This is a genomic window from Candidatus Pantoea gossypiicola, assembly GCF_008632075.1.
GTDB lineage: Bacteria > Pseudomonadota > Gammaproteobacteria > Enterobacterales > Enterobacteriaceae > Pantoea > Pantoea gossypiicola.
Window position 1 is genome coordinate 170195 of the sequence record NZ_VWVM01000003.1, and the last position, 57494, is coordinate 227688.

Consider the following 57494-nt stretch of genomic DNA (forward strand, 5'->3'; position numbering starts at 1 on the left):
CCCCGCAGTAACAAGCGCTAAGGTGGCTATCTTGATTTTCATTATCATCCTCGCTTTGTATTGACTTCCGGTGATCACAATATCTAAATGAATCATTCAGATGCTTCATTGATAGCACGATTCGGCACCATAGCGAACCCCGCCTGTGGCTGACTAATAAGGAATAGTGATGACAGACAAACTTGAGTCGCAACTCACCGAACGTTTTTTCCGTTACCTCGCCGTCAGCAGTCAGAGCGATCCCAAATCCACGACCCTACCGAGTACGCCGAGCCAGCACGCCATGGCGGAATTGCTGGCGGATGAGCTACGTGCCTTAGGACTGGATGAGGTAGTGATTGATGACCATGCCACGGTGACCGCGGTGAAACGAGGCAACCGTCCTGGCGCGCCGCGCATTGGATTTATTACGCATATCGATACCGTTGATGTGGGTTTGTCGCCCGACATCCACCCGCAGATCCTCACCTGGCAGGGCGAGGACCTTTGTCTGAATGCAGAGCAGGATATCTGGCTGCGCCGTGATGAACATCCGGAGATCGCGCCCTACGTCGGTCAGCAGGTGGTCTTCAGCGACGGCACCAGCGTGCTGGGCGCAGACAATAAAGCGGCGGTCACCGTGGTGATGACGCTGATGGCGAACCTTAAAGGCGATCATGGCGATATCGTGGTAGCCTTTGTGCCGGACGAAGAGATTGGCCTGCGCGGGGCGAAAGCGCTGGATCTTGACACGCGATTCAATGTCGATTTCGCCTGGACTATCGACTGCTGCGAACTGGGCGAAGTGGTGTACGAGAACTTTAATGGTGCCGCGGCAGAGATTGTGTTTACCGGTGTGCCGGCACATCCGATGTCGGGCAAAGGCGTGCTGGTCAATCCGCTGCTAATGGCACATGACTACATCAGCCTGTTTGATCGTCAGCAGACCCCGGAGCACACTGAAGGCCGCGAAGGTTACATCTGGTTTAATGAGATTCAGGCCAACGCCAGCAAGGCGACGCTGAAGGCTTCAATCCGTGATTTTGATCTGACCAGCTTCGCCGCGCGTAAGCAGCAGTTGCAGCAGGCGGCAGCGGATCTTGCGGCGCGCTATCCGACTGGCGAGGTCAGCATTACGATTAGCGATATCTACAGCAACATCAGTAATGCACTGGGTGAGGACCGCCGGGCAATAGATTTGATCTTTAGCGCCTTTGCCGCACTTGAGATTGAGCCAAAAGTGATTCCGATGCGTGGCGGCACGGACGGCGCGGCGCTGTCCGCCAAAGGGTTACTGACGCCGAACTTCTTTACCGGCGCACATAACTTCCATTCACGCTTCGAGTTTCTGCCGATACCGTCGTTTGTGAAGTCCTATCAGGTGGCAGAAAAGCTCTGTTATCTGGCGGCAGGTTAAGCGGGAAAATCGGGCGCAGAACGCGCCCGATTGCGATTATGGCTTCACGCTGACATCAATACCCGGGAAGTATTTTTCAGCCAGCTTTTTGAGGGTGCCATCGCCCTGCACTTTGGCGATTGCCGCGTCCAGCGACTGCTTCAGCGGCGCGTCATCTTTACGCAAGCCGTAGCCGATGCCTGAACCCAGAATCGCGTCATCTTCGACGGGCTTGCCCACAAAACCAAACCCTTTGCCCTGAGGCTTATCGAGGAAGCCAGACTGACCAGCGGCGGACATCACCAGCGTGCCATCAAGGCGGCCTGCAACCATGTCGTTATATACCTGGTTCTGATCCTGATACGACGTCACCGTCACGCCCTGTGTCTCCCAGTGCTTCTTCGCATAGGTTTCCTGAATCGATCCCTGCAACACACCGATATTTTTGCCTTTCAGACCTTCGGCGGTCGGAGCCAGATTTTCACCGTTTTTCGCCACTAACATGGTCGGAATACGGTAGATTGGCTGCGTAAACGCGATGCTTCTGGCGCGCGCTTCGGTGATGTTCATCGCCGAGTTTATGGCGTCGAACTTTTTCGCCTGCAGTGCCGGGATCAGCGCATCAAAGCTGCTCTCGACCCAGTGGCAGTTGAAGTTGCCTGCCTTACAGATGGCATTGCCCAGCTCAATATCAAAGCCCTCCAGCTCACCCTTAGCATTGCGGCTTTCAAACGGCGGATATTGTGACTCTACGCCGTAACGTAAATCCTGAGCCAATGCCTGTATCGTTGTCATCATGCCCAGAGCGAGAAAAAGCGCGTTCAGTTTTTTCATTATGTTTACCCCGAAATGTCCTGGTTACCTGTTCCCCGTACTGAATCACGCTCGCGTGATTCAGTGAGAAAAAGCACATAGCGCAGCCGCGCCAGCCTCTAGTGTCGCCTCGTCCTTCGCAAAAGAGAGACGAATCAGTTTGTTGTCTGTGCCATCCATATAAAACGCCGACAGCGGTATGGTTGCCACACCGTGATCGACGATAAGACGTTTTACCATTTCACTGTCTGGTTCGTCACTGAAATGTCCGTAGCTGGCGAGCATAAAGAACGAACCGGCGCTCGGCAGCAGCCGGAATGGGGAGTTATCCATCAGCGCGATCAGCCGATCGCGCTTCTGCTGATAGAAAGCGTTAAGTGACAGGTAGTTCTCTGGCGTCTGCAGATAGTGCGCAAACCCAACCTGCATCGGCGTATCGGCGGCGTACATCATAAACTGATGCACTTTCACCAGCTCGGTCATCAGTTCTGCCGGTGCCAGACAGTAGCCGACCCGCCAGCCGGTGACGTGGAAGGTTTTGCCAAACGAGGAGACGATAACGCTGCGTGCGGCCAGCTCCGGATGCGTCGCCATGCCGCAGTGCGGGCGACCATCAAACAGAATATGTTCATAAACCTCATCGGATAGCACCACGATATCGGTGTTGCGGATCAACGCTGCCAGCTGGTTGAGATCGTCACGGGTCAGCACCTGCGCGCTGGGGTTGTGCGGCGTATTAATAATGATCATCCGGGTGCGCGGCGTGATGGCGGCCCGCAGCTCATCCCAGTCGATAGCAAATGATGGCACCTGGAGCTTCAGGCCTATCGGCGTACCGCCCTGTAACCGTACCACCGGCGCATAGCTGTCAAACGCCGGTTCAAAGAAGATCACCTCATCGCCCTGATGAACCAGCGCGGTAATCGCCATATAGAGTCCCTGGCTGGCGCTGCCGGTGATCAGCACTTCACTGGCGACATCATATTTCTGGCCATAGAGCGCCTCTGTTTTACTGGCGAGCGCTTCACGCAAGGCAGGCAGACCCATCATGGCGGCATACTGATTATGCCCCGTCTCCATTGCACGGCTGACTGTGTCGATCAGGGCCGGATCGCAGGGGAAATTGGGTGCGCCCTGTGACAGGTTAATCGCCTGATGCTGTGCCGAAAGCTGGCCAATCACGCTAAAAATAGTGGTGCCGACGTCCGGCAATTTTGAGTGAATAGCGACAGGCGTTTTCAGGGACATATTTTCTCCGTCAGGTGCATAACTGGTCAGATGCGATAAATCGTTATTCAACGGGCTGCGGCTTGAGTCGGCAAGCGAAATGTCGTCATAATAGCCATGACAAAATTGCATAGCTGAGGTCCACCGTGTCACGCTCATCGCTGCCGCTTAATGCCATTCACGCCTTTCTGGTGACGGCCCGTCATCTCAACCTGACCCATGCTGCCCGCGAGCTCTGCCTGACACAGGGCGCGGTCAGTCGTAAGATCGCCGCGCTGGAGCAGTGGCTGGGCGTGACGCTGTTTGACCGCCATGCGCGCGGGCTGCGGCTGACCCCGCAGGGTGCCGCGCTGCTGCCTGAACTCAGCCAGGGCTTTGAGCTGATGGTTCAGGCCAGCGAAAAGGTCCGTCGCAGTCAGGTCAGCCTTCGCCTGAAAGCGCCGACCTGTGCCATGCGCTGGCTGGTGCCGCGGCTGATGGCGCTGGAGCTTCACCGCCCTGAACTGCATGTGGCCCTGACCACCACCCTGGATCATGCGGCGCAGCTTGAAAACTTTGATGCGGCGATTGTCTATGGCAAGCCGCATCCTGATGGCATCTGTCTGTTCAGCGAGTCACTGACGCCGGTGATGGCCGCTGATCAGCCCTGCCCGGACACGATGGCAGCACTGGCCGCAATGACCTTTTTGCATCCCACGTCAGACACGCGTGACTGGCAGTGCTGGTTACAGGCGCAGCAGGTAACGCTCAGCATGAAGCGAAACCAGCATTTTGCCACGATGGACTTAGCGATTAGTGCAGCAATTCAGGGGTATGGCGTGGCGATTGCCGACAGCAATCTGGTGGAGAGTGATATCGCCAGCGGCAGGCTGATTAAGCCGTTCCCTGGCGAGGTCAAAACCGGAGCCGTATACAGTTTACTGCAACGGCCCGCGCAGGATGCGCCACCGTCCCTGACGGAACTGGTGGCGTGGCTCTGCAGGGATCAGAACGTCACCCAGTCGCCATTATCAGCAGGTTTCGCCTGAGGTGCACTCTGCGCAGGCGCTTTTGGGGCAGCCGGTTTATTGCTGACGGCAGGTGAAGCCGGACGGTTGCTGGAAAGGCGGAATTTCGACACAGAGGCCTGTAGCGCTTCCGTCTGCAGCGCCAGCGCACTCGCGGCGGCGGAGACTTCCTCGACCAGTGAGGCGTTCTGCTGCGTCACGCTGTCCATCTCGGTAACCGCGGTGCCCACCTGAGAAATGCCCTTGCTCTGCTCTTCCGATGCAGAAGCGATCTGTTTCATGATCGCATCCACATCCTGCACCGATTTCAGAATGTTATTCATGGTGCCGCCCGTCGTGCTGACCAGCTCCGCGCCTTTTCCTACACGCTGCACCGAGTCTTCAATCAGTGTCGCAATCTCTTTGGCGGCGTTGGCGCTGCGCTGCGCCAGGTTACGCACTTCAGATGCCACGACCGCAAAACCACGTCCCTGTTCGCCGGCACGTGCCGCTTCGACCGCGGCGTTCAGCGCCAGGATGTTGGTCTGGAAGGCAATGCCGTTAATCACGTTGGTAATCTCAGCAATCTTCTTCGAGCTGCCGGAGATGCCATCCATCGTGCTGACCACTTCACTCACCAGCTGACCGCCACGTTGTGCCGTGGTGGTGGCGGTTTCTGCCAGCAGACTGGCCTGACGAGCGTTATCGGCATTGAATTTCACCGTGGCCGTCAACTGCTCCATGCTGGCCGCAGTCTGTTCCAGCGCAGCGGCCTGCTCTTCGGTACGTGAAGAGAGGTCATTGTTACCGGCAGAAATCTCTGCAGCACCGCGCGAGATGTTCTCGGTGCCGCTGCGAATGGCGCTGACCGCTTCCCGCAGACTATCCTGCATAGCGCTCAGCAGCGGCACCAGTTTACCGACACAGTTGCGACCGAAATCCGCTACCGGCTGGCTGAGATCGCCTGTCGCGATCACCGCGAAGTGGGTACGAATACTTTCCAGCGGACGAACCAGCATCGCCACCAGATAGCGGTCTGTAAACAGCAGAATCAGCAGGCCAATAATTACCGTGATGGTAATAATCGTCTTGGTCATCGCGGTGAGGTGATCAACTTCAACCCGGGTTTTGTCCAGTTTTTCGGCTGCGCCCTGGTTAAACTTCTCTGCGCTGACACCAAAGGCACGACTGAGCGGCGGGGTGACATTGTTTGCCTGCTGGCGATACGCATCCTGTGAGGCCTGGCGGGCCAGTTGCAGTTGTGGCGTCACGCCCTCATCCAGCAACTTTTGCCAGCTCTGAATTACGCCGTCGACGACTTCCGGATTCATCGGACCGGGTGCAAGCTGTTTAAAGCGCGCCAGTTGCTGAGTCATGCTGTCCAGCGCCTGCTGCACAGGGGCATAGGCCTCATCAGTCAGCGTTTTACCTGCTGCTTTGCTTTCCATTACGCGGGAAAGGCGCGTGATAACACGAAAATATTGATCGTTGCCTTTGCTCAGCACCGTCATTTGCTCAACCAGATGACGGTCAACATTGTTGCCTTCGCTGAGCGCGCCAAGCGAGTGGATGCTGTACAGCCCGACGCCGCTCCACAGTAAACAAAACAGGCCCAGAATAGTGAGCATCACTGCGCGAATGGTAAAATTTTTGAGCATTCCCATACCAAAATCCTATACACGTTGACCCGCAAGCGTCGGGCATAGGAGATTTATCGGCATGAGATAGTGAAAATGTAACTGTTTTGTTACCTGATTTTTTACAGCGTCCTCATGCGTGAATTTTTTGAAAGATAAATAATTTCAATAAATTACGCTTTATAACGCAGAAAAATTCCATTCGCGCAGTTTAATGGTTAGCAGATTAACTATCACCTCCGGCCTATAGCCGGACCATGCGCGTCATCAACAGCCTGAAAAGACGCATACGGGCGCGCATAAAGTTTCGCTTCAAAACAAGTCCGTTTTTACGCTCATTTCCAAGTGACATTGTCACGTCATTTCCGGGATGCCAGGCTGGCCAGACAACCTCGCCTTCAAGCTGATGCTTATATTCCGTGGCGTCACGGGCGAAAGTAAACCAGTATTCGCTGACACGGGCCGCAAAAGCGCGATCGGCTTCACTGAATGGCCGCGCTTCATTGGGATCCGGCATCTGACTCAGGGTGTTAAGGACATAAGGCACTTCATTGCCGTGCCAGGTGCCATGAGGATAGAGGTCGCGAGCGTGCTCAGAAACATAATCGAACCAGTAGCGCCAGCCCGGCATGCCGGCATTGTGCTGCGCGCGCATCACCAGCCAAGGCACAAGGCTGAAAGCCATATCACGCGCCACGGCACGTCCCAGCAGCTGATCATCATGGATGTCATACATCCATTTCAGCGTCCGATAGGTGAGCCGGTTTTTATTGCGCAACTGATGCAATACCGCGGTGGCATCCACGCCAAAATATTCCAGCACGCTGGCTTCATCGCTGTTACTGCCCGCCATCAGCGGCAGACGGTGCTGTTTGCCAGCCATGAAGGTTTTCAGCATCGGCTCGGGCAGAACGGCATCACCGGCAATCGGCACCGGCGGGATCGCCAGTTGCCCCTCCAGCGGCCAGAAGGCATTGGCGGGCAGTGCGCGCAGGTCATGTGCGCTGGCATCGGGCGGCAGGCCGAAATGGCGCGCCACTGCCACGCCCTGCTGACGCGCTTTTTTCAGCGGCATATCCGGCAGGCTATAGGCACTTTGCACGATCCCTTTATGGAACAGCCCTTCTGCCAGCGGCGAACAGCAAAGCGAGAGCACGCTGCGCGCGCCAGAGGATTCTCCGAAAAGTGTCACATTGCGGCGGTCGCCGCCAAAGGCTGGAATGTTGCGCTGCACCCACTGCAGTGCGGCAATCTGATCGAGCAGGCCAAAATTGGTTACCGTACCCGCAGCAGGGTATTCAGCATCCAGTGAAGGATGGGAGAAGAAACCGAGGTGACCCAGCCGGTAGTTCAGCGTGACCACCACTGCACCACGTGAAGCCAGCGGCTTGCCGTTATACGGTGCCAGCCCGCCACCACCGATGGTGAATCCTCCACCATGCAGCCACACCATTACCGGCAGCGGCTTTGACGGCGCAACATCGGGCGTCCAGACATTCAGATAGAGGCAATCTTCACTAAACTCACCGGGATCGCCACCGCCCACCGCCTGACAGTATGTGCGATTTTGCCATCCGGAAGGCCCAAATGCGCTGGCATCGCGCATCTGATGCCAGGGCGTGATGGGCTGTGGCGGACGCCAGCGCAGCGCGCCAACCGGAGCCGCCGCATAAGGTATACCTTTGAATACGAAAAGGTCATCGTCCATGCATCCACGCAACTCCCCCTCGGCCGTCATGATCCTCAGACCTGTTTCGTTTTTCATTCCTGTTTCCCTGTTCAGACGTTCCTCCATTATTTGCAGGCCCGCCACCATTGTCCAGGTACAGAGGGGATTTGCAGAATATGCCGAAACGTCAAAGGTGAGCATGAACATGCTCGTCAACAGGTTCAGAGCGCCAGTTGTAGCCAGGCTTAAACAATGTTTATCCTTTTGCCCGCGATAAATGGCGTGCCAGTGCGTCGCTGAGCGATATCCAGCCGTGAACCGGGTCAGTTCTGCGAGCGTGAAGCAGTCAGATTGTTAAATGATTAAGATACTCACGTCGCGAAACCTGCGCTGGCAGGTAAAGCGTCCTTTTTCTGTTCAGAAGCAAGGATATTCTTCCTTATTGCACAGCTTCAGGACCATAAGCGTTGGCAAAACCGACTTAATAAAAGGGTTGCGGGCAACCGGGTTGTTGCCCGGAGAGTGAATCAGGCCGTCTGTATTCCGCACTGCGCCAGCGAGCGCTGCTGTCGTTCTTCGTACAATGCCATCTCATCCAGCACCGCAGAGCCCAGCGCTGCTTCAAACGCCTCCCGGCTCGCCTGTCCCGCCAAACGGACCTGCGCCCGATCGCCGAGGTTGGACTGAAAAATTCCCGCCGCGCTGACGGGCAGAAAATCTTCATAGACGATCGGGTCTGCCAGCACACGCCCCTCCCTGATCAGATCCTCCAGCGCTTCCCCCTGATCCGGCGGCGTCGCGACGCCCTTTTCACTCAGGCGATAGTGGAACCAGGCCAGCCCCTGCTGGCGTAGTGTGGTTTCATCGTCGGGGAAGTCCCGGAAAATGGCCGCCAGATGTTGCTGGTGCTGCTGATTGTCCTGACCGCTGCCCGCCTCGCTGAGCAAGCGATCGTAGAGCGCACGACCTGCAGGCGTCAGCGCCGCGCCGCGCTGCTCAATTTCACCGAAGCGCGCTGTGTGGGTGCCCTGATACCCGTCCTTAAAGATGATCGGCTCTTCCAGCGCTTTGAAGCTGGTCTGACGCAGCAGGATCGGCACCTGACGACGCGGTGGTCCCTCAATCAGGATTTTCGGATCGATTCCACGCGACGGCATCAGTTGCTGGACGCGGTCGATATCGAGCGTGCGCGGGGTCAGGTGGTTGATGTGGCAGCCGGGAAAGCAGACGACATCTGCGATCAATCGATGCTGCTGGTTCAGCGCCTGATAGGTCTGACTGTCCACGCTGCTGTGGGCGTGCCAGCGGAAGGTTTCAAGTGCTTCGGTAACAAATTCGGTGGCCTGATCATCGGTTAATCCGCCCTGCTGCTCATGCAATTGCAGCAGCGCCCGGCAACGGGCGGTGAAAATGTCGCGTGCGGCCAGAATCTCCGCCGCCTTTTCACGCAACGCGGAATCGTCAATCAGTTCAGGACGCAACAGTGACGTAAAGACCCGGAAAGGATTGCGCCGCAGCGCCGTATTGGTGACCGGCCGGAACGCTGTGGAGTGGACCGGCACACCCGCCTGAGAGAGATCGTAATAGCCCACCGGGTACATTCCCATCACCGCAAAAAGCTGCCGCAGCGTGGCTAATTCGTCTGCCGTGCCGACGCGGATTGCGCCGTGCCGCTCAAGGCTGAGTCGGTCAATTTCATCGGCGGCCGTGAGACGATCTTTCAGCGCGATATCGGCTTCCAGCGTGCGCTCGTTGACGGTGGCGACCAGTTGCATCAGCGTGCCATACTGCGGCACCTCCTGCTGATACATCGCTGACATCGCCTGAGAGAAACGGGTGCGGATGAGATCCGCGCTGATAAACTTGTCCATCTTATCCACCTGACACCATGAGCGTTGCTGCTAATGTAATGCAACGCGCTGGCCTCAGTGGAAAAAATCACGAATCTGTGATCGGCTTAAAGCCATAGCGATTTTTTAACAGCAGCATCAGGGTGGTGATCACAGCCGGTATCGCCAGCAGCAGAAAAATAACGCTGAAAGACCAGCCGAGTGACAACATCTCTGCACCAACGAAGGCGCTCAGGATTGCGCCGATGCGACCCACACCATGCATCCAGCTGGAGCCGGTGGCGCGTGCGTGTGTAGGATAGTAGCTGGCAGATAATGCATTCATCCCGGTGTTGGCACCGTTGAAACAGAAGCCACTGCAGAAGGCGATCGCGCTCATCATCCCTACTTCGGCGGGCGAAAAGCCAAGTGCCACAATAAACAGTCCGCCGCAGCCGTAGATGACCGCCAGCGCCAGATTGGCGTTGAAGCGATCCATCATCCAGCCCGCAAAGAGTGAACCCAGGGTTCCGCCAGCCTGATACATGGCAGTGATAACAGCCGCTTCGGTAACTGACATGCCCAGGGTATTCACCAGAGACGGCAGCCAGCTGCCAATCAGGTAAACCATGAACAGCCCCATGAAATAGCCACCCCACAGCATTGTGCTGCCAAACAAATAGCGGCGCGACAGGACGGTGCTAATCGCGCCGCCTGCCGGCAATGTTGCTTCAGGCGCGTGAAATGCGCAATCGGGCGCGGTTTTGCCCGGCATCATCCGTTCAAGAATGGCGTGAATGCGGGCAGCGGGTGCGCCACGACTGATAAGAAAACGCACCGATTCCGGCAGGCCGCGGATCAGGAATGGCAACACCAGCAGCGGCAGAATGCCACCCAGCAGCAACACCGAGTGCCAGTTATAACGCGGTAACAGCCAGGAGGCAGCAAATCCGCCGCTGGCGGCACCGAAGGTAAATCCGCAGAACACGACAGTAATAATGAAGGCCCGTCTCCGCTCAGGCGCATATTCCGCCACCAGCGTGCCGACGTTGGGCATTGCCGCACCTAGTCCCAGACCGGTCAGGAAGCGGAATAGCATCATCTGCTCGATGTTCTGAGACAGCGCTGTTGCCAGTGTCCAGAGACCAAAAAAGAAAACGCTGAGGATAATCATCATACGTCGGCCATAGCGGTCAGCCAGAGGCCCTGCCACCATGGCACCCAGCGCCAGCCCGATCAATGCTGCGCTGATGACAACGCCGAGCTGATGATTGGTAACGCCCCATGCAGCTTTAAGTGTTGGCGCAATAAATCCCATGATCGCAATGTCCATGCCATCGAGTGCCACCACAATAAAACAGAGCGCAATGAGCCGTTTTTGCCAGTGGCTCAGGCCCTGCTGGTTGATAAGCTGGCGGACATCTACCGCCCCGATGCTGGTCAATGAACACTCCCTGGCAATAGCGCAATCTGGCATCAGATTAAGTAAAAAAAACGGCGCTTATGATAGCCCATCGTTAACCTTAAGCGGTCAGATTTTTATATGATAGTGAGAATTATTCAAATTTAAAGCGTTAACCTCTTGATATCGCGTACTCTTGGTAACTACCGGGTGAGTGCCAATCTGAAATGAGTGCTTCTTAATCAATGAGTTAACGGATAAAGTTGCCATTCTGCCTTGTTTGTTAAAATAAATTTGCAGCAAAGTTAACAAAATTCATTTTAAACAGTTGCCTGTAAGCGGTCATTCTCATTAAGTTTAGGGTATGGAAAAAAATATCCTTTTCAATCAGCGCATTCGCTTGCGCCATCTTCATACCTTTGTTGCGGTCGCGCAACAAGGCACACTGGGCCGGGCAGCGGAGACGCTGAACCTGAGTCAGCCTGCTTTGTCCAAAACCCTGAATGAACTGGAAGAGCTGACGGGCGTTCGTCTCTTTGAGCGGGGTCGCCTGGGTGCCCAGCTCACTACGATGGGAGAACAGTTTCTGACGCATGCGGTGCGGGTACTTGATGCGCTGAACCACGCCGGACAGAGCTTTAATGAGCAGCCGGGCGATGCACCGGTGATTATCCGGCTTGGCGCACTGACCACCGCTGCGATGGGCATGCTGCCCCGCATCCTTGATCGTTTTCATCAGCTACAGCCTAACACCACTATCCAGGTGGCGACGCTGCATAACAATGTGTTACTGGCGGGATTACGCGGCGGCGAGTTTGACATTGGCATTGGCCGGATGGCGGACAGCGACATGATGACAGGGCTGACCTATGAACTGCTGTTTCTGGAGTCACTGAAGCTCGTGGTCAGACCCGAGCACCCATTGCTGAGTGACAACGTCACTCTATCGAGGGCGATGCAGTGGCCGGTTGTGATCTCCCCGGAAGGCACCGCACCGCGCCGGATTGCGCAGCAGATGCTTGACGAACAGGGCTGCACGCTGCCCCCCCATTGCATTGAAACGTCGTCGACTTCACTGGCGCGCCAGCTGGCGCTCCGCTACGACTACATCTGGTTTGTGCCGTCCGGCGCGATTAAAGAAGACCTCAGCCATAACGCGGTCTGTGCGCTGCCAATTAACTCCTCCGGGCCAGGCGAACCGGTGGGCATCATTACCCGTACTGGCGCAGAGCTGAGCCTGAGTGCTGAGGTGTTAATGTCCACCATTCGTAAGTTTCACAGCTAGCGGCTGCGTTTCGCATGCCGTTCGCGGTTTTCAAGGCGCGCCTTATCGGTTTTCCGCAGTCCCACATAGAGCGCCCCGGCTCCGCCATGGCGGGTCTGGGCTACGCAAAAAGTCTGTACGTCATCAAACTGCTGTAACCAGCGTGCCAGATAGCTACGCACAATATTGGCATGTGATTCGTCATCACGGCCCTTGCCATGAATGATGAGCAGATTCCGTAAGTCCTGCTTTTGCGCCTGCAACATAAAGTTAAACAGCGCCTGACGGCAGGTCTCCACCGGTTGCCGCAACAGGTTGAGACTGGCATCCAGTTTGTACTCACCCCGACGCAGTTTATCCAGAATACCCTGCTGTATGCCGTCGGCTTTATACTCCAGCGGTGTGTCAAGCGGGACAATCTCCAGATAACCTCGTGTCAGGAAATTCTCCTGCTCCGTATCGCCTGGTGGTTTACGAGGCGCTTTAGTTGAGGGCGACTTAAGCCATAAGGTTGTGGTTGTGTCTTTTAACGGCGTGACATCGCCCATGGCATCCCGAAAGAGATCGTTGTCATCAAGGTTCATGGTTTTCTCACACCTGATTAAAATTGATGGAACCTATAAAACAGGCCTAAACAGTTAGCGTAGCAAAAGCTGCAATCACCGGACTCCCCCGCTTTCACCCATGTTGCCGCTAATGAAAATGTGGGTGAAAGATCACAAAAGCGGAAACTTTTCGTGACAGTCAACGATAATGGCATTCTGAGAAGCCCGTCACATCTGCGTTTGTCGATGTGTGCTTCACCCATGATGTTTGTGGGTGTAAAACTGCTCGGATGAGTTCCTTTCAGCACAAAAAATGTTAAAATTGACCCCAGTCAATAATCGTCGAGCAAACCATTATGATCCCTGAAAAACGCAGCATTCGTCGTATTCAGTCGGGCGGTTGTGCCATTCACTGCCAGGATTGCAGCATCAGTCAGCTCTGCATCCCCTTCACGTTAAATGAACATGAGCTGGATCAGCTCGACAATATCATTGAGCGTAAAAAACCGATTCAGAAAGGGCAAACTCTTTTCAAAGCAGGCGACGAACTGAAATCTCTGTATGCCATTCGTTCCGGCACAATCAAAAGTTACACCATTACCGAGCAGGGCGATGAGCAAATCACCGGTTTCCACCTGGCGGGGGATCTGGTCGGCTTTGATGCCATCATGGGTTCCAGCCATCCCAGCTTTGCACAGGCGCTGGAAACTGCAATGGTCTGTGAAATCCCGTTCGAAACGCTGGATGATCTGTCAGGAAAAATGCCTGCCCTGCGTCAGCAGATGATGCGTCTGATGAGCGGTGAAATCAAAGGCGATCAGGATATGATCCTGCTGCTGTCGAAGAAGAATGCCGAAGAGCGCCTGGCGGCGTTTATCTGGAACCTTTCCCGTCGCTTCGGCCAGCGCGGTTTTTCACAGCGTGAATTCCGCCTCACCATGACACGTGGTGACATTGGTAATTATCTGGGCCTGACGGTTGAAACCATCAGCCGCCTGTTGGGTCGTTTCCAGAAGTCCGGCATGCTGGCGGTGAAAGGAAAATACATCACTATTGAAAACCACGCCCTGCTGGAAGAGTTAGCCGGTCAGAGCCATCAGGCCGCCTGATCCGCAGCCGGATCAATAAATCTTATTTTGTTGATCCGGCAGTAACTTTTTCCCTTCTTCCGCTGTGCAACATAGGCTATCTTTATTCCAGTCGCTCTGGTTTAAGGAGAACGCCTCATGTCCCAGTACCAAAATATTCTGGTCGCCATTGATGCCCAGCAAGACGATCAGCCCGCGCTGCGACGTGCGGTCTATCTGAATCAACGCATTGGCGGAAGGATCAAAGCTTTCCTGCCTATCTATGATTTCTCATACGAGATGACCACCCTGCTTTCGCCTGACGAACGCGCATCAATGCGCCAGGGCGTCATCAGCCAGCGCACTGAATGGATCCGTGAGCAGGCCCGGGCTTATCTGGATGCCGGTGTCGAAATTGACATCAAAGTGATCTGGCACAACCGCCCTTTTGAGGCCATCATTCAGGAAGTGCTTGCCCATCAGCATGACCTGGTGCTGAAGATGGCGCATCAGCATGACCGGCTTGAATCCGTGATCTTCACCCCAACCGACTGGCATCTGCTGCGTAAATGCCCGTGCCCGGTCTGGATGGTCAAAGATCAGCCGTGGCCGGAAGGCGGTAAAGCCATTGTCGCGGTCAATCTTGCCAGTGAAGAGCCACATCACGATGGCCTGAATCAGAAGCTGATTCGTGAAACGGTCAAACTGGCAGAAAAAGTGAATCAGACCGAGGTGCACCTGGTCGGCGCTTATCCGATTACCCCTATCAACATCGCTATCGAATTGCCCGACTTTGATCCCAGCGTCTATAACGATGCTATTCGTGGTCAGCATCTGGTGGCGATGAAAGCGCTGCGGCAGAAGTTCTCGATTGGTGAAGAGTTTACGCATGTGGCTAAAGGCCTGCCGGAAGAAGTCATCCCGGATCTGGCGTCGCATCTCGGTGCTGGTGTGGTGGTGTTAGGTACCATAGGACGCACCGGCCTGTCGGCAGCCTTCCTGGGTAATACGGCGGAACAGGTGATTGATCATCTGCGCTGCGACCTGCTGGCGCTCAAGCCTGACGATTTCAAATCGCCGATTGATCTGGATGATGAAGAGGATGAGGAGGATTAATTCTCCCCTGATTGAAGACGGGCGGCTGATTAGCCGCCCTTTTTTTATTACAGCGCTTTGAGAATGGCTTCCACGCTGGCTTTGGCATCGCCAAACAGCATTTGGCTATTCTCTTTGAAGAACAGCGGATTCTGCACCCCGGCATAACCGGTGTTCATTGAGCGTTTAAACACCACGACGTTGTGCGCTTTCCACACTTCCAGTACCGGCATGCCGGCAATCGGACTGCGGGGGTCATCCTGCGCCGCCGGGTTAACCGTGTCATTGGCACCGATGACCAGCACCGTGTCGGTGTCGCTGAAATCGTCGTTGATCTCATCCATCTCCAGCACCACGTCATAAGGAACTTTGGCCTCGGCCAGCAGCACGTTCATGTGACCTGGTAAGCGCCCCGCCACCGGATGGATGCCGAAGCGCACGTTGATGCCGAGTGCACGCAGTCGGGCAGTAATTTCTGCGACCGGGTACTGCGCCTGCGCCACTGCCATACCGTAGCCTGGGGTGATAATCACCGAGCTGGATGCCTTGAGCATCTCTGCGGTTTCTTCAGCTGTGATCTCACGATGCTCGCCCGCTTCCTGACTTTCATCGCCGCTGCTGACTTCAGTCCCAAATCCACCCGCGATCACGCTGATGAACGAACGGTTCATCGCTTTGCACATGATGTAGGAGAGAATTGCACCCGACGAACCCACCAGCGCACCGGTTACAATCAGCAGATCGTTGCTCAGCATGAAACCCGCTGCGGCCGCAGCCCAGCCTGAATAGGAGTTCAGCATGGACACCACGACGGGCATGTCCGCGCCGCCGATAGAGGCAACCAGATGCCAGCCAAACGCCAGCGCAATCACTGTCATCAGGAGCAGTGCAAATACCTGAGCACCCGTGCTGCTGGTGTTAACAAACCACAACAGCAGCAGGAACGAGACGACCAGCGCCAGCAGATTCAGCTTGTGACGATGCGGTAACGCCAGCGGTTTTGAAGAGATTTTGCCGCACAGCTTGCCAAACGCTACCAGCGAGCCGGTAAAGGTGACAGCACCGATAAAGATACCGATAAACACTTCGCTCAGATGGATATTCTCCATCACAGCGGGCAGGCCAGGCGCGTGGTCAATATAGCTGTTGATACCGACCAGTACCGCGGCCAGGCCGACAAAACTGTGCAGAATCGCGACCAGCTCCGGCATTTCTGTCATTTCGACTTTCTTCGCCAGACGAATCCCTATAGCGCCGCCAATGACCATCGCCAGCAGGATCCAGACAACGTTGCCGCTGTCCGGGCCAAAGATGGTGGCAACCAGTGCAATCGCCATGCCGCTGATGCCAAAAATATTCCCGCGCTTTGAGGTCTCGTGACGCGAGAGACCCGCGAGGCTACAGATGAACAGAATTGCAGCCACAATATAGGCTGCAGTGACTAATCCGCCAGACATGTGTTACCCCTTACGAAACATTTTCAGCATGCGCTGGGTGACGGTAAAGCCACCAAAGATATTGATGCTGGCAATCAGCACGGCAATAAAGGAGATAAAGGTGACCCAGCCACCATGGCCCATCTGCAGTACCGCACCGATGACAATGATGCCGGAGATGGCGTTGGTAACGGACATCAGCGGCGTATGCAGCGCGTGACTGACGTTCCAGACCACGTAATAACCCACCACACAGGCGAGCGCAAACACGGTAAAGTGGGAGAGAAACTCAGCTGGCGCTACGTTGGCCAGGCAGCCAAACAGCACGATAGCCAGTGCAATCAGCAGGGTGTTGCGCCACGGAGACACAGGCTTTGCTTCAGCCTTCTCTGCGGGTTGCTGGGCTGCCGGTTTATTCTGTGGCGCAGCAGAGACCTGAATCGGCGGTGCCGGCCAGGTGACTTCACCCTCGCGCACGACAGTCACGCCCCGCACCACTACATCGTCGAAATCGACCTGGATTTCGCCATTTTTCTCTTTACACAGCAGCTTAATCAGATTGACCAGGTTGGTGCCGTAAAGCTGGGAAGATTGTGTCGCGAGACGGCTGGGAAGATCGGTATAGCCGATGATTTTCACACCGTTAGGCGTTATGGTCACCTGATCAGCGACGGTCAGCGCACAGTTGCCGCCGGTCTGCGCCGCCAGATCAACAATTACGCTACCAGGCTTCATGCTGGCGATCATCTCTTCGGTGATCAGTTTCGGTGCCGGTTTACCGGGGATCAGCGCCGTGGTGACAATGATGTCTACTTCTCTGGCCTGACTGGCAAACAGCGCCATCTCTGCCTTGATGAACGCTTCAGACATGACTTTAGCGTAGCCATCGCCACTGCCCGCTTCCTCTTCAAAATCGAGTTCAAGGAATTCGGCACCCATACTCTGCACCTGCTCTTTAACTTCAGGACGGGTATCAAAGGCCCGGACAATCGCGCCCAGGCTGCCCGCTGCACCAATCGCAGCCAGCCCCGCCACACCGGCCCCAATCACCATGACTTTGGCCGGTGGCACTTTACCGGCTGCCGTGATTTGACCGGTAAAGAAGCGACCAAATTCATGGGCGGCTTCGACGATAGCGCGATAACCGGCAATGTTCGCCATGGAGCTCAGGGCATCCAGCGACTGCGCACGCGAAATACGCGGCACCGAGTCCATTGCCATAACCGTGACCTGACGCGCAGCCAGCTTTGAAAGCAGGTCAGGATTCTGTGCAGGCCAGATAAAGCTGACCAGCGTGCTGCCCGCACGGGTGAGCGCAATCTCATCATCATCCGGTGCATTCACCTTCAGCACGATATCGGACTGCCAGACCTGTTCCTGACTGCAGAGTGTGGCACCTGCAGTTCTGTAGCTTTCATCATCAAAGCTGGCGCGCTGACCGGCGTCATGCTCCAGGGTGACGCTGAAACCCAGCTTAATGAGTTGTTCCACGGTCTTTGGCGTGGCAGCCACGCGCGACTCGTTTGGCAACCTTTCCTTGGGAATTCCAATTAACATAGTGTTTCCTTTCATCGGTTGAGGATGATGGGCCCGAATCTGCATGACGACATTGCAGATGAAACAGCGTTTCAGCTACTTATAGTCGGAATGCATCTATTTCAAAGTGTTTATAACCTACTGAAAATGTGACGAGCGATCCAGAGCGGCTAAGCAGAGTAGTGACATTCACATGATTATTCAGGATTCTGCTAAAAAAGCTGCGTTATCCCACTGCGAAACAGCCCTGCAGGCAGATATTCTGCCAGAAAAAATTGTGCCCGGCCGAATTAACCCTCAATAAAAACCTTTATTTAACAACGCATTAACTATTTAAGCGCTAACAGTTATCGCTTTTAGTGGTAACCCGCATTAAAACGCGCCATAACTGCGTTTGATGACAAAAAAATGAAAAAATCATGGTTAGATAACGCGATCTGACACAAAAAATCGCTGCGACAGTCTGTTTATAACATGCAATAATCAGCGGCTAATCTGTTATACATCAAGAGTCCAGCACGTTTTCGTACTCATTTTTGCGTAAGGCGAAGGATTATTTTTATGAAGCTGAAGAACACTATTCTGGCGTCCACTCTGTTGTCTCTGCTGGCAGCCAATGCATTCGCTGCGCAGGAGTTAACGCCAGAAAAAGCGGCCGCGCTGAAGCCATTCGAACGTATTAATATCACCGGCCGTTTTAACGCAATTGGCGACGCAGCCGATGCGGTCTCTAAGCGTGCAGATCAGATGGGCGCTGCCTCTTTTTACATCCAGGCGATCAACGACAGCAACGGTAATAGCGGTAACTGGCGCGTCACGGCTGACCTCTATAAAGCCGATGCCCCGGCGGCCGTGCAGTCCACGACTTACCGTCGTTTCAACGGCGTAAACGAACTGCCTAAAGCCGAAGCGTATAAGCTTGAACCGTTCGATACCGTTTCGGTCAGCGGCTTCTTTGCCAGCCAGCCGGATGTGAACGACGCGATTTCAAAAGCGGCAAAACAGAAAGGCGCGGCCTCCTTCTTTATTGTTCGCCAGATCGATGCCAACAGCGGCGGCAATCAGTATGTCACCGCTTATGTCTATAAAGCGGATGCTAAAGAACGCAAGGTACAGACACCGAATGCAATTCCTGCCGATTCAGAAGCCGGTAAAGCCGCACTGGCAACGGGTGGTGCTGCAGCCGCTAACGTCGAGATTCCAGGCGTAGCCTCGTCTGAAACACCAAGCAATAAAGTGGGCCGTTTCTTCGAAACTCAAAGCTCAACCGGTAAGCGCTATACGGTGAATCTTCCAAACGGTAAATCCGTGCAGGAAGTGAACGCAATCACTGCTGCGCAGATGCAGCCGTTTGATACCGTCACCTTCACCGGGCACTTCGGTACACCAACGGCGATTTCAGAAGAAGTGGCGAAGCGTGCAGCCGATAAAGGTGCGAAGTTCTACCACGTCACCCGCCAGTGGCAGAACCAGAGTGGCGGTAACCTGACCGTTACGGCTGACCTGTTTAAGTAATCCCTTCAGGGCGGCACCCGCCGCCCTGCTGTTTGCATAATTACTGCGCTGTTTTGCATAGTCACGCATTGCCATCCCCTGCCACTCTCCGTAAAATCCCCCCCCTGTTTTACCGGATATTGTCTCTGTATTTTGCCGCTGCGCTGCGATAACACAGTGATGAAATCCGATTTACCCAGCCATATATGCTAGCGGGAAGGTTGTTTTGGAGAAAAAATTAGGTCTCGGTGCGCTGACGGCGCTGGTGCTCAGCTCAATGCTGGGCGCAGGCGTATTCAGCCTGCCGCAAAACATGGCCGCAGTGGCCGGTCCGGCCGCGCTGTTGCTGGGATGGCTGATTACCGGTGTCGGCATTATCTTTCTGTCGCTGGCGATGCTGCTGCTGACCCGCCTTAAGCCCGAACTGGACGGCGGCATCTTTACCTATGCACGCGCCGGGTTCGGCGAACTGATGGGCTTCTGTTCCGCCTGGGGCTACTGGCTGTGCGCCGTGATCGCCAACGTCTCCTATCTGGTGATTGTCTTCTCTGCCCTGAGCTTCTTCACCGATACGCCCGACCGGATTATTTTTGGTGATGGCAACACCTGGCAGGCGATGCTGGGTGCGTCCGTGCTGCTGTGGCTGGTTCACTGGCTGGTACTGCGCGGCGTGCAGACCGCGGCCAGCATCAATCTGATGGCGACGCTGGGCAAACTCGTGCCGCTGATGCTGTTTATTCTACTGGCGGTGATGGCGTTCAACTATGATCGCTTCCGCTTCGATTTTTCTGGCATCACACTGGGAAAACCACTCTGGGAGCAGGTTAAGCAGACCATGCTGATTACTCTGTGGGTCTTTATCGGGGTTGAAGGTGCTGTGGTCGTCTCTGCCCGTGCACGCCAGAAAAAGGATGTGGGCCGTGCAACCTTATTCGCCGTGCTGGCTGCGCTGCTGGTCTATCTGCTGGTCACGCTGCTGTCGCTGGGCGTGGTGCCGCGTGCTGAACTGGCTGAGATGCGTAACCCGTCAATGGCCGGATTAATGACCCGACTGATGGGTCACTGGGGCGACGCGGTAATTGCGGTGGGTCTGATTGTTTCCGTGTGCGGTGCCTATCTGAGCTGGACGATTATGGCCGCGGAAGTGCCGCTGATTGCCGCGCAACAGGGAGCCTTTCCCCGCAGTATCGCCCGGCAGAACCGCCATAACGCGCCAGCCGCCTCGCTGTGGCTGACCAACGGCAGTATTCAGCTCTGCCTGATCCTGATTGCCCTGACTGGTGCCGACTACAACAACCTGTTGACCATCGCCTCGGAGATGATTCTGGTGCCCTATCTGCTGGTGGGGTTATATCTGATCAAAGTGGTGCGCGGACAGCATAAGCCGCTGGCGATGGCGATCGGTATGGGTGCCAGCGTGTATGGCATCTGGCTGTTGTACGCCTCGGGACCTATACACCTGATGATGTCAGTGGTGCTCTACACACCGGGGCTGCTGCTGTTTCTGTTTGCACGACGCGGCGGCCGCGCCAATATTGCGCTGACCTCGCTGGAGCGGATTGCGATGGGACTGCTGATTGTCGCCACATTGCCCGCCGTGTGGGAGCTGACGACGTAAAGCCTGCCAGAAAGAGCTCTTAGTGTGAAAGTGCTGGAATGGATACACACAGCAGGTCATCCTGCTGTGTGAGATTCAGCGGCTTCGCATATTCATAGTGGATGGCATCCAGCTGCTCCGCCGAAAGCGGATAAGGAAGCTGGATATCAAAGCGACTAATCTGCTGTTGTTCTGCGAGAGTAATCAGGCGCGCGATATTAATTTCGTCGCTGACCTGGGTAGAAATGATTTGTAATGCTAATTCTTTTAACGGGTCGTCACTGCCCTGTAAGCGGTGTGCCGATTTACGTGTCACCATGCCAAATATCGGCATCACGCCATAAATAGCATCGACGAAGCTCCAGCGCTTTTTGCAGGAAGCGGAAAGAAAGTCACTGTAATTGAAGCAGATGCGGTCAGGGTATATGGCTGATGCCAGCTCTTTATCAGACACACTAACGCTCCTCATGATAATCATCAATAACCCAAAGCTGGCGCAAAAAGGCCGCGCTAATGATTGCACATTTTGCCGGTTATATACCAGCAAGCCACGGATATTTCGTGCGATAACGTAGAGCTCAGGACCAGGAAAAGATATGCTTTCATCCATCTTTGACTCTGCCTTGTGAACTATGAACAAAATTGTTTATGTAGAAGATGAGCCCGAAGTGGGTTCGCTGATTGCGGCCTATCTTGGCCGTCACGATATTGAAGTCATTGTTGAAACACGCGGCGACCGTGCTGAAGCGGTCATCGCCGAACAGCAGCCCGACCTGGTGATGCTGGATATCATGTTACCGGGCAAAGATGGCATGACCATTTGCCGCGACCTGCGGGCCAACTGGCAGGGACCGATCGTGTTGCTGACCTCACTGGACAGCGACATGAACCATATTCTGGCCCTGGAGATGGGTGCTCAGGATTACATTCTGAAAACCACACCACCCGCTGTGCTGCTGGCCCGCCTGCGCCTGCATCTGCGCCAGTCTCAGCATGGGCAGCCAGCAGATGCGCCTGCTGCGTCTGCCGCAAACCGTATGCTGCGTTTTGGCTCGCTGACCATTGATGCCCTGAACCGCCAGGTGACGCTGTTTGACGAGCAGATCGCGCTCTCCACTGCGGATTTCGATCTGCTGTGGGTTCTTGCCAGCCATGCGGGTCAGACACTTAACCGTGATGCATTGCTGAAAACATTGCGCGGCGTCAGTTATGACGGCCTGGACCGCAGCATCGACGTGGCCATCTCCCGCCTGCGTAAAAAGCTCCACGACAGCGCAACCGAGCCGTTTCGCATTAAAACCATCCGCAATAAAGGCTATCTGTTCGCACCCCAGGCCTGGGATACCCGCGAATTATGAGAAAGCTATTTATTCAGTTCTATCTGCTGCTGTTTGTCTGCTTTCTGGTCATGGCGCTGCTGGTGGGTCTGGTCTACAAGTTCACCGCGGAGCGTGCGGGCCGACAGTCGATGAATGATCTGATGGCCAGCTCGCTCTACCTGATCCGCAGCGAACTGCGTGAGATCCCGCCGCGTGACTGGAACAAAACCATCAAGAGCCTTGATCTCGGCCTGTCGTTCGATCTGCACATCGAGCCGATGAACAAATATCAGCTCGATGAGGCCAACATGCGGCGGTTACGGGCAGGCGAGATCGTGGCGCTCGACGATCAATACACCTTTCTGCAGCATATTCCGCGCAGCCACTATGTCTTATCGGTAGGGCCGATTCCCTATCTCTTTTATCTGCACCAGATGCGACTACTGGATATTGCTCTGCTGGTGTTTATTGGCATGTCGCTGGCGCTGCCGGTGTTTATCTGGCTCCGCCCGCACTGGCAGGAGATGCAGCGCCTGGAAAAAGCGGCACAGCGCTTTGGCCGTGGCGAACTGGATGTCCGTACCCATTTCGACAGCACCTCCAGTCTGTTCCGGCTGGGCATCGCCTTTAACCAGATGGCCGAGAACATCAACACGCTGGTCGCCAGTAAGAAGCAGCTGATTGACGGAATTGCCCATGAACTGCGAACGCCGCTGGTGCGCCTGCGCTACCGGCTGGAGATGAGCGATAACCTTACGGATGGCGAACGGGTTGCGCTGAACCGCGACATCGGCCAGCTTGAAAGCCTGATTGAGGAGCTGCTGACCTACGCGCGTCTTGACCGGCCGCGCGTCGATCTGAATCTGAAATCGCTGGATCTGGCCAGCTGGCTGAGCGAGCGGCTGGACGATTTCCGCACCATTAACCCTAACATACGGCTCGACCTTGACCTGCCGCAGCGTGAAAACATCGGCGTTTCTGATACCCGACTGATGGAGCGGGTGCTGGATAACCTGGTGAACAATGCGCTGCGTTATGCGCAGCAGCGACTGCGCGTCAGTTTATGGTTCGACGGTCCGGTCGGGTGTCTGCAGGTGGAAGATGACGGTCCGGGCATTCCGCTCGACGAACGTGAACGGGTTTTCGAACCTTTTGTCCGGCTTGATCCCAGCCGCGATCGCGCCACAGGCGGCTGCGGACTCGGCCTGGCCATTGTTCACTCCATTGCCCAGGCACTCAGCGGCAAGGTCACTATTGAGTCCAGCCCGCTGGGGGGTGCCAGCGTTCGCTTTTGCTGGCCGGTTGATCTAACCTTGCGTGAAATTCCGCTGCGTTAAAATCCACAAGGAGTCTTACGTGACCTCAGCGTATCAACAACTGACCAAAACGTTCCAGCGCCTTTCCCGTTTCAGTCACGTCACGGCCATCGCAGGCTGTGACATGCAAACCACCATGCCACCTGGCGGCAGTCAGGCGCGTGGTGAAGCGCTGGCCGAAATGAGTGTATTGCAGCACCAGATCCTGACCACCCCACAGGTCGGCGAATGGCTTAAAGCCGCCGAGCAGCAGTCGCTGAACGATGTCGAGCGTGCCAATCTCAATGAGATGCAGCGCGCATATCAGCAAGCCACACTGCTCCCTGATGATTTTGTGGAGGCCAAATCGATCGCCGGTTCCGTATGTGAACATGCGTGGCGCACACAGCGTCCCGCCAATGACTGGCAGGGATTTGCTGCCAACCTTAAAGAGGTCGTAAAACTGAGCCGCGAAGAGGCACAGCGCCGCGCCGACGCCAGTGGCTGTTCGCGTTACGATGCGCTGCTGGATCTCTATGAGCCGGGTATGACCCGCGCCCGACTGGATGAAACCTTTGGCGAGCTGAAAACCTGGCTGCCCGATCTGCTGCAGCAGGTCGTGGAAAAACAGGCACAGCAGCCAATTGTCACGCCGCAGGGGCCGTTCGCCGTTCCAGCGCAGCGCCAGCTCGGTCTGAGCATTATGGAGACGCTGGGTTTCGACTTTAACCATGGCCGCCTCGACATCAGTGCGCATCCCTTCTGTGGCGGCGTCCCGGAAGATGTGCGCATCACCACCCGTTACAACGAGAATGAGTTCCTCAGCGCCATGATGGGCGTGATTCACGAAACCGGTCATGCCCGCTATGAGCAGAATCTGCCGCGGCAGTGGCGCGGTCAGCCGGTGGCGCTGGCGCGTTCCACGGCTATTCACGAATCACAAAGTTTGTTTATGGAGATGCAGCTGGGTCGCAGCCGTGAATTCCTCCAGCGCATTCTGCCGCAGGTGATTGCCACCTTTGGCGATCAGCCCGCCCTGCAGGCGGATAATTTCGTGCGCCTGACCCAGCAGGTGAAACCAGGCCTGATCCGGGTTGACGCCGATGAGCTGAGCTACCCGGCGCATGTCATTCTGCGCTATGAAATCGAGCAGGCGCTGATTGAAGGCGAGATTGAGGTTGAGGACATCCCGGCGCTGTGGGATGAGAAGATGATGCAGTCACTGGGTCTGGATACCCGGGGTAATTACCGCGATGGCTGTATGCAGGATATCCACTGGACCGACGGCGCATTTGGTTACTTCCCGACCTATACACTGGGCGCGATGTATGCCGCACAGCTGTTCCGGTCGGTACAGAATGCCATTCCTCAGCTCAGCGAGCTGATTCTGCACGGTGAACTGCAGCCGGTATTTGACTGGCTGCAACAGAACATCTGGCAGCACGGCAGCCGCTTCTCCACCGACCAGTTGCTGATCAATGCCACCGGCGAAGCGCTGAATCCGGCTTTCTTCCGCCAGCATCTTGAACAACGCTACCTGAATAGCTAAGCTTCCGGGCGGTCTGCTGACCGCCCTTTCCCGCCTTTGTACAATCGGTTACACGCCGATACCAAACACCCACGGACACCGTTCATTGATTTCCCTATAGTCTCTTCACCGGCCCCGCAGTGGGCTACACATGAAAAAATAGTCTCCGAGGGATTTGCAATGAAAAAATTATTTGCACTGGTTGTCGCCGCTGCTATGGGTATGTCTTCTGTTGCTTTCGCTGCTGACACCACAGCTGCTCCAGCTGCTGCGCCAGCCGCCACAACAACTACCGCTGCAGCACCGGCTAAAACCGTTCACAAAACTGCGCACAAGAAACACCATAAAGCAGCTCAGAAAGCCCAGGCTGCTAAGAAACACCACAAAAAAGCAGTGAAAAAAGATGCCGCGCAGAAAGCGCAGGCTGCTAAAAAAGTTCACCACAAGAAAGCGGTAAAACCTGCTGCACAGAAAGCGCAGGCCGCTAAAAAAGTTCACCATAAAAAAGCAGCTAAACCAGCCGCTCAGAAAGCCCAGGCTGCTAAAAAAGTGCACCACAAAAAAGTGGTAAAACCTGCTCAGAAAGCGCAGGCCGCTAAAAAAGTTCACCACAAAAAAGTTGTGAAACCAGCAGCTAAAAACTAAGGTCGCCTTCAGCGCACGGCCACGAGATGATAATTAAAAACACCCGGTTATGCCGGGTGTTTCTTTACTGGAGTGGATGAAATGACGAGAGTGGATGAAATAGTGCGTCGCTATCGCTTCGAAATTATTCTGCTTGTTATGATCCTGTGTGGCATTGTTGCAGCCAGCTTTTTTATTTAGCCGCTGTAGCGTACTGATTAACCAATAAAACTCCCTTTTTCAACGCTCACCGACTATAGTTACCGTACTTACGTAATAACAATAACGTTAATTTTTCTCGCCATTGAGATTTCTATGCGCCTGGCTACCCTGTTAATGGTTGGACTCTTCAGCTTTGCCACCACGGTTCACGCCGATGATGACGATGACTCGCCTACTCCTGCTGAAATTAAGATGCTGTTCTTCGGCAAGGATCATCGCCAGGCAATCACCGATATTGCCATGGCCCCCTGGGATGCCATTGGTCAGCTGGAAACCGAAAGCGGCAACCTCTGTACTGCCACGCTCATCTCTCCGCATCTGGCGCTGACGGCCGGACACTGCCTGCTCTCCCCACCGGGTAATTTCGATAAGCCGGTTGCGCTGCGATTTATGGCCAGTGATAAAGGCTGGCGCTACGAGCTTCATGATATTGATGCGCGGGTTGAACCCTCGCTGGCGTCAAAATTAAAAGCAGATGGTGAAGGCTGGATCGTGCCGAGCAGTGCTGCGCCATATGATTATGGCATCGTGATTTTACGCAATCCGCCCTCCGCGATTACGCCGATTCCCTTGTTCGATGGCTCACGCAGCAATCTTACTGCGGCGCTGAAGCTGACCGGACGCAAAGTGACGCAGGCAGGCTATCCGGCCGATCATCTGGATACGCTCTATTCTCACAGTGATTGCCTGATTACCGGCTGGGCGCAGCGCGCCGTGCTGTCGCATCAGTGTGACACCCTGCCGGGCGACAGTGGTTCACCGCTGCTGCTCAAAAGCGATAAAGGCTGGCAATTAATCGCGGTACAAAGCTCTGCACCGGCAGCGAAAGATCGCTATCTGGCTGACAACCGCGCGATTTCGGTCACCTCGTTTAAAGATAAGCTGGAATCTCTCGCGCAGTAACCTTCTCAATCCTTTATCCTCGGATGCTCGCCTGTTACGGCGCGCATCCTGGCTTTTATCCTGCTATCTGCTCCATTGTCTGCAGAATTCGCTTCTCTGAGATGGGATACGGCGTGCCCAGTTGCTGAGCAAAGTAGCTGATACGCAGCTCCTCAATCATCCAGCGGATGCTCTGCACCTCTTCATCATCCTGACGCTGCGGCGGCAATTTGTTGCGCCACGCCTGATACGCCTGTTCCACTGCCTGCACTTTTAACATCCGCGCACGGTCGCTGTGTGGATCGGCAGGCAGTTTTTCCAGCCGATGCTCAATGCCGTGCAGGTAACGCAGCGTATCTGCCAGTCGCTGCCAGCCGTTGCCGGTGACAAAGCCGCGATAGACCAGACCACTTAGCTGCGCCTTGATGTCGGACAATGCCAGCGCCATCGTCATATCGACCCGGCCCTTCAGACGCTTATTGATGTTGAAAACCGCCGTCAGGATCTGCTCAACCTGCTTCGCAATGGTCACGACGGTCTCGTTGAGTTCGCCGCGAACTTTGTCACGCAACTGCTCGAACGAGGTCTGATCCCAGGCCGGACCGCCCGCTTCACCCATCAGTTTGTCGATGCCGCAGGCGATGCAGTCATCAATCAGCTCCAGCACTTTGCCATAAGGGTTGAAGTAAAGTCCGAGCTTGGCTTTGTTCGGCAGCTTCTCGTGCAGATATTTCACTGGTGACGGCACATTCAGCAGCAGCAGACGACGCTGACCGCGCCACATCATTTTCTGCTGCTCCTGCTCGCTGTCAAACAGGCGAATGGCGACGCTCTCTTTCTCATCGACCAGCGCAGGCCAGGCTTTGACCTGATAGCTACCGCGCTTCTGTTCGTAGCTGCGCGGCAGTTCACCAAAGCTCCAGATATGCAGACCGCTCTGCTCCAGCCCGTCATCTGCCACTTTCGACAGCGTCTCCTGCACTTTGCCTTTCAGCTGTGCCTTGAGCGCGGTAAGATCTTTGCCTTCCAGCAGTTTACGGTTGTGCTCATCCACCACCCGGAAGGTCATTTTCAGATGATCGGGCACCTGTTCCCACTGCCAGTTTTCCCGCTCCAGCGTGACGCCGGTCATGCGTCGAAACTCACGGGACAGCGCATCGAGAAGCGGCATCTCCATTGCGTTGACGCGTCCCAGGAAGGCCTCGGCGTAGTTGGGTGCCGGCACCAGGTTACGGCGCAGCGGCTTGGGCAGTGACTTAATCAGCGCGATGATCAGCTCACGGCGTACGCCCGGGATTTGCCATTCAAAACCGCTATCTTCAATCTGATTCAACAGCGGCAGCGGAATATGTACCGTCACGCCATCCGCATCGGCACCCGGCTCGAACTGGTAACTCAGCTTCAGTTTAAGGTTGCCCTGATGCCAGAAGTTAGGGTAATCAAGCTGGCTGACCTTATCCGCGCCCTCTTTGATCAGCATCTGTTTGTCGAAGTTCAGCAGCTCCGCGTTTTCACGGCTGGCCTTTTTCCACCAGCTGTCGAAATGCTTCGCTGACACAACCTCTTTACCAATGCGCTGGTCATAAAAAGCAAACAGCGTTTCGTCATCCACCAGGATATCGCGACGGCGGGATTTGTGTTCCAGATCTTCGACTTCACTGCGCAGCTTCTGGTTAGCCCGGAAGAAGGCATGCCGGGTTTGCCAGTCGCCCTCCACCAGCGCGTGACGGATAAACAGCTCACGGCTCAGAGTGGGATCAATGCTGCCATAGTTCACCTTGCGGGCGGCCACAATCGGCAGGCCATAAAGCGTAACCTTCTCAGCAGCCATTACCGCGCCCTGCGATTTCTCCCAGTGCGGTTCGCTGTAGCTGCGTTTAATCAGATGCTGCGCCAGCGGCTCAATCCACTCTGGTTCAATACGCCCCGCCGTGCGACCCCACAGGCGGCTGGTCTCGACCAGTTCTGCCACCATGGTCCACTTCGGCGGCTTCTTAAACAGCCCGGAGCCGGGGAAAATCGAGAAGCGGGTATTGCGTGCGCCGGTGTACTCCTGCTTGTCGGTGTCCTTCTGGCCGATATGTGACAGCAGACCGCTGAGCAGCGCGCAGTGGACGGGCTGCAGCTCAGCCGGCTCGCTATTAACCGGAATCCCCAGTTCACGCACCACCTGCCGCAGCTGGGTATAAATATCCTGCCATTCCCGCACGCGCAGATAGTTAAGGAAATCGCTTTTGCACTGGCGGCGGAAAAGGTTGCCCGACAGCGCTTTCTGCTGCTCCGCCAGGTAGTTCCAGAGGTTCACATAGGCGAGGAAGTCGGAATCTTTGTCGGCAAAGCGCCGGTGCTTCTCATCGGACGCCTGCTTTTTCTCTGCCGGGCGCTCGCGCGGGTCCTGAATCGACAGACCGGCGGTGATGATCATCACTTCACGTACGCAGCCAAATTTCTGTGCTTCCAGCACCATCCGCGCCAGACGCGGATCGACCGGCAGCTGTGCCAGCTGACGCCCGGACCCGGTGAGTTTATAGTGTCCGCTCTCCTCATTCAGGGTCAGCGCGCCCAGCTCTTCCAGCAGGCGGATGCCATCCTGAATATTGCGCTTATCGGGCGCTTCCACAAACGGGAAGGCGGCGATATCGCCAAGTCCCAGCGAGGTCATCTGCAGGATCACCGACGCCAGGTTGGTGCGCAGGATTTCCGGATCGGTAAAAGCCGGACGGCTCAGGAAGTCATCTTCTGAGTAGAGGCGAATACAGATGCCGTCTGAAACACGGCCGCAACGCCCTTTACGCTGGTTGGCGGAGGCCTGCGATATCGGCTCAATCGGCAGGCGCTGCACCTTGGTGCGGAAACTGTAGCGGCTGATACGCGCCGTGCCAGGATCGATGACATATTTGATGCCCGGCACCGTCAGGGAGGTTTCCGCGACGTTGGTCGCCAGCACGATGCGACGGCCACTGTGTGACTGAAACACCCGGTTCTGTTCGGCATTCGATAGTCGCGCATAAAGTGGCAGCACTTCGGTATGCGGCAGGTCACGTTTGTTCAGCGCATCAGCGGTATCGCGGATTTCGCGCTCACCGCTCATGAAGATCAGGATATCGCCGCGACTCTCGCGTCCCAGTTCATCCACCGCATCAAAAATCGCCTGCAGCTGATCGCGATCGCCATCATCCGCTTCTTCAACCACCGGCCGGTAGCGCACTTCGACCGGATAAGTCCGGCCAGAGACTTCAATCACCGGCGCGTTGTTGAAGTGCCGCGAGAAGCGTTGGGGATCGATGGTCGCCGAGGTAATAATCACTTTCAGATCGGGGCGGCGCGGCAGCAGCTCACGCAGATAACCGAGCAGGAAATCGATATTCAGGCTGCGCTCGTGAGCCTCATCAATGATGATGGTGTCATACTGCATCAACAGGCGATCCTGTTGGATCTCCGCCAGCAGGATCCCGTCGGTCATCAGTTTAATCTGCGTCAGATCGCTGACCTGGTCGTTAAACCGCACTTTATAGCCGACGCAGCCACCCAGTGAGGTGCTGAGCTCATCAGCAATACGGTTCGCCACGGTGCGCGCAGCCAGACGGCGCGGTTGCGTATGACCAATCAAACCCGTGATACCACGTCCCAGTGCCAGACAGATTTTCGGCAGCTGCGTGGTTTTACCTGAGCCGGTTTCACCTGCAACAATCACTACCTGATGGTTGCGAATCGCCGCGGCTATATCCTGCTGCTTCTGACTGACCGGCAGATTATCCGGAAAGGTAATGGCTGGCGTAGCCGCGCGGCGCTGGGCCACGCGCTGTTCAGCAGCAATAAATTCCTGCTCCAGCTCGCTGGCAATGCCCTGCTGTGCCTCGGGATTTTTAGCTTTTCTGGCTCCCTGCAGGCGGCGCTGCAGACGCTGGCGATCGCGCAGCATTACAGAGTCAAGCCGTGGCCAGAGCGCTGACAGTGGGGAAGTATCGGGAGATGACATAATAGTGACGTACCTTACTCAGACGGTGTCGCTGCGATAAACAGCGCCCTGAAAGCCGGGATAACCAGCTGATTCAATAAAAATAATTGTGCGCATCATAGCACATTCTGAACCGTTCCGGCGGCTGGTCCCGGTTACGCTTATTCAATAAATTCGAACATGGGTCTCGAAATATTGCGCTTTCACCGCGCCATCGATAACCGTAGAGTGTAAACCATTGAGCGGAAAGTCTTCCGCGTAACAGACAGGAAACCACCATGACCAAAGTTTTAGTTCTGAAATCAAGCATCCTCGCAGACTACTCACAGTCAAGCCAGCTCGCTGACTTCTATGTTGAACAGGCAAAGGCACAGGGTAAAGAAGTCACTGTACGTGATCTGGCCGCTAACCCGATTCCGGTTCTGGATGGTGAGTTAGTGGGTGCAATGCGCCCATCCGAAGCGCCACTGTCACCACGTCAGCAGGAAGCACTGGACCTGTCCGATAAACTGATTGCAGAACTGCAGGCTCATGATGAAGTGGTGATTGCCGCGCCAATGTACAACTTCAACATTCCTACACAGCTGAAAAACTATTTCGACCTGATTGCCCGTGCTGGCGTGACGTTCCGCTACACCGAAGCAGGCCCGGAAGGTCTGGTTAAAGGTAAAAAGGCCGTGGTGATCTCCAGCCGTGGCGGCATTCACAAAGATACCCCAACCGATCTGCTGACTCCATACGTTAAGCTGTTCCTGGGCTTCATCGGCATCACTGACGTTGAGTTCGTGTTTGCTGAAGGCATCGCTTACGGTCCGGAAGTGGCCAGCAAAGCGACCGCTGAAGCGAAAGACGCACTTAAGCAAATCGTGACTGCATAAGTCTTAGTCATCTCATGATGACGCTGAAAACCGGGCCATGCGTCCGGTTTTTTTCGCCGGTTACTGGCCGCTGTCTGCTTCTTTTCTCAGCCACTGACCGTTAATGCCGCGCACATATTCCCCCGCTGCCGCACGGCCCACCAGCTTCTGTCCGGCAATACTGGCGATATCAGCCGTGGAAAGATTATTCTGCTCAGCCAGCCGCTGATACTCCTGCTTACGTCCGGCGTTGATACGCTGCACCAGCGCCAACGTTTCACTGTCCTGCGAACGTGCCGCCAGATAGCCGGAAAGCGTTTCACCTGCCCGGCCCGATTGCCGCGCCTCATCGAGCGTCAGAGCCCAGGCAGGCTGTGCCATCGCCAGGGCGAGTAACAGCGCCGCGCTTATGCGTTTCATCGTTGCTCTCCTCAGAACAGACCGCTCTGGTTTTTCAGTAACGCTTCCACATCTTTATCAACTTTGATGTGGATCTCATGCTCGATTCTTACGTTCATATTGATAGTGATGGGATCTTTGGGTGCCGTGACTTCAATGCGCGGCACGCAGCCAATGCTCAGCAGTCCGGCTGCCAGAACCAGTAGTGGCCTCATGCTCATGGTGAAGTGTCCTTGTTCGATGGCAAAGTTGCATGTTGCTCTAACCAGGATTGCAAATTATCGCCAAAGCGCAGGCTGCGCCAGAGCTGAAACAGGTTTTCCTGATGATGATAGTTAAGATTGACCGTCTGCCGACGGTTACTGAACTGGCTGACGCCCTGCACCTGAGCTTCCATAGTAAGGTCGCCGAGGTTATCCAGATTGATCGTGGCCCAGCTGCGGGAGACTTCCATATAGCGTAACCAGTCCAGCGCCGCGCCGGTCGCTACGTTGTTGCGGGTAATGGCATCTGCCATATCTTTATCCAGCCGGAAGGTCAGTGGACCACTGTTGGCAATCCACCCTTTCTCCACCAGCCAGTGTGGGTTATTGAGCCACAGCGGAAGCTCTCCGTTGACCTTGCCCGACATGGCGAACTGTTTAGGCTTCAGCGCCGTGACAAGTTCGCTGAGGCTGATTTGACGCAGCGACACCCGGGCGGGATCATGCTGAGGCATTCGCAGGGATGGCAGCGTGATTTGTCCGCCCAGCAGGTCGAGGCTGACATCCTGCAGCGTCAGCGGTGCCTGTTCAGACCATGGCCAGTTACCCTGCAGGCTGGCGCGAATATTCTGCATCGCAAACTGGTTCTTCACCTCGGCAATGCGCAGTGAAACCGGGCCATGCTGCCCAAACTGCCACTGCTGCTCATGAAATCGGAACGGCAGTGAAAAGTCGATACCGTTCACCTGACTGTCAGGCGTCCAGATGCTGCCCTGTCTGACCGTCCAGTGGCCTCCGGCCTGGAAGCCCTGATCGCTGGCGGCGGAAAAAGCGACCTGTGCCTGCAGACTGCCGCCCTGAATCTGCATTTTCATATCGGGGCTGAGCAGCGGCTGAAAAACCGTCAGCGACTGAGCGGGCCACCAGGCCTGCCCACGTAACCGATCACCGTCCCAGCGACCATTCACACGCAGCGGGCCAACCTTCCCCGCTTTTAACTCGCCCCGCCAGAGGAAATAGCCGGGATCCCGGCCTTTAGCTTCAAAGTCGAGCGCTGAGTCAGCCAGACGTCCGCCATAACTGAAGCGGGTCGGTCCCGCCTGCAGTCTGAAATGGCCATTAAAAGAGGGGTGTGCCACATTACGCTGCCAGTTTACCGGTTCAGTCAGCGTCAGACGCGGTTTTGCTATGTTGACGCTGCCGTAAGCCAGCTGATTAAAGCCGGCAGACAGGGTATCAAGGTGGATCAGCGTGTCGTGCCAGCCGCCGGTTCCTTTGACATCCCAGCGAGCCTGCAGCGGCAGCATCTCGCCTCCGCCCCAGTAGCGCCAGTTCCATTCGCCCTTATCGGGCCAGAAATCTGTGGCGCGACCATCAAGATGCAGCCGGAAGCGGCCAAAGCTGGCATTGTGCGCGTTAAGAATGGCCTGCAGGCGACCATCAATACCCTGCGAGGAGAGTCGCACACCCGCCAGCGGCCAGCGCGCCTCGTCCACTTCCAGCGTTGACAGCAGCCGGCCGCGCAGACGCAGCAGCGATTTAGGTTGCAGCACCAGTTTAGGATCGAGCAGCGAACCGCTGATCACACCAGGAATCGAGCCGTAAAGTTGCAGATCGGCCAGTTTGCTTTCACCGGTCAACTGAAAAGGCAGGTTGCTGCTGGTCAGGCTAAGGTTACCAGGACCAATGCCCAGAACCACGTTGCCCTTGCCGCCGCGTCCCTGCGTCAGCAGGTTGACGCGACCCGTGATCTGGCTGCTTTCAACGCCCGACTGCCAGTTATCCAGCGTCAGGTTAACGAATCCAGATAAGGGCTGAGACGCCAGCGGCCAGTAATATTCACCCTTTTCAATCCGAATCTGATCGCGGCTGACCTGCCAGGGTAATCGGAGAAGCGGCCGATTCTCTTCCGCCATTGCCACCCGCAGCTCGCCCTGCTGCTGCTGCCAGTTGAGCGTCAACTGCAGCGGATGCGGCAGAGCGTCAAGCGCCAGCTGTCCGGCCACCTCACCGTTTACCGGCAGCTCTGTAGCATAGGTGGGTAACGTCAGATGACCACTCAGCGTGACGGGTTCAGGCAGTGCAGGATGGGTGAGCGTCAGGCGACGGATAGCGAGCTGCTGACCGGTCAGCGTGGCTGTCAGCTGCAAATTATCGCCCTGATAACTGAGTTGCTGGCGATCTTTTTCCAGCGTCAGGTCCAGCGCGCCCGCCCAGGTCTGCCAGGGCGCGACAATCAGTTTGCCCAGATGAACATCGGTGCCAGGCAGCATCGACTGCCATTCGGCCAGCGTTTTGGGGGCAGCCGTACTGTTACTGGCAGGTAATTTTTGCAGGCAGGCGCTATCCAGCGTCAGCGCTTCCGCATTGAGTTTCCAGCGTGACTGATGCCAGCCAAGTGACACCGCTTTTACGGTGGCCAGCGAGCAATCACCGGCGAGATAACGAATCTGAGGCAACCACAGTCCACCGTTCCGCCAGCGCGGCGCGCCTGATAGCGCAATGCGCGTCCCGTCAGGCAGCCAGATGCCGGCCAGCCGTGGCAGCCATTGCGTCACAGTCAATATCAGGCCGAGCAGCAGCAGGATCAGCGCCAGAATGGCCGCCAGCCGTCGCCGGAAAATCCGTGGCATAAAAGCCATAATCCTTTTCCTTACAGTATCCTGACAGGAATGATGGCATGTAATCTCCCGGAGGTGAAGGCCTCTGCCAGCCGCAAATCAGCTGTTTCAGCAAAGTCAGTCAGAAAACGTTATCCTTGGTTTATCACTCTGCAGGAGCATAACGATGAAGATCGCGGTTTACAGCACCAAACATTACGATCAGAAATACCTTGAGCAGGTCAATCAGCAGTTCGGCTTTGAACTGGTGTTTTATGACTTTTTACTCTCTGAAAGCACGGCTAAAACCGCTGTGGGTTGCGATGCCGTCTGCATCTTTGTCAACGATGACGGCAGCCGTCCGGTACTGGAAGAGCTGGCCGGACTGGGTGTGAAATACATCGCGCTGCGCTGTGCCGGTTTCAATAATGTCGACCTGGCTGCGGCGAAAGAGCTTGGTCTGGAAGTCGTCCGGGTTCCCGCTTACTCACCTGAAGCGGTGGCTGAACATACGATCGGCCTGATGATGACCCTGAACCGCCGTATTCATCGCGCTTATCAGCGTACCCGTGACGCGAACTTTTCGCTCGATGGGCTGACCGGCTTCAATATGCACAACAAAACTGCGGGCGTTATCGGCACCGGTAAAATTGGGATTGCGACGATGCGCATTCTGAAAGGTTTTGGTATGCGGCTGCTGGCGTTTGATCCCTACCCAAGCGAACAGGCACTGGAGCTGGGCGCGGAATATGTCGATTTGAAGACGCTGTTTGCTGAATCACACGTCATCACGCTGCACTGCCCGCTGACGCCGGAGAATCATCATCTGCTTAACGCCGACGCGTTTAAACAGATGCGCGATGGCGTCATGATTATTAATACCAGTCGCGGTGGTCTGATTGATTCACAGGCTGCCATTGACGCGCTGAAACAGCAGAAAATCGGCTCGCTTGGCATGGACGTTTACGAGAATGAACGCGACCTTTTCTTTGAAGACAAGTCGAATGATGTGATTCAGGACGATGTGTTCCGCCGTCTGTCGGCGTGCCATAACGTTTTGTTCACCGGCCATCAGGCGTTTTTAACCGCTGAAGCGCTGACCGCCATTTCTGAAACGACGCTGAGTAATCTCAGCCAGCTCGATCGGGGTGAAAACTGCCCGAACCGACTTTCAGCCTGACTTTTCGCTGTATAACTGCGCGGGCCGGAGCAATCCGGCCTGTTCATCAGCGCGCGCAATTCCCGCCAATCAACGCCTGCTCATCACAGCGGCGTCCATTCACTAACTGACACATTCCCACGCGCGAGCCATCAAGCTGATGCGAAAATGCCAGCGTTCCGCCTGCATTCGAACAGGTGCTTTCTGCCAGGGAAGACATTACCACCCGTGGCTGGATATGGGCGGCGGTGGCTTGTTGCGGTGGCTCGTTATCATCACTGTTGCTGCTGCAGGCAGAGAGTAATAGCGCGGCACCGGCCAGCAAAAAGGTGGCTGCTTTCATCAGTCGGACTCCGGGAATTGAGGTAAAAGGCTGGCTCAGCATATGTCAGGCAGCACAAGGGGTCGAGAGGTGAAACAGCTTTTTACAAAATTCTGCAGCGTCATTTGCAAGCAGAATTATCTTGTTTACCTGTTATCACTCAACTGCCACCCTTTTTCAGCCCTTATTAATTCGGAGTAAACCCATGTTAATGGATATGTTAATTCGCATCGCGCTGGCCGGTATTCTCGGCGGCCTGATAGGCCTGGAGCGGCAGATGCGGGCTAAAGAAGCGGGATTACGTACTCATATTCTGGTCGGTATCGGCAGTGCCATGTTTATGCTGGTGTCGAAATATGGCTTCGCCGACATGCTCAGCAGCGACCACGTGGCACTGGACCCCAGCCGTATTGCCGCTCAGGTGGTCAGCGGAATGGGATTTCTTGGCGCGGGCACCATTATGATCCAGAAGCAGGTGGTAAAGGGTTTAACCACCGCGGCGGGCCTGTGGGTGACGGCAGCAATTGGTCTGGTCATCGGCAGCGGCATGTATGAGATTGGCATCTATGGCACGGTGCTGGCGCTGGTCGTGCTGGAAGTGTTCCGCCGCCTGAGCCATCTTTTAATCGGCAAACACCATACGCTGCTGGTTTTTCTTAAGCCTAAAAGCGTGCCGCTGGTGCTGCTGGTCATGCAGCGGGAAGGCATACGCTACGGCAATGTGACGGTGATTAATCGTGATGAAGAGAGCGGTCTGTGTGAACTCAGTGTTCAGGTGACGCTTTCCCGCAAATCGAATGATGCGTACCTTTATGACAAGGTTATGGAGATCAAGGGTGTTCAGTCACTGGAGATGATGTAATCCCGCCACAAATGCCGCTCAGACCAGATATATCCCTGCGGGCATCCGGACGTTGCAGAAGGCGGTTCTTAGTAGCCAGCCCCTTCTGCACTCCCCCATCCGGATCTGGCTGACCGCATACCTGGCTATCCTGTAAAGCAGCTTACTGACTGACCTGAGACATAGAGCGTGCCGGGAATTAATGGCATAATCCGTTATTGTTTATCATTGCAATCATTTGAGCCGGGGACAAATGCGCCAAAACTCTGACCATTCTGAAGAAACCCTGCCTGCTGCTTCGCGCAAAAATTACCAGCCAGCATTAATCGTGCTGATTTTTACGCTGATTGCGGGTGCTGCGGGGATCATGATGATACTGGATCATCGGAACTCGGTTAATAACGCGCTGGAGACCGGACAATGTCTGGTTGAAGAAGGTGCGGAAGATATTCTGGAAGTACTCAGGCATTTTTTACATCATGCTTATCGCTGGATTTTTAAGGCCTGCGGCTGAATTCAGTGCAGCATAAAATGGAGTAAACCATGCCGGTTGACGAGCAGCAGAACACCGCAATACATAACCGCAACATAGCAAAGTAAAAAGAGTATCAGCGTCGTAATAAATCTGATGCCGTACTTTTTAATTTTGCGATTTTTATCGGGATGCCTCATAAACATTAAATATTGATTCATTTTTATTCACATTGATAGGCCGACATTAAACGGCTTCACAGGAAGTCTGTATTGACGAAATGTGCGAACCGACAGTTCACTGTATAAGAGAGTCTGCGTAAACGCATTTAAGCATAAAACGTAAACGCCCGCTCTTGCGCAATCTGCTTATCGGAGGTCATTAACCTCACCTGATTTATTGAAAAATCACTTTTTAGTGCGTGCTACACGGATTATAAAACCATCGTTTTTATTGAGGTGCAGAACACGCCAGTACATTTGAATTTATTATAAACCCAGCGGGTCAACACACATTCAACAGAGCCTTTTTCGATGAAAACGAGCGCTGCGATTAATATCTGACTCTCTTCTAATTTAATGAAAGCATTTCTTTTGATGTACATCAAATCAGAACAATACAACCCGGAATCTATTTAGGCCCGATTGATTCATAGCAGCGCATGCTGTGTTTTTTATTAATCCGGTAGTTCTGATGAAATTTTTTTTAATTATCTCTGTCATTTTTATGGCCTCAGGCTGTGCGGTTAAAAGAGATCATGCGCGGACTGATGCTTACCCGTCATCACCGCCTTCCTGCTCAACGCATAGTGATGAAATTGATTGTCAGTGGAAAGATGTGCCCGTCAGCTGACACTGCGCAGCTGAACACTTTCCATTTGCTTACGATTAAGCAAAGCTCGCCCTCTTTCCTCGCGCGCTTTCGCAGCACCGCATTCCGGCAATAATCGCCCTGACGGGTAACGCGGCCTGTGACGCTGATGGTGATTATCCGCTGATTGCTTCACTCCGGGCTGGCATTCGCGGCAACAATCCGTACCATACGCTGCATATTCGTAACATCACAGTGAAGTGACCGGCCGGGCGTACATCGATTCGCCCTTTAGCTACGCTTTCTGGTTTTTGAGATAGGTAAAAATGCAAGATAATCAAACGGTTGCCAAGAAAGAACAGTACAACCTGAATAAACTGCAGAAGCGTTTGCGTCGTAATGTCGGCGAAGCCATTGCAGATTTTAATATGATCGAAGAAGGCGATCGCATCATGGTCTGTCTGTCGGGCGGTAAAGACAGCTACACCATGCTGGAAATTTTACGCAGTCTGCAAAAAAGCGCACCGGTCAACTTCAGCCTGATTGCCGTCAATCTCGACCAGAAACAGCCGGGCTTCCCTGAGCACATCCTGCCGCAATATCTTGAGTCGCAGGGTGTTGAGTACCGGATTGTCGAAGAAGATACCTACTCCATCGTCAAAGATAAGGTCCCGGAAGGCAAAACCACCTGTTCACTCTGCTCACGCCTGCGCCGTGGCATTCTCTATCGCGTCGCGACAGAACTCGGTTGCACTAAAATTGCGCTGGGCCACCATCGCGATGACATCCTGCAGACGCTGTTCCTGAATATGTTCTACGGTGGAAAACTGAAAGGCATGCCGCCAAAGCTGATGAGCGACGATGGTAAGCAGATTGTGATCCGTCCACTGGCCTACTGCCGTGAGAAAGATATCATTCGCTTCTCCGAAGCGCGTCAGTTCCCGATTATCCCGTGCAACCTTTGCGGTTCTCAGCCGAACCTGCAGCGTCAGGTGGTAGCCGATATGCTGCGTGACTGGGATAAGCGCTATCCTGGCCGCATCGAAACCATGTTCAGCGCGATGCAAAACGTGGTGCCGTCGCACCTGGCCGATGTCAATCTGTTCGATTTTAAAGGCATCAAACATGGTGATGCAGTCATTGATGGCGGCGATCTCGCCTTTGACCGGGAAACGCTGCCTTCACAGCCTGTAGGCTGGCGGATCGATGAAGACGATGCACCCGATATCAGCGTGCGTCTGGATGTACTACAGATTAAATAAGTGCGGGAACGTTTAAGGGCGTGCTGCGAGCAGCACGCCCTTTTTTTATATGTTGCGATGTGGCGGTGGATCCATTATCGGCGGAAATTCCGGATCGGTTGGCGGATCAGGCTGCGGTTGCGGATGGGGAATGGGCTCAGGAATCGGGACAGGATCCGTGGGGATCGGCTCGCTGTTAAAAATCGCGCTCATGCCGTACTCCTTTTCTTGCGAATGGACTTTAAGCTTAGATAAGGAACGGCGTTACAGCCAGGCAGACAAAAAAAAGCCGGCACACTGGCCGGCATGTTTCGAATTAAATGTGCTATGCATTAATTCTAAATATGGAAGTAAGACAATATGGAGCGCAACGCCCATCGCTTGACGTTGCATTCACCTGCGGGAGAGAGTTTGCGTCAGCAGCGACAATGGATTCTTGATGTCGATCAGCTTTTGTTCGCTTAACGCGATTTTCAACCCACATATCAGGATTTCCGCTTTAAACAGGGGACTATGCCGACATCACCTTTGCCGCATCAGAGCCAGCGCCGTTTACGCAGATAGCCCGCGACCCCTGATGCCAGCGCCACCAGCAGCAGACAGAAGATTGAAAACCCATATTTCCATTCACCGCCCGGAATACCGCCCAGGTTAACGCCAAACAGGCCGGTCAGAAACGTGGCGGGCAGAAAGATCATCGCCATCAGTGACATGGTATAGGTGCGGCGGTTCATCGACTCCGCCATTGCAGAGGCGACTTCATCAGCCAGAATCGCGGTGCGTGCCACGCCTGCATCCAGATCGTCCAGTCCGCGCCCCAGACGGTCGGCAATTTCCTGCATCCGGCGGCGTTCGCTGTCATCCATCCAGGCCAGTTTTTCACTGGCCAGCCTGGCATAGACATCGCGCTGAGGTGCCATGTAACGCCGCATCACAATCAGTTGCTTGCGCAGCAGGCCCAGCTCGCCGCGCGCGGGCATCCGCTGATCAAGCAGCGCATCTTCCAGCTCGATGATTTTGTCATGTAACTCTTCGATAAATTCGCTGGTGTGATCGGTCAGCGCATCACAGACATCTACCAGCCAGCTGCCGCAGTCAATCGGGCCATTACCGTTTTGCAAATCGGTGAGCACTTCATCGACTGCAGAGACTTTGCGCCGCCGGGTCGAGACGATGAGCTTATCGTTGATAAACACCCGCATGACTACCAGCTGGTCGCGACGTGCATCGCTATTGTGGTTGACGCTGCGCAGTACGATCATAAACCCGTCGCCTAGTCGGCTGACGCGAGGACGCATGCTGTCGCCCGCTAAGGCGTCACGCACCGTATCGGGGATCTGTGGCGTTGACTGCAGCCATTCGGCGCTCTTGCGATGGGTATAGTTGAGATGCAGCCAGCAGGGCTGCTCACACTGGATGACTTCATCTTCAGCAATCGGGATCATTCCACCCTTACCATCCAGCTGGCAGGAAATAATGGCATCTGAAACCTGTAATGCTTTTCCTTCAATAACGTCCACACCGTCCCCTCTCTACTAAAATCAATACGATACAGTCTAGCGTGACGGCGTTGAGTTGCAATCTCCGGGCTGTGTAGAAAGATGTCAGCCGATGGCCGGAAAACCGGCCACCTGTGGCTTAGTGCTTTTCAATCCAGAGTTCACGGCTGTAGGCGACGTCTTCAGGATTGGTAATGGGATAGCCTTTGACCCAGGGTTTAATCAGGCGGCCATTGGTGTACTGATAGATAGGAGCAATCGGCGTCTGTTCGGCCAGGATCTGCTCCGCCCGGTTGTAGTCGCTGTTGCGCGCCTGGTCATTGGTCTCTTTGCTGGCTTTGGCGATGACCGCATCATAATCCGCGTTGCTGAAACGCGAAATATTGCTGCTGTTGCCTGAGGTCAGCAGATTCAGGAAGGTAGATGGCTCATTGTAGTCACCCACCCACGAAGCACGGATCACATCAAAGTTCCCGCTATTACGGCTGTCGATATAAGTTTTCCACTCCTGATTCTCCAGCGTGACATCTGCCCCGAGGTTCTTTTTCCACATTGAGGCCACGGCAATCGCAATCTTCTGATGACTCTCAGAGGTGTTATAGAGCAACTTAAGTTTCAGCGGCTTAGCCGGGCCATAACCGGCGGCGGTGAGCAGCGCTTTCGCCTGCGCGTTCAGGGTGTTCTGATCGTGCTGTTGCATGAAAGTGGGCAATGGCTTAAAGCCGGCTGTCACATCTGGCGTAAAGTGCCACGCTGGCTTCTCACCGGTGCCCAACACTTTTTCAGCAATCACTTTGCGATCGATAGACCATGACAGCGCTTTGCGGACTCGCACATCGGCAGTCGGCCCCTTCTGCGTGTTAAAGGCATAATAATAGGTACCCAACTGGTCAGGTGTGTAGACCTCTCCCGGCAACGTTTTTTTCAGCATCGCATACATATTTTTAGGGAAGGATTCGGTGATATCGACATCATTCGCGCGATAGCGCTTGGTGGCGCTCGACTCTTCATTGATCGGGACAAAGGTTACTTTTGTCAGCACCGAATGCGCATCATCCCAGTAGTCCGGATTACGGATCAGAACGATTTTTTCATTTACCACCCGCTCGCTGAGCTGATAGGCACCGTTGCCCACCAGTTTGCCGGGTGCTGTCCAGCTGTCGCCCTCCTGCGCAATCATCTTCTGAGGAACCGGGAAGAGCGCCACGTTAGCCACCAGCGCCGGGAACCACGGCACCGGACGATCCAGCGTCACTTTCAGCTGCGTTTTACCCTGAGCGATCACACCCAGCTTATCGGGCGTCATTTCACCTTTGGTAATCGCTGCCGCATTTTCAATGCCGCTTAAGCCCGCGAACCAGGCAAAGGGCGAACTGTTTTTAGGATCGACCAGGCGCTGCCAGCTGTAGACAAAATCCTGTGCGGTAACCGGATCGCCGTTTGACCATCGCGCGTTATTGCGCAGGGTGAAGACCCAGGTTTTGTTGTCGCTACTGCTCCAGCTCTGCGCCACGCCCGGCACAATTTTGCCCTGCGCATCCTGATTGGTCAGGCCTTCAAACAGATCGCGAATCACCTGAATTTCCGGCAGCCCGACCGCTTTAAGCGGATCAAGTGAAGCGGGTTCATCTTTAATGTGGCGAACGATCTGCTGCTGTTCGGCCAGCTGTGCGCCAGCGGGTAGATTCGCCGCGATAGCGGGTGTGATAACGCTACTCAGACTGATTGCTGCCAGCGTCATGCGAAAGGTCTTAACCATCATCACTCCTTTACCCTAAAGAAGTGCTGCATCAGTCTGTTGCTGATGCAGCGTGTGCAGGGCACTTTAGCGCAAATGGCTGACAGATAAATAGCTATTTTCCGCGCACAGCTTTTCCGCTACTTTGAGTAAAACCCTTTGAGGAAATGAGTATGTCACTACTCCATCCGCGTCCCCTGCGGGGCAAACTTGACGTTCCCTATCAGCAGTATGGCCGCTCTGTGCTGGGCGCACCGCTGTTGTGGTTTCCGGCTCCTCTGGGCGATGCCGATAGCGGTCTGATCCTGGCCGGCACCCACGGTGATGAGAATGCGGCCATTGCGACGCTTTCCGCCGCATTGCGCACGCTGCCCGACGGCATGCGTCGGCACCACGTGGTATTAGCGATCAATCCGGATGGCTGTCAGCTCGGGCTGCGCGCCAATGCAAATGGCGTCGATCTCAACCGTAATTTCCCGGCAGCAAACTGGCAGTCAGGCGAGACGGTGTATCGCTGGAACAGTGCGGCCGATGCGCGAGATGTGGCACTCTCAACCGGCACGCATCCGGGTTCTGAACCGGAAACCCAGGCGCTCTGTGCCCTGATTCATCAGCTTAAGCCGTGCTGGATCGTCTCATGGCATGAACCGCTGGGCTGTATTGACGATCCGCATCAGGTGGAGATTGGCGGCTGGCTGGCCAGCCATACCCGCCTTCCCCGAGTCAGCAGCGTCGGCTATGACACGCCAGGCTCATTCGGCAGCTGGTGTCACGATCTCAGTCTGCCCTGCGTGACCGCTGAAATGCCGGTCATTTCCGTGGATGAAGCCACGGAGACTTACCTTGAAATGATGGTTAACCTGCTGCGCTGGCAGCAATAATCAGCTGACCGTTGCGCACGTTGATCGCCGGTTCTGCATCGACCGCCAGCCAGGTTGGCCCGTCGAGATCGGCGAAGCGGGTCTGCGGCACCAGCGGCAGCGCAGCGCGTATTGCCCGCGAGGTACAAAGCATGCAGCCCAGCATCACCGCAAAACCCTGCTGCTGAGCCGTATCGGCCAGTGCAAGCGCCTCGGTCAGTCCGCCCGTTTTATCCAGTTTAATGTTGACCATCTCATAACGGCCTCGTAGTGCCGCCAGGCTTTCGCGGGTATGACAGCTCTCATCAGCGCAGATCGGTAACGGATGGATAAAGTTCTCCAGTGCCGCATCCTCATCCGCGGGCAGAGGCTGCTCAAGCATCGCCACATCGATATCGGCCAGTAACTGACAGCGTGCCGCCAGGCCTTCGGCGTGCCATGACTCATTGGCATCCACAATCAGGGTCGCGTCCGGCACGGCGGCGCGGATCGCCATCAGCCGTTCGGTGATGAAATTATCGTCCAGCTTAACCTTCAGCAGCGTTGCACCATGCTGCCACAGCGCCAGCGCGCTGCTGGCCATCGCTTCCGGGGTATCGATACTGACGGTCTGTGCGGTGACCACATCCTCAGGGGGGGTAACGCCACTAAGCTGCCAGAGGCTGCTCTGCTGCTGATGTGCGGCTAAATCCCACAGGGCGCTGTCAATGGCGTTGCGCGCGGCACCAGCAGGCAGAGCCTGTTGCAGCGCTTCACGCGTCATGCCCTGTTGCAGCGCCGGCAGCAGCGTGGCGATTTGCGCCAGTACTGACGCCTCGCTTTCACCGTAGCGCGCATAGGGGGTCGCTTCTCCGACGCCTTTGACGCCGTCTTCCTCAATTTCAACCACCACCACTTTGGCTTCGGTTCGCGTTCCACGGGCAATGACAAACGGCGTATGCAATGGCCAGGCTTCGGGATAACTTTTTACCGTTCTCATTTCCACTCCACAATGTAGGACGCAGTGGCAGAGCGCCACGTTAAATTCAACAATTGAACTCGTAAACCCTTAACATTTATGTCATAAACAACGGCTATCTTTAGCCGTTTTGTGTCAGATCTTTTTTTTCATCAAAAGGAATCACTATGTCTCAGACTGTTCATTTTCAGGGTAACGCCGTACCGGTTGCTGGTCAGTTTCCTCAGGCTGGCGATAAAGCCAAAGCTTTCACACTGGTCGCTAAAAATCTGGTCAACGTTGCGCTCTCTGAGTATGCAGGAAAACGCAAAATTCTGAACATTTTCCCGAGTGTTGATACCGGCGTCTGTGCTTCATCTGTGCGCAAATTCAATCAGGCCGCGAGTGAACTGAATAATACGGTGGTGCTGTGTATTTCTGCGGACCTGCCGTTTGCCCAGTCACGTTTCTGTGGTGCAGAAAACCTGAGTAACGTTGTGACCCTGTCGACGCTGCGCGGCTCAGAGTTTAAGTATGATTATGGCGTGGAAATTGCCGATGGTGCGCTGGAAGGCCTGACTGCGCGTGCGGTGGTCGTGCTGGATGAGAACGATAAAGTAATCTACAGCCAGCTGGTGGATGAAATCACTACTGAGCCTGATTACGACGCTGCACTGGCCGCGTTGAAGTAATAAAAAAGCGGATAACCTGGTTATCCGCCGATGTTACAGATATTGCCAGGCTCGATTAGCTATCAGATCGAGCCTGCACAAAAACCGGGTCAGATCGGAAAGACGCAAAATCTGTCATCCATGACCGCTCGGCTGGCACAATTACGCCCCTCATCCCTGAGGGGTGCCCGTAGCCGGGCCAACGCTCTGCGTTGTTCAAAAACGCTCCCGGCGTTTTAGTACGCCCCTCATCCCTGAGGGGCGCCCGTTGCCGGGCCAACGCTTCGCATTGTTCAAAAACGCCTGGCGTTTTTGTTCATGGTGCGGGACGCTTTCCTTCTCTGCCCCCGTTCCCTGCGCGTTGAGCTAATCTATTGCTGCCAGATCCGCCATGAGTCTGCGAAGAGGAACTGAGAAGCTTATTCGCTTTCGGTACGCTTCTGCCCCAGACCATATTCCCGCAGCTTATTGGCAATCGCGGTGTGTGATACACCCAGCCGTTTTGCCAGCTTTCGGGTACTGGGATAAGAGAGATAAAGCCGCGTCAGAATCGAGCGTTCGAAACGGCTGGTGATCTGATCCAGCGTCCCTTCCAGGGCTTCATCGCCGAGTGACACATCCAGCGCCTGTTCGGGCAACACGATATCCTGTGGACGCAGCTCGTAACCTTCCAGCTGGGTTAATGCCCGATACAGCGCGTTTTTCAACTGACGTACGTTGCCAGGCCAGGCATAACGGGTCAGAAACGCATTGAGCTGTGGCGAGAGACGAGGACGCGCCATTCCCTGCTCATCCGCGAAGCGGGCCACAAACATCTCAGTCAGCGACAGAATGTCCTGTGGACGATCGCGCAGCGGCGGCAGTTGCAGCGTCAGTACATTGAGACGGTAGAAGAGATCTTCGCGAAACTCCCCGCGCTGCACCAGTTCAATCAGGTTCTTCTGCGTGGCGCAAATCACCCGCACATTGACATGGACTTCATGCTCTTCGCCGACGCGACGGAAAGTGCCGTCATTAAGAAAACGCAGCAGCTTGGTCTGCATTCTTGGCGACATCTCGCCAATCTCATCCAGCAGTACCGAGCCGCCATTGGCCTGCTCAAAAAAGCCTTTTTTGCCTTCCAGCGCATTCGGATAAGCGCCGGCTGCATGACCAAACAGTTCGCTTTCGGCAACATCGTCGGGCAAAGAGGCACAGTTCAGCGCCAGAAAAGGATTTTTCCCGCGGGCACTACGCAGATGACAGGCGCGTGCCAGCATATCTTTCCCGGTGCCGGTGTCGCCAACAATCAGTAGCGGCGCATCAAGCATCGCCAGTTTACGTGCCTGATCGACGACCTGACGCATCTTCGGCGTGACGGCAATGATATGGTCAAACTCCGATTCGTCAGTGACCACCAGATTCTGCAACTGGCGGCCCATACGGGCTGTCGACTTCAGCATCACCATCGCCCCAACCGGCCTGTCGCTCTGGCCCTCTTCACCCGGCAGGTAGATAGGACGTGCCTCCATCAGAAAATCACGCCCCTCAATGACGACATGCTGGGCCTGCGCCTCAACACGATCGCTTTCGAGCCAGCGCATGAAATTAAAGCCGTTAATCAGATGACCGGCGCTAAAGTTGCGCATCTTCTCTTCATCGAGATTAAACAGGTTCTGAGCAGCGGGATTCGCCAGTTCAACCTTGCTTTTCAGATCGATGGAGAAAACCGGATCCGGCATCGCCACCAGCAGCGCACTCAGCGCCCGATGCTCCCGTTCAGAGGGCATGTACGTTACCGTGCGCACATCTGTTACGCCGGGTGTACGCCGGATTTCCGCCATCAGATTACTGAAGGCGTCAAATTCCAGTGCAGAAAAGTTCAGGTAGATGCGGCCCAGTGCCGTGATTTCGATACCGCGTAAATCAATGTTGCGTGCCACCAGCAGGTCAAGCAGCTCACGCGTCAGACCGATACGGTCCTGACAGAACACTTCCAGACGCATTGCGTTCGCCTTAATCAGGTTCAGATAAAACAATAATACGCTATGTGGCGCACCTGCATAAAGGTATCTGTCAGGAAATGTTGACAGTTCTGGCTCGTATGGCGGAGTTTTGTACTGACCTGCTGTCGACTCTCATTTCCGGCTGAATGTCAGTCTTAGTCAGCGCCGGACTGTTGATTGCGGGCTGATTACGGTATATTTTTCTTAATTGATTAAAATTGATTATAAAATGCTGACTTTCTTCGCAAAATATCTGACTGTGGGTATGGTTAATACCCTGATTCATTGGCTGACCTTTTTCCTCGCGCTGAGCCTGGGTCTCATGCAGTCGACTGCTAACCTGATTGCTTTTTGCATGGCCGTCACCTTCTCTTTCTTTGTTAATGCGCGCTGGACCTTTAAACAGCAGGCCACGGCATGGCGTTATAGTCTTTACGTCGTTTTTATGGGCGCGATGGCATTCAGCGTAGGTTATCTGGCTGACCAGTTGGGCCTCTATCCGATCATGACATTGATTGCTTCATCGGCTATCAGTCTGGTATGTGGCTTTCTTTTTTCCCGCTTTGTCATATTCAAAGGAGAATAATGAAAATCTCTTTGGTGGTGCCGGTATTTAATGAAGAGGAGGTTATCCCTCTTTTTTATGATGCTGTCAGAAAATATGAAGCGCTTGCAGAGTGGCAGGTTGAGATTGTATTTATCGATGATGGCAGCACAGACGCAACGTATAAACTGATAACTCAACTGAGCCAGCGCGATCCCCTGGTGCGCAGCCTGTCGTTTATCCGTAATTTCGGCAAGGAACCGGCGCTGTTTGCCGGACTGGAAGCCGCCACCGGCGACGCCGTGATCCCGATTGATGTGGATTTGCAGGATCCGATCACGATTATTCCCGACATGATCCGAAAATGGCAGGCGGGCGCTGATATCGTGTTAGCCAAGCGGATTGACAGACGTGCCGATGGTCACCTCAAACGCAAAACAGCGCACTGGTTTTATAAGCTGCACAACAGCATCAGCGATCCGCAGATAGAAGAGAACGTCGGTGATTTCCGGCTGATGTCGCGAGAAGTGGTTGAGAACATTAAGCTGCTGCCTGAGAAGAATCTCTTTATGAAGGGCATTCTGAGCTGGGTGGGCGGACAGACGGACATCGTGGAATATGTGCGCACTGAGCGAATGGCTGGCCGCAGTAAATTCGGGGGCTGGAAGCTGTGGAATCTTGCGCTGGAGGGACTGACCTCATTCTCTACTGTTCCGCTACGCATCTGGTCATATCTGGGTTTCTTAGTGGCCTCGCTGGCCTTCCTGTATGGACTCTGGATGATCGTGGATAAACTGCTGTTCGGTAATCCGGTGCCGGGTTACCCCTCTATTCTGGTATCGGTGCTGTTTCTCGGAGGTGTTCAGCTTATTGGCATTGGCGTGTTGGGTGAATATATTGGCCGCATCTATATGGAAACCAAAAACCGGCCTCGCTATATTTTGCGAAAATCCGCGACGACCCGTTTGCCCCCACCTCAGAACACGGATTAAACCGCGCGTTCAGGCGCAAAGAGATAGCCTGATTAATAAGGATGTGAGATGTTCACCACTGATACCATACTGGCACGCCGTAAGGTTTTTTTACTTATTGCGGTAGTTTTTCTGATTGCTTATAGCCCCGCATATTTAACCCATTACGCCTATACCGATGACTGGACGAATCTCTACTGGGCAAACGTTGACAAGCTCAGCATCTTAAACTGGGATACGCTATCCGGCAGGCCGGTGTATGGGATTATTCAGTACAGCGCCTCTTTTCTGGTAGAGAGCGTAGAGCGGCTGGCGCTGCTGCGTTCTGTCGCGATTGTTCTGCTCATTTTCACCGGGTATTACATCTATACTCTTTGTCAGAAAGATGGGCTGCTGGAGAATCAGGCTCAGCGGATCACTTTTGCATTATTGCTTTGTCTGCTCCCGTCATTTCAGGTTTACGTTGCATGGGCATCCTGCTTCCCCTATATCGCTGCGATTTTACTGGCGGGTTCCAGCTACCGTTTGTCGATTAAACCGGGCATCTCAGCCCGCCTGTTAGCATTCTGCCTGCTGACCATCGCTTTCTGTCTCTACCAACCGGCCGCGATGAGCTTCACCTTCTTTGCTGCGCTGGACCTCTGCTTTTCCGCGCGGAAAATTAATAAGAAACAGGCGCTCATCTCCCTGATAGTGCTGGGTGCAGGCATGTTTGCTGCGCTAATCGCCTCGAAAGTGCTGCCCGTCCAGCTTTATGGTCACACGCTGCCCCGCTCGGCATTCAGCTACGACATCCCGGTTAAGCTGAAATGGTTTTTTACCGAATACCTGAAGAACGTGATCTGCAACTTTGACCTCGGCGCAAAAACGGTGTCGGTGATTGTCTCATCGATTATTATTGGTTTTGGACTTAAAAAAATTAAAGCCGCGGGCAACGACAAATTTTATCTGATGTTTGTCTTACTGCTGATTGCCGCACTGCCTAATCTGATTGTCAGCGAAAGCATGGCGGCTTACCGCACATTAATTGCCGGTGCGCTGATTACCACCAGCGCATTTATTCTCGGTCTGTTTGAAATCAGCAAAAAGTTAAAATGGAAAAAGCCTTTTTATGCGCTGCTGGTGATAGCGGCTGGCTCGCTGACGATAAGCCATCTGATCAACGGCTACTCAGTTCCGGCTCGCAAAGAGTTTGCTCTGCTCGATCAGGCAATCATTCAGCAGGTTCCGAGAGATTTTAATGGTGCACTCTATTATCGCCTGACCGGCGAGTACCTGCCGAAGGTTGCGACGTTACGTAAATATGATGATTTCGGTGGGCTTGGGCTGAGCATGTCATGGACATTCGCCGGAATGGCGCATTTTATCAGGGAGAAAAACGGAATGGCTTTTACGCTGCCAGCGGACCCGGTGATCACCGATGAATCTGCCTGTCCGGGTAAATGCCTGACTATTGATTCGCGGCAGGTCCTGCGCCAGTCGCACTAAAAAAAGGCGGCCAGGCCGCCTCTGTTGTCCATCAGAGATTCAGGCTGACTTATTGCCGCCCTTATGCAGCGCCTCTTTCAACTGGCCCAGCAGCTCACGACGAAAGTCGCCGAGCCTTGGCTTATCCTGCTCCAGCCAGGGCAACGGACGGCAAAGCTCCATCGCTTTGATGCCCAGTCTTGCGGTTAATAAACCTGCACCAATACCCTGCGCAGCCCGCGTAGAAAGCCGGGCGGCGATATCCTGCGACATCCAGTCCATGCCCACTTCCCGCACCAGTTCGGACGCCCCGGCAAAGGCCATATTAAGCAGCACCAGACGGAATAGCCGGATGCGGCTGAAGTAGCCCAGCTCAATGCCATAGATTGCTGCAATACGATTGACCAGCCGCAGATTACGCCAGGCGATAAACGCCATATCCACCAGCGCCAGCGGGCTGACCGCGATCATCAGTGTGGCTTCAGCGGCATGACGGCTGATCTCGCGTCGCGCCTGGCGATCCAGCACTGGCTGCACCAGTTGCGCATATAAACGGACAATTTCACTGTCATTGTGGGTTTCATGCAGTGAAGCATGCCAGCGCTGCAGAGCCGGATGCGCCTGATCCAGCTCCGCCTGCTGCGCCAGCTTTTCGCAGAATGCGCGGCCTTTGCCGATGCCATGACTGTGCAGCAGCTCGCGGCCCACATCCCGTTCCTCTGCGCGCTGACGCAACTGATAGAGGCGACGCCACTCGGTGGTCAGCGCGCCCACACCTGCCAGGACGATCAGGCCACCTGCCACGCCGCTGCCCAGCGAAAACCAGTCGCGGGCCAGCCAGGCATCGTGCGTCCACTGTACACCCTGCGCCATCACGCTGACGCCAAACAGTAGCGCGCCTGCTGTCACCATTTTGCGCCACAGGCTGCGCTTAGGCTTCAGCGCGGCTTCTACCGCCCGTTCACCTGCGCCCTCCTCTTCAACGGCGGCATCTTCATCCTGCACCGCCAGAAACGCAGCCTGCGCTTCTGCTTCAAAGGTCTGCGCCGGGCGCAGCGGCGTCGTGCTGCTCTCATCCAGCGGACGGGCAAAATCGATACGCGGCTTCAGCGGATCGCTCATCGCAATTTATCTCCTAATAAAAATTCCAGCGCGGCATCCATGCGGATATGCGGCAGCGGACGATCGACGTCGAGCTGCTGCGGCCGGAACTGTTCAAACTGAAAGCCCTGCTGCTGCCAGAACGCATTACCGGGCAGGCGCGGCGGCACTTCGCCAGGATAGACGGTGAGCGGCTCGCCATCCGCCAGACGATGACCGCGCAGGGCCGGGATATTCTCGCCACGATGATCGACCAGCCCGCTCTGTGTCGCCTGCACTGACGCAAGCCCGATGCAGTCCATACTGATGCCTTCAAACGCCGCATTCTGCCAGGCATCCTGCACCAGTTGCTGCAGCAGGGAGACCATGTTGCCATGCTGATCGCTGGTAATATGGTCCGCCTTGGTGGCGGCAAACAGTAATTTATCGATCACCGGTGAGAACAGCCTGCGGAACAACGTGCGCTGACCATAATGAAAACTCTGCATCAGTTGCGTAAGTGCCAGTCGCATATCATTGAACGCCTGGGGGCCGCTATTCAGCGGCTGCAGGCAGTCAACCAGCACAATCTGGCGATCAAAACGCAGGAAATGATTTTTATAAAAGCCTTTGACCACATGCTGACAATAGTAGTGAAACCGCTGCTGCAACATGCTGAAGTTACTGCCTTTGTCGGCCTGCGCCAGCTTAGTCAGTTGCGCCTCATCAGAAGTCGGCCAGGGGAAGAACTGCAGTGCGGGCGCACCGGCCATATCGCCGGGCAGTACGAAGCGACCAGGCTGAATAAAGTGTAAGCCTTCCGTTTTACAGCGATGCAGGTAGTCGGTCCAGGCGGCAGCAATTTCCGCCAGCTGGGTTTCATCAGCGGGTGCCAACGGGTCGAGTTTTTCGCAGAGTGCGCGCCACGGTTTAGCCCACTCAGCGCGGTCGCCCTGCAGCAGACCGTTCATCTGTCGGGACCAGGCGAGGTAATCCTGCGCCAGCATCGGGAGATCCAGCAGCCATTCGCCGGGATAGTCGACAATCTCAAGATAGAGTGTCGCCGTCTCTTTCAGGTGGCGCAGCAGTGAATCGTTGGGCCGGTAGCGCAGCGCCAGACGCATTTCGCTGACGCCGCGGGTTGGCGTGGGCCAGGCGGGTGGCGAGCTGTAGAGCTGAGCCAGGCCTTCGTCGTAGGTAAAACGCGCCGTGCCCATGTCACGCTGCGGCACCCGTTTTACGCCCAGCAGACGCTCATCCCGTACAACGGAAAACAGCGGCAAACGAGCGCCGCTGTGAACCGTTAAAAGCTGATTAACCAGTGAGGTGATGAAGGCGGTTTTACCGCTGCGGCTTAAGCCGGTGACCGCCAGTCGCAGGTGGCGATCGACGCCACGGTTCATCAACGCCACTAATTCAGTTTGCAGTCTTTTCATCGTTCTCCCTGATGAAGCGCGATGCCACCCGGTTCATCACGCGTTTCAGCAGTGGCTCAAGTGCCACAGCCAGCAGCAGACGTAACGGGCGTCGCGCTACCGATTTCACCGCCCAGCCAGTCACACCAGCGGGACCGTAGGTAACAGCATTGATAATGATGAATTTAGCCGCCGACTTCAATGCAGGTGCCGCGCGGTGACGAAAAGCAGTGGATCGCGAAAAAGACATTAACACCTCCATTGAGCCAGCGTTCGGGCCTGAAACAGGCCCGGTAATAGCAGAATTAAATCTGACGGAAGCGGCTGCGTACGCTGAAGGTTTCAGACGTGACATAGCGCTCCAGGTCGCGCACGTTGCGCTCATCCCGTTGCAGGGTGCTCTCCAGCTGATCCAGCAACTCACTGGCGGTTGGCTGGCGCTCGCCGTCACTGGCATTGACAGGCTTCTCATCCAGCACAAAACCCAGCACGAAGTACGCGATCACCGTAAAGACAAACAGTCCAAAGAACAGCGATAACACCACAATAACCCGCAGCAGGCGAACCGGGATGTCGAGATACTCTGCCAGACCCGCGCAGACGCCCATCAGCTTGCCTTCATCAGGCTTGCGCCATAACTTACGACCTTTCATCATGGCTGCCTCCAGTTGGGATGCTCAGCGTCCAGAATCGCTTCCAGCGCATCAATACGTTCACGCATCCGCTGCGCATCCTGCGTGACGCGCTGCAGCCGCTGGATGTCGCTTTGCGACAGTTCCGAACCGCCGTTGCGTTTGTTGCTGTAATGCAGCCATAACCAGATCGGTGCGACAAACAGCACGAAGATCGTTAGCGGTATGGCGAGAAAAAGTGCGCTCATTGACTCTCCTTAATCACTTATCGCAACGTCGATGATTACTCACTGCGGTTCATTTTGGCTTTCAGCGCATTAAGCTGCTGGCTGATTTCATCATCCGCTTTCAGGTCAGTAAACTGCTGGTCCAGGGTTTTCGGTTTACCAAAACCGTGGCTTTCAGCTTCCGCTTCCATGTGGTCAATGCGACGTTCAAAAGACTCAAACCGAGCCATCGCTTCGTCGATTTTGCCGCTGTCGAGCTGACGACGCACATCGCGTGATGAAGAAGCCGCCTGATGACGCAGGGTCAGCGCCTGCTGACGGGCACGCGTCTCGCTCAGTTTTTTCTCCAGCTCGCTGATTTCGCCTTTCATGCGTTCCAGCGTCTCTTCAACCTGGCCCACTTCCTGTTTCAGGGAGGCGATCAGGTCGGTGAGTTTCTGTTTTTCAATCAGCGCCGAACGGGCCAGATCATCTTTGTCTTTGCGCAGCGCAAGCTCCGCTTTTTCCTGCCAGTCAGCCTGCTGCAGCTCTGCCTGCTCAATACGGCGTGACAACTGTTTCTTTTCAGCCAGCGCCCGTGCAGAGGTGGAGCGCACTTCGACAAGCGTGTCTTCCATTTCCTGAATCATCAGGCGGACCAGTTTCTGTGGATCTTCCGCACGCTCCAGCAGGGAATTAATGTTGGCATTTACGATGTCAGCGAAACGAGAAAAAATACCCATAATGATGTTCCTCTTTTAATGTTTTAAAACGTGAAGCCCTGCCTGTTTAATACAATATGCGTGCCAACTTTATATATTGTTGATTTTAAAACACTTTTAAACTTTACAGTTTTTTCACCTTGCTTTAAGATAGTCAAAATGATTAAGGGGTGGCGAAATTCATCATGACAGGCACAAATGATAATCTGCTGGGTGAGTCTAATAATTTTCTTGAGGTACTGGAGCAGGTTTCAAAACTGGCTTCCCTTGAGAAACCGGTGATGGTGATTGGCGAGCGCGGCACGGGTAAAGAGCTGATCGCCAGCCGGCTGCATTATCTTTCTGACCGGTGGCAGGGACCCTTTATTTCACTGAACTGCGCCGCGCTGAATGAGAATCTGCTCGACTCTGAGCTGTTTGGTCATGAAGCCGGTGCCTTTACCGGCGCACAGAAGCGCCATCTGGGACGTTTTGAACGTGCTGACGGCGGCACGCTGTTTCTGGATGAGCTGGCAACCGCACCGATGCTGGTGCAGGAAAAACTGCTCAGGGTAATTGAGTACGGGCAGCTGGAGCGCGTAGGCGGCAATCATGCCCTGCAGGTTAATGTACGGCTGGTCTGCGCCACCAACGAAGATTTGCCCGCCCTGGCGGCGGCAGGAAAATTTCGCGCCGATTTACTGGATCGTCTTGCCTTTGATGTGGTTCAGTTGCCGCCACTGCGCGAACGGCGCAGTGATATCCTGGTGATGGCCGAACATTTTGCTATCCAGATGTGCCGCGAGCTTGGCCTGTTGCTGTTTCCCGGCTTTACCGCCAGGGCGCAGCAGGCCCTGCTTGATTACCACTGGCCCGGCAATGTTCGCGAGCTAAAAAACGTGGTTGAGCGCTCCGTCTATCGTCATAACAGCAGCGAGTTGCCACTGGATAATGTCATTATCAATCCGTTCGCTTCACGCTCTGAACCGGTTCTGCTCCCGCGGTCCAGCCAGGAGACGCAGAGTGGCGGCCTGCCTGAACTGCCGCTGGATCTGCGTCAATGGCAGAATCAGCAGGAGCGGGATCTGGTCGATGCCAGTCTGCACCAGGCTCGTTATAACCAGCGCCGCGCTGCCGGATTATTAGGCGTCACTTACCATCAGCTACGCGCAATGATGAAGAAACACGATATAAAAGCGGAGAGTTAATCCGTTCTGCCGCGACCGGTCAGGCACGCGAAAGCGCAGAGATCATGTTTTACCACATCAACGATGCCGGTCAGGATATCTGCTATTACAGCGTCCTGATGAAAATGTAAAAATGACCGGCGTCAACTGCGGCGTCCCGAATGTGAAATTAGCGGATAACGACAGAAAGAATCACATCGAAAATGTGAGTCTGCAGGTTGAAAAAATTACCAGGAAAATAATCGATGGTAATATTCACTACTCAGATGCATGGAACAGAAGGCCTGCGCTTAAGATGTTAAATCAGTCCGATATCAGACTGTTCAGGCCTTAACAAATATATCTTTTACAGACTGCGCGGCTGAACGCCCATTTTTTCAGGCTGTCGGACGGCGGGAACCAGTCCGACGCCAGCCGTAGCAATGATTACGGCCAGCGCTGACATCAGCAGCACATTGCTCATATCATATTTTGCTGCCAGCGGACCCGCTACCAGCTGTCCAAAGGGAATGGCAATAAAAGAACCCATTGCATCATAGGCATAGACGCGGGCGAGTTTATCCGGTGGAATATGAGTCTGTAAGGAGTGCGCCCATATTACGCCGAACAGACCTAATGTAGTGCCGGCAATAAAGAACCCTGCTATCAGCCATATTGCTGTTGCATTCTGACTCAGCATAAATATCGGGAGGGCGTAAAGTCCTGCCAGCATAGCGCCAGTGAAGAGATCGCGACGTGGATGCCATTTCATGGCCAGTAAAGAACCAGCGATTAACCCTGCACTGTGGGCAGCTACAATTATCCCCCATTGTGTGCGTCCGAATGAGGCGTCAGCAATCATCGGGCCCAGTACCACGACGATGCCATTGAAAGCGACGTTGATAACAGCGAACTGGACGACTATCGACCAAATCCAGCTTCGGCCAGCAAATTCCGCCCACCCCTCTTTTAAATCCTGCAGGATATTGCCCGACAAGGTTCCGGCCTTCTCTGCGTTGACACGAATGAAGAAATAAAGGGGCGCAGAAGCGGCAAAGCCCAGGGCATCAATTGCCAGTCCCCAACCCGGTCCGACAGCACTGGTGATAACACCGCCCAGCGATGCTCCCATCACCGTGCCGCCATAAACACCGAGCTGAATCAAAGCGTTGGCCTGACGCAGATGCCTGGCAGGCACGACCTGTGGAACCAGCGCAGACGAAGCTGGCAGAGCGATGCCTGCTGACGCACCATTCAGAGCGCCTAGTAAGGTGAGGCTAATGACAGAGGCTGAACCCTCAAGCACAGACCATGCAACAAAAGCCTGAGAAACAGCGGCAACCAGCGCCGATACGACTAATACCCGGCTGCGTGAGTAGCGATCGGCAATGACACCCCCCACCAGCAGAAACAGAACGTTGAACAGTGAGCGGGACGCCACTACCATCCCTAAGTCAGAAGCAGAGCCGCCAATGTCCAGTACTGCAAAGGCCAGCGCAATGGGAGCAATTCCATTGCCCAGTACGGTGAAGAGACGTCCGAAAAAGAGATAACGAAAGGATGAATGCTGAAAAGCCTGAGCGTTTTTCTGGAATTTATTCATTGTCAGGAATGTGATGGCCGGAGGTTAGGCTTATGATAACTGCGTTTCTATAAATGTTAAGTATAGCATTACATTCTCCCCATATCAGGTACATGGAGCGACAGTCGAGATTAACTCATTTAATATTTGAATGAAAAGCATGGCCAACATTTATGATTAGCATCTGAGTAAAATTAAATATAATGACGCAAACATGAAAACAGAAAATTTAATGATTGAAGTAATTTTTAATGCAGATTGAAATGAATGCGTTAATCCATTCCTTTTCTCATCACACAACAGTGGCACGTAAAAGCACCGAACAATACATAAGCA

The 57494-nt window shown here is 54.8% G+C and carries 52 protein-coding genes and 1 pseudogene (1 of these 53 cut by a window edge); 25 read left to right on the forward strand and 28 right to left on the reverse strand.

The genetic code is table 11. From position 1 onward, the window contains the following. A protein-coding gene (locus F3I20_RS05350) for an ABC transporter substrate-binding protein (RefSeq protein WP_150037116.1) crosses the window boundary here: on the reverse strand, positions 1–42 show its beginning. The gene continues 1554 nt to the left of window position 1, outside the view; 42 of the gene's 1596 nt are visible here — the first part of the coding sequence; it begins with the start codon at positions 40–42; its stop codon lies off the left edge, out of view. 127 nt (positions 43–169) lie between these two features. Here F3I20_RS05350 and pepT point away from each other — a divergent pair, with 127 nt between their 5' ends. Beyond that, positions 170–1396 carry a peptidase T gene (gene pepT / locus F3I20_RS05355; RefSeq protein WP_150037115.1) on the forward strand — a complete coding sequence of 409 codons (1227 nt, stop codon included), beginning with the start codon at positions 170–172 and terminating at the stop codon, positions 1394–1396. 36 nt (positions 1397–1432) lie between these two features. Here the strand turns inward: pepT and F3I20_RS05360 are convergent, their stop codons facing one another. Both F3I20_RS05360 and F3I20_RS05365 read right to left on the reverse strand, forming a co-directional pair. After that, positions 1433–2209, reverse strand: coding sequence for a transporter substrate-binding domain-containing protein (locus F3I20_RS05360; RefSeq protein WP_150037114.1), 777 nt, complete (start codon positions 2207–2209; stop codon positions 1433–1435). Between the two features lie 60 nt (positions 2210–2269). After that, the gene (locus tag F3I20_RS05365) at positions 2270–3436 is read right to left on the reverse strand and encodes a methionine aminotransferase (protein ID WP_150037113.1); all 1167 of its coding nucleotides are present in this window, start codon (positions 3434–3436) and stop codon (positions 2270–2272) included. Between the two features lie 125 nt (positions 3437–3561). Between F3I20_RS05365 and F3I20_RS05370 the strand changes: the two genes are divergently transcribed. After that, complete coding sequence (locus F3I20_RS05370) at positions 3562–4443, forward strand: LysR substrate-binding domain-containing protein (RefSeq protein WP_150010192.1); 882 nt, start codon at positions 3562–3564, stop codon at positions 4441–4443. Here F3I20_RS05370 and F3I20_RS05375 read toward each other — a convergent pair. The 4 genes from F3I20_RS05375 to F3I20_RS05390 form a co-directional block, all read right to left on the reverse strand. Further along, a complete protein-coding gene (locus tag F3I20_RS05375; RefSeq protein WP_150010193.1) occupies positions 4401–6065 on the reverse strand; it encodes a methyl-accepting chemotaxis protein in 1665 nt (554 codons plus the stop codon). The two genes, F3I20_RS05370 and F3I20_RS05375, sit on opposite strands and share 43 nt — an antisense overlap. A 217-nt stretch (positions 6066–6282) precedes the next feature. Next, positions 6283–7803: a carboxylesterase/lipase family protein gene (locus F3I20_RS05380; protein ID WP_150037112.1), complete on the reverse strand. Its 1521-nt coding sequence runs from the start codon at positions 7801–7803 to the stop codon at positions 6283–6285. 431 nt (positions 7804–8234) lie between these two features. Continuing rightward, the gene (gene hglS / locus F3I20_RS05385; protein WP_150037111.1) at positions 8235–9578 is read right to left on the reverse strand and encodes a 2-oxoadipate dioxygenase/decarboxylase HglS; all 1344 of its coding nucleotides are present in this window, start codon (positions 9576–9578) and stop codon (positions 8235–8237) included. Between the two features lie 67 nt (positions 9579–9645). Further along, on the reverse strand, positions 9646–10980 hold the full coding sequence (locus F3I20_RS05390) for an MFS transporter (protein WP_150010198.1): 1335 nt from the start codon (positions 10978–10980) through the stop codon (positions 9646–9648). Positions 10981–11302: 322 nt separating this feature from the next. Between F3I20_RS05390 and F3I20_RS05395 the strand changes: the two genes are divergently transcribed. Then, on the forward strand, positions 11303–12223 hold the full coding sequence (locus F3I20_RS05395) for a LysR substrate-binding domain-containing protein (protein WP_150010199.1): 921 nt from the start codon (positions 11303–11305) through the stop codon (positions 12221–12223). Here the strand turns inward: F3I20_RS05395 and smrA are convergent. Further along, entirely contained in the window at positions 12220–12786 is a 567-nt protein-coding gene (gene smrA / locus F3I20_RS05400) for a DNA endonuclease SmrA (protein ID WP_150037110.1), read from the reverse strand. The genes F3I20_RS05395 and smrA overlap by 4 nt on opposite strands. A 317-nt stretch (positions 12787–13103) precedes the next feature. On the opposite strand from smrA, the gene fnr reads away from it, so the two are divergent. Further along, positions 13104–13856, forward strand: coding sequence for a fumarate/nitrate reduction transcriptional regulator Fnr (gene fnr, locus F3I20_RS05405; protein ID WP_010244686.1), 753 nt, complete (start codon positions 13104–13106; stop codon positions 13854–13856). 117 nt (positions 13857–13973) lie between these two features. Then, on the forward strand, positions 13974–14930 hold the full coding sequence (uspE, locus tag F3I20_RS05410) for a universal stress protein UspE (protein ID WP_150010203.1): 957 nt from the start codon (positions 13974–13976) through the stop codon (positions 14928–14930). 47 nt (positions 14931–14977) lie between these two features. Here uspE and pntB read toward each other — a convergent pair whose 3' ends face one another. Beyond that, on the reverse strand, positions 14978–16366 hold the full coding sequence (gene pntB / locus F3I20_RS05415; RefSeq protein WP_033732759.1) for a Re/Si-specific NAD(P)(+) transhydrogenase subunit beta: 1389 nt from the start codon (positions 16364–16366) through the stop codon (positions 14978–14980). 3 nt (positions 16367–16369) lie between these two features. Then, positions 16370–17902 (reverse strand): Re/Si-specific NAD(P)(+) transhydrogenase subunit alpha, encoded by a 1533-nt coding sequence (pntA, locus tag F3I20_RS05420; protein WP_150010205.1) that lies wholly within the window; start codon positions 17900–17902, stop codon positions 16370–16372. Positions 17903–18442: 540 nt separating this feature from the next. Here pntA and ydgH point away from each other — a divergent pair. Both ydgH and F3I20_RS05430 read left to right on the forward strand, forming a co-directional pair. After that, a complete protein-coding gene (gene ydgH / locus F3I20_RS05425; RefSeq protein WP_150010207.1) occupies positions 18443–19396 on the forward strand; it encodes a DUF1471 family protein YdgH in 954 nt (317 codons plus the stop codon). A 205-nt stretch (positions 19397–19601) separates the two neighbouring features. Then, entirely contained in the window at positions 19602–20993 is a 1392-nt protein-coding gene (locus F3I20_RS05430) for a basic amino acid/polyamine antiporter (RefSeq protein ID WP_150010209.1), read from the forward strand. A gap of 19 nt (positions 20994–21012) precedes the next feature. Here the strand turns inward: F3I20_RS05430 and F3I20_RS05435 are convergent, their stop codons facing one another. Then, positions 21013–21426, reverse strand: a complete 414-nt coding sequence (locus F3I20_RS05435) for a hypothetical protein (RefSeq protein ID WP_135910551.1) — start codon at positions 21424–21426, stop codon at positions 21013–21015. A gap of 178 nt (positions 21427–21604) precedes the next feature. Here F3I20_RS05435 and rstA point away from each other — a divergent pair, with 178 nt between their 5' ends. The 6 genes from rstA (at position 21605) to F3I20_RS05460 (ending at position 26863) form a co-directional block, all read left to right on the forward strand. Then, positions 21605–22330 (forward strand): two-component system response regulator RstA, encoded by a 726-nt coding sequence (gene rstA / locus F3I20_RS05440; RefSeq protein ID WP_150010211.1) that lies wholly within the window; start codon positions 21605–21607, stop codon positions 22328–22330. After that, entirely contained in the window at positions 22327–23628 is a 1302-nt protein-coding gene (gene rstB, locus F3I20_RS05445) for a two-component system sensor histidine kinase RstB (protein WP_150037109.1), read from the forward strand. The genes rstA and rstB overlap by 4 nt, the downstream gene beginning before the upstream one ends. Positions 23629–23647: 19 nt before the next feature. After that, positions 23648–25135 carry a carboxypeptidase M32 gene (locus F3I20_RS05450; protein WP_150037108.1) on the forward strand — a complete coding sequence of 496 codons (1488 nt, stop codon included), beginning with the start codon at positions 23648–23650 and terminating at the stop codon, positions 25133–25135. A gap of 159 nt (positions 25136–25294) precedes the next feature. Next, entirely contained in the window at positions 25295–25759 is a 465-nt protein-coding gene (asr, locus tag F3I20_RS05455) for an acid resistance repetitive basic protein Asr (RefSeq protein WP_150010217.1), read from the forward strand. Positions 25760–25840: 81 nt separating this feature from the next. Beyond that, the gene (ydgU, locus tag F3I20_RS24630; RefSeq protein ID WP_008925242.1) at positions 25841–25939 is read left to right on the forward strand and encodes a small membrane protein YdgU; all 99 of its coding nucleotides are present in this window, start codon (positions 25841–25843) and stop codon (positions 25937–25939) included. A gap of 114 nt (positions 25940–26053) precedes the next feature. Next, the gene (locus F3I20_RS05460) at positions 26054–26863 is read left to right on the forward strand and encodes a trypsin-like serine peptidase (RefSeq protein WP_150010219.1); all 810 of its coding nucleotides are present in this window, start codon (positions 26054–26056) and stop codon (positions 26861–26863) included. A gap of 55 nt (positions 26864–26918) precedes the next feature. Here the strand turns inward: F3I20_RS05460 and hrpA are convergent, their stop codons facing one another. Continuing rightward, on the reverse strand, positions 26919–30821 hold the full coding sequence (gene hrpA, locus F3I20_RS05465) for an ATP-dependent RNA helicase HrpA (protein WP_150037107.1): 3903 nt from the start codon (positions 30819–30821) through the stop codon (positions 26919–26921). A 257-nt stretch (positions 30822–31078) separates the two neighbouring features. Between hrpA and F3I20_RS05470 the strand changes: the two genes are divergently transcribed. After that, positions 31079–31678, forward strand: a complete 600-nt coding sequence (locus F3I20_RS05470) for an FMN-dependent NADH-azoreductase (RefSeq protein WP_150010223.1) — start codon at positions 31079–31081, stop codon at positions 31676–31678. A gap of 60 nt (positions 31679–31738) precedes the next feature. Here the strand turns inward: F3I20_RS05470 and F3I20_RS05475 are convergent, their stop codons facing one another. Genes F3I20_RS05475 through F3I20_RS05485 form a run of 3 tightly spaced genes read right to left on the reverse strand, consistent with a single transcriptional unit; the run spans position 31739 to position 34901 of the window. Continuing rightward, the gene (locus tag F3I20_RS05475) at positions 31739–32077 is read right to left on the reverse strand and encodes a YdbL family probable chaperone protein (RefSeq protein ID WP_150037106.1); all 339 of its coding nucleotides are present in this window, start codon (positions 32075–32077) and stop codon (positions 31739–31741) included. 11 nt (positions 32078–32088) lie between these two features. Further along, complete coding sequence (locus F3I20_RS05480; RefSeq protein ID WP_150037105.1) at positions 32089–32277, reverse strand: YnbE family lipoprotein; 189 nt, start codon at positions 32275–32277, stop codon at positions 32089–32091. Then, complete coding sequence (locus tag F3I20_RS05485; RefSeq protein WP_150037104.1) at positions 32274–34901, reverse strand: YdbH family protein; 2628 nt, start codon at positions 34899–34901, stop codon at positions 32274–32276. Before F3I20_RS05485 ends, F3I20_RS05480 begins: the two co-directional genes overlap by 4 nt. A gap of 145 nt (positions 34902–35046) precedes the next feature. Between F3I20_RS05485 and F3I20_RS05490 the strand changes: the two genes are divergently transcribed. After that, positions 35047–36039: a 2-hydroxyacid dehydrogenase gene (locus F3I20_RS05490; RefSeq protein WP_150010229.1), complete on the forward strand. Its 993-nt coding sequence runs from the start codon at positions 35047–35049 to the stop codon at positions 36037–36039. 46 nt (positions 36040–36085) lie between these two features. On the opposite strand, the gene F3I20_RS05495 is transcribed toward F3I20_RS05490, so the two are convergent. Continuing rightward, complete coding sequence (locus F3I20_RS05495; RefSeq protein WP_003853763.1) at positions 36086–36361, reverse strand: putative hemolysin; 276 nt, start codon at positions 36359–36361, stop codon at positions 36086–36088. A 184-nt stretch (positions 36362–36545) separates the two neighbouring features. Between F3I20_RS05495 and F3I20_RS05500 the strand changes: the two genes are divergently transcribed. The 3 genes from F3I20_RS05500 (at position 36546) to ttcA (ending at position 39725) form a co-directional block, all read left to right on the forward strand. Beyond that, positions 36546–37202, forward strand: a complete 657-nt coding sequence (locus tag F3I20_RS05500; protein WP_150010231.1) for an MgtC/SapB family protein — start codon at positions 36546–36548, stop codon at positions 37200–37202. Between the two features lie 232 nt (positions 37203–37434). Then, entirely contained in the window at positions 37435–37695 is a 261-nt protein-coding gene (locus F3I20_RS05505) for a hypothetical protein (RefSeq protein WP_150010233.1), read from the forward strand. Positions 37696–38789: 1094 nt separating this feature from the next. Next, positions 38790–39725 carry a tRNA 2-thiocytidine(32) synthetase TtcA gene (gene ttcA, locus F3I20_RS05510; RefSeq protein ID WP_150037103.1) on the forward strand — a complete coding sequence of 312 codons (936 nt, stop codon included), beginning with the start codon at positions 38790–38792 and terminating at the stop codon, positions 39723–39725. Positions 39726–39770: 45 nt separating this feature from the next. Here the strand turns inward: ttcA and ynaL are convergent, their stop codons facing one another. The 3 genes from ynaL to F3I20_RS05520 form a co-directional block, all read right to left on the reverse strand. Continuing rightward, a complete protein-coding gene (ynaL, locus tag F3I20_RS23860; protein ID WP_190286150.1) occupies positions 39771–39917 on the reverse strand; it encodes a proline-rich small protein YnaL in 147 nt (48 codons plus the stop codon). Between the two features lie 323 nt (positions 39918–40240). Further along, positions 40241–41224, reverse strand: a complete 984-nt coding sequence (gene zntB, locus F3I20_RS05515) for a zinc transporter ZntB (RefSeq protein ID WP_150010239.1) — start codon at positions 41222–41224, stop codon at positions 40241–40243. A 118-nt stretch (positions 41225–41342) separates the two neighbouring features. Beyond that, entirely contained in the window at positions 41343–42962 is a 1620-nt protein-coding gene (locus F3I20_RS05520; RefSeq protein ID WP_150037156.1) for a peptide ABC transporter substrate-binding protein, read from the reverse strand. A gap of 152 nt (positions 42963–43114) precedes the next feature. Between F3I20_RS05520 and mpaA the strand changes: the two genes are divergently transcribed. Next, the gene (gene mpaA, locus F3I20_RS05525; RefSeq protein ID WP_150010241.1) at positions 43115–43822 is read left to right on the forward strand and encodes a murein tripeptide amidase MpaA; all 708 of its coding nucleotides are present in this window, start codon (positions 43115–43117) and stop codon (positions 43820–43822) included. On the opposite strand, the gene ycjG is transcribed toward mpaA, so the two are convergent. Continuing rightward, complete coding sequence (ycjG, locus tag F3I20_RS05530) at positions 43797–44780, reverse strand: L-Ala-D/L-Glu epimerase (RefSeq protein ID WP_150037102.1); 984 nt, start codon at positions 44778–44780, stop codon at positions 43797–43799. The genes mpaA and ycjG overlap by 26 nt on opposite strands. Before the next feature lie 146 nt (positions 44781–44926). Here ycjG and tpx point away from each other — a divergent pair, with 146 nt between their 5' ends. Further along, positions 44927–45430 carry a thiol peroxidase gene (gene tpx / locus F3I20_RS05535; RefSeq protein ID WP_150010245.1) on the forward strand — a complete coding sequence of 168 codons (504 nt, stop codon included), beginning with the start codon at positions 44927–44929 and terminating at the stop codon, positions 45428–45430. A 398-nt stretch (positions 45431–45828) separates the two neighbouring features. On the opposite strand, the gene tyrR is transcribed toward tpx, so the two are convergent. Next, on the reverse strand, positions 45829–47394 hold the full coding sequence (tyrR, locus tag F3I20_RS05540) for a transcriptional regulator TyrR (RefSeq protein ID WP_150037101.1): 1566 nt from the start codon (positions 47392–47394) through the stop codon (positions 45829–45831). Between the two features lie 229 nt (positions 47395–47623). Here tyrR and F3I20_RS05545 point away from each other — a divergent pair, with 229 nt between their 5' ends. From F3I20_RS05545 to F3I20_RS05555, 3 genes are read left to right on the forward strand one after another with little or no spacing between them, the layout of a single operon-like run. Beyond that, the gene (locus F3I20_RS05545) at positions 47624–47980 is read left to right on the forward strand and encodes a GtrA family protein (RefSeq protein ID WP_150010249.1); all 357 of its coding nucleotides are present in this window, start codon (positions 47624–47626) and stop codon (positions 47978–47980) included. Then, complete coding sequence (locus tag F3I20_RS05550) at positions 47980–48930, forward strand: glycosyltransferase family 2 protein (protein ID WP_150010251.1); 951 nt, start codon at positions 47980–47982, stop codon at positions 48928–48930. The genes F3I20_RS05545 and F3I20_RS05550 overlap by 1 nt, the downstream gene beginning before the upstream one ends. 48 nt (positions 48931–48978) lie before the next feature. Then, positions 48979–50397 carry a hypothetical protein gene (locus F3I20_RS05555; RefSeq protein WP_150037100.1) on the forward strand — a complete coding sequence of 473 codons (1419 nt, stop codon included), beginning with the start codon at positions 48979–48981 and terminating at the stop codon, positions 50395–50397. Positions 50398–50436: 39 nt separating this feature from the next. Here the strand turns inward: F3I20_RS05555 and F3I20_RS05560 are convergent, their stop codons facing one another. From F3I20_RS05560 to pspA, 6 genes are read right to left on the reverse strand one after another with little or no spacing between them, the layout of a single operon-like run. After that, positions 50437–51498 carry a YcjF family protein gene (locus F3I20_RS05560; protein WP_150037099.1) on the reverse strand — a complete coding sequence of 354 codons (1062 nt, stop codon included), beginning with the start codon at positions 51496–51498 and terminating at the stop codon, positions 50437–50439. After that, a complete protein-coding gene (locus F3I20_RS05565; RefSeq protein WP_150037098.1) occupies positions 51495–52892 on the reverse strand; it encodes a YcjX family GTP-binding protein in 1398 nt (465 codons plus the stop codon). Before F3I20_RS05565 ends, F3I20_RS05560 begins: the two co-directional genes overlap by 4 nt. Further along, positions 52873–53121: a phage shock protein PspD gene (gene pspD / locus F3I20_RS05570; protein WP_003853796.1), complete on the reverse strand. Its 249-nt coding sequence runs from the start codon at positions 53119–53121 to the stop codon at positions 52873–52875. The genes F3I20_RS05565 and pspD overlap by 20 nt, the downstream gene beginning before the upstream one ends. A gap of 55 nt (positions 53122–53176) precedes the next feature. Next, positions 53177–53527 carry an envelope stress response membrane protein PspC gene (pspC, locus tag F3I20_RS05575; protein WP_150037097.1) on the reverse strand — a complete coding sequence of 117 codons (351 nt, stop codon included), beginning with the start codon at positions 53525–53527 and terminating at the stop codon, positions 53177–53179. Beyond that, entirely contained in the window at positions 53524–53751 is a 228-nt protein-coding gene (pspB, locus tag F3I20_RS05580; protein ID WP_150010261.1) for an envelope stress response membrane protein PspB, read from the reverse strand. Before pspB ends, pspC begins: the two co-directional genes overlap by 4 nt. Before the next feature lie 35 nt (positions 53752–53786). After that, positions 53787–54452, reverse strand: coding sequence for a phage shock protein PspA (gene pspA, locus F3I20_RS05585; RefSeq protein WP_098050427.1), 666 nt, complete (start codon positions 54450–54452; stop codon positions 53787–53789). A 164-nt stretch (positions 54453–54616) separates the two neighbouring features. On the opposite strand from pspA, the gene pspF reads away from it, so the two are divergent. Both pspF and F3I20_RS24105 read left to right on the forward strand, forming a co-directional pair. After that, positions 54617–55618, forward strand: a complete 1002-nt coding sequence (pspF, locus tag F3I20_RS05590) for a phage shock protein operon transcriptional activator (RefSeq protein ID WP_150037096.1) — start codon at positions 54617–54619, stop codon at positions 55616–55618. A gap of 2 nt (positions 55619–55620) precedes the next feature. Then, positions 55621–55931 (forward strand): annotated as a pseudogene (locus F3I20_RS24105) (Hcp family type VI secretion system effector); the annotation flags it as partial. A 12-nt stretch (positions 55932–55943) separates the two neighbouring features. Here F3I20_RS24105 and F3I20_RS05600 read toward each other — a convergent pair. Beyond that, positions 55944–57179 carry an MFS transporter gene (locus F3I20_RS05600; protein ID WP_150010265.1) on the reverse strand — a complete coding sequence of 412 codons (1236 nt, stop codon included), beginning with the start codon at positions 57177–57179 and terminating at the stop codon, positions 55944–55946. Positions 57180–57494 lie beyond the last annotated feature (315 nt).

What these genes read in the sequence shown, in the direction of transcription:
- pepT (WP_150037115.1), top strand. Translation starts at nt 170, where the DNA reads ATGACAGACAAACTTGAGTCGCAACTCACCGAACGTTTTTTCCGTTAC.
- F3I20_RS05360 (WP_150037114.1), bottom strand. Translation starts at nt 2,209, where the DNA reads ATGAAAAAACTGAACGCGCTTTTTCTCGCTCTGGGCATGATGACAACG.
- F3I20_RS05365 (WP_150037113.1), bottom strand. Translation starts at nt 3,436, where the DNA reads ATGTCCCTGAAAACGCCTGTCGCTATTCACTCAAAATTGCCGGACGTC.
- F3I20_RS05375 (WP_150010193.1), bottom strand. Translation starts at nt 6,065, where the DNA reads ATGGGAATGCTCAAAAATTTTACCATTCGCGCAGTGATGCTCACTATT.
- F3I20_RS05380 (WP_150037112.1), bottom strand. Translation starts at nt 7,803, where the DNA reads ATGAAAAACGAAACAGGTCTGAGGATCATGACGGCCGAGGGGGAGTTG.
- hglS (WP_150037111.1), bottom strand. Translation starts at nt 9,578, where the DNA reads ATGGACAAGTTTATCAGCGCGGATCTCATCCGCACCCGTTTCTCTCAG.
- F3I20_RS05395 (WP_150010199.1), top strand. Translation starts at nt 11,303, where the DNA reads ATGGAAAAAAATATCCTTTTCAATCAGCGCATTCGCTTGCGCCATCTT.
- smrA (WP_150037110.1), bottom strand. Translation starts at nt 12,786, where the DNA reads ATGAACCTTGATGACAACGATCTCTTTCGGGATGCCATGGGCGATGTC.
- fnr (WP_010244686.1), top strand. Translation starts at nt 13,104, where the DNA reads ATGATCCCTGAAAAACGCAGCATTCGTCGTATTCAGTCGGGCGGTTGT.
- uspE (WP_150010203.1), top strand. Translation starts at nt 13,974, where the DNA reads ATGTCCCAGTACCAAAATATTCTGGTCGCCATTGATGCCCAGCAAGAC.
- pntB (WP_033732759.1), bottom strand. Translation starts at nt 16,366, where the DNA reads ATGTCTGGCGGATTAGTCACTGCAGCCTATATTGTGGCTGCAATTCTG.
- pntA (WP_150010205.1), bottom strand. Translation starts at nt 17,902, where the DNA reads ATGTTAATTGGAATTCCCAAGGAAAGGTTGCCAAACGAGTCGCGCGTG.
- ydgH (WP_150010207.1), top strand. Translation starts at nt 18,443, where the DNA reads ATGAAGCTGAAGAACACTATTCTGGCGTCCACTCTGTTGTCTCTGCTG.
- rstA (WP_150010211.1), top strand. Translation starts at nt 21,605, where the DNA reads ATGAACAAAATTGTTTATGTAGAAGATGAGCCCGAAGTGGGTTCGCTG.
- rstB (WP_150037109.1), top strand. Translation starts at nt 22,327, where the DNA reads ATGAGAAAGCTATTTATTCAGTTCTATCTGCTGCTGTTTGTCTGCTTT.
- asr (WP_150010217.1), top strand. Translation starts at nt 25,295, where the DNA reads ATGAAAAAATTATTTGCACTGGTTGTCGCCGCTGCTATGGGTATGTCT.
- ydgU (WP_008925242.1), top strand. Translation starts at nt 25,841, where the DNA reads ATGACGAGAGTGGATGAAATAGTGCGTCGCTATCGCTTCGAAATTATT.
- F3I20_RS05460 (WP_150010219.1), top strand. Translation starts at nt 26,054, where the DNA reads ATGCGCCTGGCTACCCTGTTAATGGTTGGACTCTTCAGCTTTGCCACC.
- hrpA (WP_150037107.1), bottom strand. Translation starts at nt 30,821, where the DNA reads ATGTCATCTCCCGATACTTCCCCACTGTCAGCGCTCTGGCCACGGCTT.
- F3I20_RS05470 (WP_150010223.1), top strand. Translation starts at nt 31,079, where the DNA reads ATGACCAAAGTTTTAGTTCTGAAATCAAGCATCCTCGCAGACTACTCA.
- F3I20_RS05475 (WP_150037106.1), bottom strand. Translation starts at nt 32,077, where the DNA reads ATGAAACGCATAAGCGCGGCGCTGTTACTCGCCCTGGCGATGGCACAG.
- F3I20_RS05480 (WP_150037105.1), bottom strand. Translation starts at nt 32,277, where the DNA reads ATGAGCATGAGGCCACTACTGGTTCTGGCAGCCGGACTGCTGAGCATT.
- F3I20_RS05485 (WP_150037104.1), bottom strand. Translation starts at nt 34,901, where the DNA reads ATGGCTTTTATGCCACGGATTTTCCGGCGACGGCTGGCGGCCATTCTG.
- F3I20_RS05490 (WP_150010229.1), top strand. Translation starts at nt 35,047, where the DNA reads ATGAAGATCGCGGTTTACAGCACCAAACATTACGATCAGAAATACCTT.
- F3I20_RS05495 (WP_003853763.1), bottom strand. Translation starts at nt 36,361, where the DNA reads ATGAAAGCAGCCACCTTTTTGCTGGCCGGTGCCGCGCTATTACTCTCT.
- F3I20_RS05500 (WP_150010231.1), top strand. Translation starts at nt 36,546, where the DNA reads ATGTTAATGGATATGTTAATTCGCATCGCGCTGGCCGGTATTCTCGGC.
- F3I20_RS05505 (WP_150010233.1), top strand. Translation starts at nt 37,435, where the DNA reads ATGCGCCAAAACTCTGACCATTCTGAAGAAACCCTGCCTGCTGCTTCG.
- ttcA (WP_150037103.1), top strand. Translation starts at nt 38,790, where the DNA reads ATGCAAGATAATCAAACGGTTGCCAAGAAAGAACAGTACAACCTGAAT.
- ynaL (WP_190286150.1), bottom strand. Translation starts at nt 39,917, where the DNA reads ATGAGCGCGATTTTTAACAGCGAGCCGATCCCCACGGATCCTGTCCCG.
- F3I20_RS05520 (WP_150037156.1), bottom strand. Translation starts at nt 42,962, where the DNA reads ATGGTTAAGACCTTTCGCATGACGCTGGCAGCAATCAGTCTGAGTAGC.
- mpaA (WP_150010241.1), top strand. Translation starts at nt 43,115, where the DNA reads ATGTCACTACTCCATCCGCGTCCCCTGCGGGGCAAACTTGACGTTCCC.
- ycjG (WP_150037102.1), bottom strand. Translation starts at nt 44,780, where the DNA reads ATGAGAACGGTAAAAAGTTATCCCGAAGCCTGGCCATTGCATACGCCG.
- tpx (WP_150010245.1), top strand. Translation starts at nt 44,927, where the DNA reads ATGTCTCAGACTGTTCATTTTCAGGGTAACGCCGTACCGGTTGCTGGT.
- tyrR (WP_150037101.1), bottom strand. Translation starts at nt 47,394, where the DNA reads ATGCGTCTGGAAGTGTTCTGTCAGGACCGTATCGGTCTGACGCGTGAG.
- F3I20_RS05545 (WP_150010249.1), top strand. Translation starts at nt 47,624, where the DNA reads ATGCTGACTTTCTTCGCAAAATATCTGACTGTGGGTATGGTTAATACC.
- F3I20_RS05550 (WP_150010251.1), top strand. Translation starts at nt 47,980, where the DNA reads ATGAAAATCTCTTTGGTGGTGCCGGTATTTAATGAAGAGGAGGTTATC.
- F3I20_RS05555 (WP_150037100.1), top strand. Translation starts at nt 48,979, where the DNA reads ATGTTCACCACTGATACCATACTGGCACGCCGTAAGGTTTTTTTACTT.
- F3I20_RS05560 (WP_150037099.1), bottom strand. Translation starts at nt 51,498, where the DNA reads ATGAGCGATCCGCTGAAGCCGCGTATCGATTTTGCCCGTCCGCTGGAT.
- F3I20_RS05565 (WP_150037098.1), bottom strand. Translation starts at nt 52,892, where the DNA reads ATGAAAAGACTGCAAACTGAATTAGTGGCGTTGATGAACCGTGGCGTC.
- pspD (WP_003853796.1), bottom strand. Translation starts at nt 53,121, where the DNA reads ATGTCTTTTTCGCGATCCACTGCTTTTCGTCACCGCGCGGCACCTGCA.
- pspC (WP_150037097.1), bottom strand. Translation starts at nt 53,527, where the DNA reads ATGATGAAAGGTCGTAAGTTATGGCGCAAGCCTGATGAAGGCAAGCTG.
- pspB (WP_150010261.1), bottom strand. Translation starts at nt 53,751, where the DNA reads ATGAGCGCACTTTTTCTCGCCATACCGCTAACGATCTTCGTGCTGTTT.
- pspA (WP_098050427.1), bottom strand. Translation starts at nt 54,452, where the DNA reads ATGGGTATTTTTTCTCGTTTCGCTGACATCGTAAATGCCAACATTAAT.
- pspF (WP_150037096.1), top strand. Translation starts at nt 54,617, where the DNA reads ATGACAGGCACAAATGATAATCTGCTGGGTGAGTCTAATAATTTTCTT.
- F3I20_RS05600 (WP_150010265.1), bottom strand. Translation starts at nt 57,179, where the DNA reads ATGAATAAATTCCAGAAAAACGCTCAGGCTTTTCAGCATTCATCCTTT.